At 60.3% G+C, this 57,671-nt stretch carries 48 protein-coding genes, 5 tRNA genes and 1 pseudogene (1 of these 54 running past the window's edge); 13 read left to right on the top strand and 41 right to left on the bottom strand.

Features of this window, described 5'->3' with window-relative positions:
* Nucleotides 1-113 precede the first annotated feature (113 nt).
* The 16 genes from WA225_RS01420 to leuC form a co-directional block, all read right to left on the bottom strand.
* The gene (locus tag WA225_RS01420) at nucleotides 114-890 is read right to left on the bottom strand and encodes an SDR family oxidoreductase (RefSeq protein WP_422606592.1); all 777 of its coding nucleotides are present in this window, start codon (nucleotides 888-890) and stop codon (nucleotides 114-116) included.
* Entirely contained in the window at nucleotides 887-2,098 is a 1,212-nt protein-coding gene (locus WA225_RS01425; protein ID WP_422606593.1) for an O-succinylhomoserine sulfhydrylase, read from the bottom strand. Before WA225_RS01425 ends, WA225_RS01420 begins: the two co-directional genes overlap by 4 nt.
* Before the next feature lie 73 nt (nucleotides 2,099-2,171).
* Nucleotides 2,172-3,677: an amidophosphoribosyltransferase gene (gene purF / locus WA225_RS01430; RefSeq protein WP_007913462.1), complete on the bottom strand. Its 1,506-nt coding sequence runs from the start codon at nucleotides 3,675-3,677 to the stop codon at nucleotides 2,172-2,174.
* A gap of 41 nt (nucleotides 3,678-3,718) precedes the next feature.
* Nucleotides 3,719-4,279, bottom strand: coding sequence for a CvpA family protein (locus WA225_RS01435; protein WP_007913461.1), 561 nt, complete (start codon nucleotides 4,277-4,279; stop codon nucleotides 3,719-3,721).
* 98 nt (nucleotides 4,280-4,377) lie between these two features.
* On the bottom strand, nucleotides 4,378-5,028 hold the full coding sequence (locus WA225_RS01440) for an SPOR domain-containing protein (RefSeq protein WP_422606594.1): 651 nt from the start codon (nucleotides 5,026-5,028) through the stop codon (nucleotides 4,378-4,380).
* Nucleotides 5,012-6,319, bottom strand: coding sequence for a bifunctional tetrahydrofolate synthase/dihydrofolate synthase (folC, locus tag WA225_RS01445; protein WP_422606595.1), 1,308 nt, complete (start codon nucleotides 6,317-6,319; stop codon nucleotides 5,012-5,014). Before folC ends, WA225_RS01440 begins: the two co-directional genes overlap by 17 nt.
* Nucleotides 6,316-7,236 carry an acetyl-CoA carboxylase, carboxyltransferase subunit beta gene (gene accD, locus WA225_RS01450; protein WP_007913458.1) on the bottom strand — a complete coding sequence of 307 codons (921 nt, stop codon included), beginning with the start codon at nucleotides 7,234-7,236 and terminating at the stop codon, nucleotides 6,316-6,318. The genes folC and accD overlap by 4 nt, the downstream gene beginning before the upstream one ends.
* 203 nt (nucleotides 7,237-7,439) lie before the next feature.
* Nucleotides 7,440-8,066, bottom strand: coding sequence for a phosphoribosylanthranilate isomerase (locus WA225_RS01455; RefSeq protein ID WP_422606596.1), 627 nt, complete (start codon nucleotides 8,064-8,066; stop codon nucleotides 7,440-7,442).
* Between the two features lie 65 nt (nucleotides 8,067-8,131).
* Nucleotides 8,132-8,956: a tRNA pseudouridine(38-40) synthase TruA gene (gene truA / locus WA225_RS01460; protein WP_422606634.1), complete on the bottom strand. Its 825-nt coding sequence runs from the start codon at nucleotides 8,954-8,956 to the stop codon at nucleotides 8,132-8,134.
* Nucleotides 8,957-9,230: 274 nt separating this feature from the next.
* Nucleotides 9,231-11,894 carry a FimV/HubP family polar landmark protein gene (locus WA225_RS01465; RefSeq protein WP_422606597.1) on the bottom strand — a complete coding sequence of 888 codons (2,664 nt, stop codon included), beginning with the start codon at nucleotides 11,892-11,894 and terminating at the stop codon, nucleotides 9,231-9,233.
* Nucleotides 11,895-12,102: 208 nt separating this feature from the next.
* Nucleotides 12,103-13,113, bottom strand: a complete 1,011-nt coding sequence (locus tag WA225_RS01470; RefSeq protein WP_422606598.1) for an aspartate-semialdehyde dehydrogenase — start codon at nucleotides 13,111-13,113, stop codon at nucleotides 12,103-12,105.
* 258 nt (nucleotides 13,114-13,371) lie between these two features.
* Nucleotides 13,372-14,484, bottom strand: coding sequence for an aspartate-semialdehyde dehydrogenase (gene asd, locus WA225_RS01475; RefSeq protein ID WP_008083209.1), 1,113 nt, complete (start codon nucleotides 14,482-14,484; stop codon nucleotides 13,372-13,374).
* Nucleotides 14,485-14,550: 66 nt separating this feature from the next.
* On the bottom strand, nucleotides 14,551-15,633 hold the full coding sequence (gene leuB, locus WA225_RS01480) for a 3-isopropylmalate dehydrogenase (protein ID WP_038363640.1): 1,083 nt from the start codon (nucleotides 15,631-15,633) through the stop codon (nucleotides 14,551-14,553).
* A 54-nt stretch (nucleotides 15,634-15,687) separates the two neighbouring features.
* Nucleotides 15,688-16,455, bottom strand: coding sequence for a class I SAM-dependent methyltransferase (locus WA225_RS01485; protein ID WP_422606599.1), 768 nt, complete (start codon nucleotides 16,453-16,455; stop codon nucleotides 15,688-15,690).
* Between the two features lie 147 nt (nucleotides 16,456-16,602).
* Nucleotides 16,603-17,247: a 3-isopropylmalate dehydratase small subunit gene (leuD, locus tag WA225_RS01490; protein ID WP_221733773.1), complete on the bottom strand. Its 645-nt coding sequence runs from the start codon at nucleotides 17,245-17,247 to the stop codon at nucleotides 16,603-16,605.
* 11 nt (nucleotides 17,248-17,258) lie between these two features.
* The gene (gene leuC / locus WA225_RS01495; RefSeq protein WP_016984527.1) at nucleotides 17,259-18,677 is read right to left on the bottom strand and encodes a 3-isopropylmalate dehydratase large subunit; all 1,419 of its coding nucleotides are present in this window, start codon (nucleotides 18,675-18,677) and stop codon (nucleotides 17,259-17,261) included.
* Between the two features lie 140 nt (nucleotides 18,678-18,817).
* On the opposite strand from leuC, the gene WA225_RS01500 reads away from it, so the two are divergent.
* The 3 genes from WA225_RS01500 (at nucleotide 18,818) to WA225_RS01510 (ending at nucleotide 24,833) form a co-directional block, all read left to right on the top strand.
* Nucleotides 18,818-19,702 (top strand): LysR family transcriptional regulator, encoded by an 885-nt coding sequence (locus tag WA225_RS01500; protein ID WP_422606600.1) that lies wholly within the window; start codon nucleotides 18,818-18,820, stop codon nucleotides 19,700-19,702.
* Nucleotides 19,703-19,776: 74 nt separating this feature from the next.
* A complete protein-coding gene (locus WA225_RS01505; RefSeq protein WP_422606601.1) occupies nucleotides 19,777-23,055 on the top strand; it encodes a sensor domain-containing protein in 3,279 nt (1,092 codons plus the stop codon).
* An 86-nt stretch (nucleotides 23,056-23,141) separates the two neighbouring features.
* Complete coding sequence (locus WA225_RS01510; RefSeq protein ID WP_422606602.1) at nucleotides 23,142-24,833, top strand: Hsp70 family protein; 1,692 nt, start codon at nucleotides 23,142-23,144, stop codon at nucleotides 24,831-24,833.
* Here WA225_RS01510 and WA225_RS01515 read toward each other — a convergent pair.
* From WA225_RS01515 to gltX, 12 genes are all read right to left on the bottom strand, one after another.
* Nucleotides 24,830-27,508: a DUF805 domain-containing protein gene (locus WA225_RS01515; protein ID WP_422606603.1), complete on the bottom strand. Its 2,679-nt coding sequence runs from the start codon at nucleotides 27,506-27,508 to the stop codon at nucleotides 24,830-24,832. The genes WA225_RS01510 and WA225_RS01515 overlap by 4 nt on opposite strands.
* On the bottom strand, nucleotides 27,505-28,200 hold the full coding sequence (locus WA225_RS01520; protein ID WP_422606604.1) for a DUF1266 domain-containing protein: 696 nt from the start codon (nucleotides 28,198-28,200) through the stop codon (nucleotides 27,505-27,507). The genes WA225_RS01515 and WA225_RS01520 overlap by 4 nt, the downstream gene beginning before the upstream one ends.
* 188 nt (nucleotides 28,201-28,388) lie before the next feature.
* Nucleotides 28,389-28,835, bottom strand: a complete 447-nt coding sequence (locus tag WA225_RS01525) for an Hsp20 family protein (RefSeq protein ID WP_016985252.1) — start codon at nucleotides 28,833-28,835, stop codon at nucleotides 28,389-28,391.
* A 120-nt stretch (nucleotides 28,836-28,955) separates the two neighbouring features.
* A complete protein-coding gene (locus WA225_RS01530) occupies nucleotides 28,956-29,915 on the bottom strand; it encodes a tRNA dihydrouridine synthase (RefSeq protein WP_116031011.1) in 960 nt (319 codons plus the stop codon).
* A 167-nt stretch (nucleotides 29,916-30,082) separates the two neighbouring features.
* The gene (locus tag WA225_RS01535) at nucleotides 30,083-30,532 is read right to left on the bottom strand and encodes an acyl-CoA thioesterase (protein WP_422606605.1); all 450 of its coding nucleotides are present in this window, start codon (nucleotides 30,530-30,532) and stop codon (nucleotides 30,083-30,085) included.
* A 46-nt stretch (nucleotides 30,533-30,578) separates the two neighbouring features.
* Nucleotides 30,579-31,412 (bottom strand): alpha/beta fold hydrolase, encoded by an 834-nt coding sequence (locus tag WA225_RS01540; RefSeq protein ID WP_150794302.1) that lies wholly within the window; start codon nucleotides 31,410-31,412, stop codon nucleotides 30,579-30,581.
* 30 nt (nucleotides 31,413-31,442) lie between these two features.
* The gene (locus tag WA225_RS01545) at nucleotides 31,443-31,982 is read right to left on the bottom strand and encodes a TetR/AcrR family transcriptional regulator (protein ID WP_045122549.1); all 540 of its coding nucleotides are present in this window, start codon (nucleotides 31,980-31,982) and stop codon (nucleotides 31,443-31,445) included.
* A gap of 180 nt (nucleotides 31,983-32,162) precedes the next feature.
* Nucleotides 32,163-32,238, bottom strand: a tRNA-Glu gene (locus WA225_RS01550).
* A gap of 80 nt (nucleotides 32,239-32,318) precedes the next feature.
* A tRNA-Ala gene (locus WA225_RS01555) sits at nucleotides 32,319-32,394 on the bottom strand.
* A gap of 53 nt (nucleotides 32,395-32,447) precedes the next feature.
* Nucleotides 32,448-32,523: transfer RNA gene (locus WA225_RS01560), tRNA-Glu, on the bottom strand.
* Nucleotides 32,524-32,603: 80 nt separating this feature from the next.
* Nucleotides 32,604-32,679 (bottom strand) — tRNA-Ala (locus WA225_RS01565).
* Nucleotides 32,680-32,882: 203 nt separating this feature from the next.
* Nucleotides 32,883-34,364 (bottom strand): glutamate--tRNA ligase, encoded by a 1,482-nt coding sequence (gene gltX, locus WA225_RS01570; protein ID WP_422606606.1) that lies wholly within the window; start codon nucleotides 34,362-34,364, stop codon nucleotides 32,883-32,885.
* 228 nt (nucleotides 34,365-34,592) lie between these two features.
* Between gltX and WA225_RS01575 the strand changes: the two genes are divergently transcribed.
* Nucleotides 34,593-35,642: an HlyD family secretion protein gene (locus WA225_RS01575; RefSeq protein WP_095111759.1), complete on the top strand. Its 1,050-nt coding sequence runs from the start codon at nucleotides 34,593-34,595 to the stop codon at nucleotides 35,640-35,642.
* 49 nt (nucleotides 35,643-35,691) lie between these two features.
* A complete protein-coding gene (locus tag WA225_RS01580) occupies nucleotides 35,692-37,182 on the top strand; it encodes an MDR family MFS transporter (RefSeq protein WP_422606635.1) in 1,491 nt (496 codons plus the stop codon).
* A 139-nt stretch (nucleotides 37,183-37,321) separates the two neighbouring features.
* On the opposite strand, the gene uvrB is transcribed toward WA225_RS01580, so the two are convergent.
* Nucleotides 37,322-39,337 carry an excinuclease ABC subunit UvrB gene (gene uvrB / locus WA225_RS01585; RefSeq protein WP_422606607.1) on the bottom strand — a complete coding sequence of 672 codons (2,016 nt, stop codon included), beginning with the start codon at nucleotides 39,335-39,337 and terminating at the stop codon, nucleotides 37,322-37,324.
* Between the two features lie 337 nt (nucleotides 39,338-39,674).
* Between uvrB and WA225_RS01590 the strand changes: the two genes are divergently transcribed.
* Both WA225_RS01590 and WA225_RS01595 read left to right on the top strand, forming a co-directional pair.
* Entirely contained in the window at nucleotides 39,675-40,871 is a 1,197-nt protein-coding gene (locus WA225_RS01590) for an amino acid aminotransferase (protein ID WP_422606608.1), read from the top strand.
* Nucleotides 40,872-41,095: 224 nt separating this feature from the next.
* Entirely contained in the window at nucleotides 41,096-41,296 is a 201-nt protein-coding gene (locus tag WA225_RS01595) for a hypothetical protein (protein WP_422606609.1), read from the top strand.
* Here the strand turns inward: WA225_RS01595 and WA225_RS01600 are convergent.
* Nucleotides 41,293-41,523, bottom strand: a complete 231-nt coding sequence (locus tag WA225_RS01600) for a hypothetical protein (RefSeq protein ID WP_422606610.1) — start codon at nucleotides 41,521-41,523, stop codon at nucleotides 41,293-41,295. The two genes, WA225_RS01595 and WA225_RS01600, sit on opposite strands and share 4 nt — an antisense overlap.
* 220 nt (nucleotides 41,524-41,743) lie before the next feature.
* Between WA225_RS01600 and WA225_RS01605 the strand changes: the two genes are divergently transcribed.
* Nucleotides 41,744-41,819: transfer RNA gene (locus WA225_RS01605), tRNA-Asn, on the top strand.
* Nucleotides 41,820-41,934: 115 nt separating this feature from the next.
* On the opposite strand, the gene WA225_RS01610 is transcribed toward WA225_RS01605, so the two are convergent.
* A complete protein-coding gene (locus tag WA225_RS01610; protein ID WP_422606611.1) occupies nucleotides 41,935-43,458 on the bottom strand; it encodes a nucleobase:cation symporter-2 family protein in 1,524 nt (507 codons plus the stop codon).
* 254 nt (nucleotides 43,459-43,712) lie between these two features.
* Here WA225_RS01610 and WA225_RS01615 point away from each other — a divergent pair, with 254 nt between their 5' ends.
* Both WA225_RS01615 and WA225_RS01620 read left to right on the top strand, forming a co-directional pair.
* Complete coding sequence (locus tag WA225_RS01615; protein ID WP_422606612.1) at nucleotides 43,713-43,997, top strand: BrnT family toxin; 285 nt, start codon at nucleotides 43,713-43,715, stop codon at nucleotides 43,995-43,997.
* A gap of 3 nt (nucleotides 43,998-44,000) precedes the next feature.
* Nucleotides 44,001-44,327, top strand: coding sequence for a BrnA antitoxin family protein (locus WA225_RS01620; RefSeq protein WP_422606613.1), 327 nt, complete (start codon nucleotides 44,001-44,003; stop codon nucleotides 44,325-44,327).
* Here WA225_RS01620 and WA225_RS01625 read toward each other — a convergent pair.
* Entirely contained in the window at nucleotides 44,324-45,157 is an 834-nt protein-coding gene (locus WA225_RS01625; RefSeq protein ID WP_422606614.1) for an arylamine N-acetyltransferase family protein, read from the bottom strand. The genes WA225_RS01620 and WA225_RS01625 overlap by 4 nt on opposite strands.
* Before the next feature lie 101 nt (nucleotides 45,158-45,258).
* The gene (gene xth, locus WA225_RS01630) at nucleotides 45,259-46,053 is read right to left on the bottom strand and encodes an exodeoxyribonuclease III (RefSeq protein WP_422606615.1); all 795 of its coding nucleotides are present in this window, start codon (nucleotides 46,051-46,053) and stop codon (nucleotides 45,259-45,261) included.
* 129 nt (nucleotides 46,054-46,182) lie between these two features.
* Between xth and WA225_RS01635 the strand changes: the two genes are divergently transcribed.
* On the top strand, nucleotides 46,183-46,764 hold the full coding sequence (locus WA225_RS01635; RefSeq protein ID WP_422606616.1) for a GNAT family N-acetyltransferase: 582 nt from the start codon (nucleotides 46,183-46,185) through the stop codon (nucleotides 46,762-46,764).
* A gap of 2 nt (nucleotides 46,765-46,766) precedes the next feature.
* Here WA225_RS01635 and WA225_RS01640 read toward each other — a convergent pair whose 3' ends face one another.
* The 3 genes from WA225_RS01640 to WA225_RS01650 form a co-directional block, all read right to left on the bottom strand.
* The gene (locus WA225_RS01640) at nucleotides 46,767-48,209 is read right to left on the bottom strand and encodes a mechanosensitive ion channel domain-containing protein (RefSeq protein WP_422606617.1); all 1,443 of its coding nucleotides are present in this window, start codon (nucleotides 48,207-48,209) and stop codon (nucleotides 46,767-46,769) included.
* Nucleotides 48,210-48,431: 222 nt separating this feature from the next.
* Nucleotides 48,432-49,058, bottom strand: a complete 627-nt coding sequence (gene ycaC, locus WA225_RS01645; RefSeq protein WP_422606618.1) for an isochorismate family cysteine hydrolase YcaC — start codon at nucleotides 49,056-49,058, stop codon at nucleotides 48,432-48,434.
* Nucleotides 49,059-49,375: 317 nt separating this feature from the next.
* Complete coding sequence (locus tag WA225_RS01650) at nucleotides 49,376-50,242, bottom strand: pirin family protein (RefSeq protein WP_422606619.1); 867 nt, start codon at nucleotides 50,240-50,242, stop codon at nucleotides 49,376-49,378.
* A gap of 105 nt (nucleotides 50,243-50,347) precedes the next feature.
* Here WA225_RS01650 and WA225_RS01655 point away from each other — a divergent pair, with 105 nt between their 5' ends.
* Nucleotides 50,348-51,256 (top strand): LysR substrate-binding domain-containing protein, encoded by a 909-nt coding sequence (locus tag WA225_RS01655; protein ID WP_422606620.1) that lies wholly within the window; start codon nucleotides 50,348-50,350, stop codon nucleotides 51,254-51,256.
* A gap of 151 nt (nucleotides 51,257-51,407) precedes the next feature.
* Nucleotides 51,408-51,530, top strand: a pseudogene (locus tag WA225_RS01660) (aldo/keto reductase); the annotation flags it as partial.
* Nucleotides 51,531-51,592: 62 nt separating this feature from the next.
* On the opposite strand, the gene WA225_RS01665 reads toward WA225_RS01660, so the two are convergent.
* From WA225_RS01665 to mgtA, 5 genes are all read right to left on the bottom strand, one after another.
* Nucleotides 51,593-54,811 (bottom strand): transporter substrate-binding domain-containing protein, encoded by a 3,219-nt coding sequence (locus tag WA225_RS01665; RefSeq protein ID WP_422606621.1) that lies wholly within the window; start codon nucleotides 54,809-54,811, stop codon nucleotides 51,593-51,595.
* A 10-nt stretch (nucleotides 54,812-54,821) separates the two neighbouring features.
* Nucleotides 54,822-55,448: a response regulator gene (locus WA225_RS01670; protein WP_422606622.1), complete on the bottom strand. Its 627-nt coding sequence runs from the start codon at nucleotides 55,446-55,448 to the stop codon at nucleotides 54,822-54,824.
* A 133-nt stretch (nucleotides 55,449-55,581) separates the two neighbouring features.
* Entirely contained in the window at nucleotides 55,582-56,004 is a 423-nt protein-coding gene (locus tag WA225_RS01675; protein WP_422606623.1) for a chemotaxis protein CheY, read from the bottom strand.
* Nucleotides 56,005-56,138: 134 nt separating this feature from the next.
* A complete protein-coding gene (locus WA225_RS01680; protein WP_007913384.1) occupies nucleotides 56,139-56,855 on the bottom strand; it encodes an MgtC/SapB family protein in 717 nt (238 codons plus the stop codon).
* A gap of 144 nt (nucleotides 56,856-56,999) precedes the next feature.
* Nucleotides 57,000-57,671 carry the end of a magnesium-translocating P-type ATPase gene (gene mgtA, locus WA225_RS01685; RefSeq protein ID WP_422606624.1) on the bottom strand. The gene runs 2,028 nt beyond the window's last position, so only the last 672 of its 2,700 coding nucleotides appear in the window; its start codon lies beyond the right edge, outside the window; it ends in the stop codon at nucleotides 57,000-57,002.

Consider the following 57,671-nt stretch of genomic DNA (forward strand, 5'->3'; position numbering starts at 1 on the left):
ACCGCCTTCGCGAGCAAGCTCGCTCCCACAGGGGATTGCATTCCAAATGTGGGAGCGAGCTTGCTCGCGAAGGCGCCAGTCCATTCAACGCAAATTCAGAAAAAGAACGCGATCTATTCGCTGTAAATCATTTTCTTGGTCATGCCGCCGTCGACGACGAATTCCTGCCCGGTGACAAACCCGGCATTCCTCGACAGCAACCAGGCAACCATCGCCGCCACGTCTTCAACCGTCCCTACCCTGCCCGCCGGATGCTGAGCATGATCGGCTTCAGCCAGGGGCTCGGCTCGACGCGCAGAAGGATCGCGGGCGTCGATCCAGCCCGGGCTGACCGCATTGACGCGAATCTCCGGCCCAAGGCTGATCGCCAGTGCATGCGTCAGCGCCAACAACCCGCCCTTGCTCGCCGCATACGCCTCGGAGTCTGCCTCCGACTGCCGCGCACGGGTCGAGGCCAGATTGACGATCGAGCCGTTGTGAGCGCGCAGGTACGGCGCGCAATGCTTGGCCAACAGCATCGGCCCACTGAGGTTCACCGCCAGCACCCTGTTCCAATAAGCCAGATCAAGACTTTCCAACGTGATGTTGTGCGGATCAGCGACCGCCGCGTTGCACACCAGCGCATCGAGACGACCAAACTGCCCCAGCACTTCAGCCACGCCGAGCGCTACCTGACTTTCATCGGCAACATCCATGGCAATGAACCAGGCGTTTTCACCCAGCACCTTCGCCACTTTCGAACCGCGCACACGGTCCAGATCGGTCAGCACCACTTGCCAGCCTTCGCTGATCAGCCACGCCGCGATCCCCAGACCGATACCGCGCGCGGCACCCGTGACCAGTGCGACGCGGCCATGGGTACCCGCTGTCGGAGTGGACAACTCGATCACAACGCGGCCAGACCGCGCGCCAGATCGGCTTGCAGGTCAGCGACGTCTTCCAGACCGACCGCGACGCGGATCAGACTGTCACGAATGCCTGCCGCTTCACGCTCTTGCGGCGCCAGACGGCCGTGAGAAGTGGTGCTCGGGTGGGTGATCGTGGTTTTGCTGTCGCCGAGGTTGGCGGTGATCGAAATCAGTCGCGTCGCATCGATGAAGCGCCATGCGCCCTCTTTGCCACCCTTGACCTCGAAACTCACGACCGCACCAAAGCCCTTCTGCTGACGCTGGGCCAGTTCGTGCTGTGGGTGGCTCTTGAGACCGGCGTAATGCACCTTCTCGATGCCATCCTGCTGCTCCAGCCATTCGGCCAGCGCCTGGGCATTCGCGCAGTGTGCTTTCATTCGCAGGTTCAGGGTTTCCAGACCTTTGAGGAAGATCCACGCATTGAACGGGCTCAGGGTCGGCCCGGCAGTGCGCAGGAAGCCGACGACTTCTTTCATCTGCTCGCTGCGGCCGGCAACCACACCGCCCATGCAACGGCCTTGGCCGTCGATGAACTTGGTCGCCGAGTGCACGACGATGTCTGCCCCCATTTTCAGCGGCTGCTGCAATGCAGGCGTGCAGAAGCAGTTGTCGACTACCAGCATCGCGCCTTTGGCATGCGCGATGTCCGCCAGGGCGGTGATATCGACCAGCTCAGCCAATGGATTGGATGGCGATTCGACGAACAGCAACTTGGTGTTCGACTTGATTGCCGCATCCCAACCCGAAAGGTCGGCCAGCGGCACGTAATCGACTTCCACACCGAAACGCTTGAAGTACTTCTCGAACAGACTGATGGTCGAGCCGAATACGCTGCGCGAAACCAGCACGTGATCGCCGGCGCTGCACAGGCTCATTACCACTGCCATGATCGCGGCCATGCCGGTGGCGGTCGCCACGGCTTGCTCGGCGCTTTCCAGTGCAGCAATGCGCTCTTCGAACGCGCGCACGGTCGGGTTGGTGTAACGCGAGTAAACGTTGCCCGGCACTTCGCCGGCAAACCGCGCAGCCGCGTCGGCGGCGGTGCGGAACACGTAGCTGGAAGTGAAGAACATCGGATCACCGTGCTCGCCTTCCGGCGTACGGTGCTGACCGGCACGTACGGCCAGGGTATCGAACGCTACGCCTTCAAGGTCGCTGTCCAGCCGACCGGCATCCCATTCCTGACTCATGCTGTCACTCCTTGCCCTGTTCACGAAAATTAAAAGTCAGATACAAAACCGGCCCCTCAGGGCCGGTAGAAACTCAGTTGTTGTACAGATCGATGATCGCACTGACCGCCTGGGTCTTGATCTTCGAGGAGTCGTTACGCGCCTGTTCGATCTTGTTCAGGTAGGCCTCGTCGACGTCGCCGGTGACATACTTGCCGTCGAACACCGCGCAATCGAAGTTCTCGATCTTGATCTTGCCGCCACCGACCGCTTCGATCAAGTCAGGCAAGTCCTGATAGATCAGCCAGTCAGCGCCGATCAGATCCGCCACATCCTGAGTCGAACGGTTGTGCGCGATCAGTTCGTGAGCGCTTGGCATGTCGATGCCGTAAACGTTCGGGAAGCGCACTGCCGGCGCCGCCGAGCAGAAGTAGACGTTTTTCGCGCCGGCTTCGCGGGCCATCTGGATGATCTGCTTGCACGTGGTGCCGCGCACGATCGAGTCGTCGACCAGCATCACGTTCTTGCCGCGGAATTCCAGCTCGATGGCGTTGAGCTTCTGGCGCACCGACTTCTTGCGAGCCGCCTGGCCCGGCATGATGAAGGTACGGCCGATGTAACGGTTCTTGACGAAACCTTCGCGGAATTTCACGCCCAAGTGGTTGGCCAGCTCCAGTGCCGCAGTGCGGCTGGTGTCCGGAATCGGGATAACCACGTCAATGTCGTGCTCTGGACGCTCGCGCAGGATCTTCTCGGCGAGCTTCTCGCCCATGCGCAGACGGGCCTTGTAGACCGACACGCCGTCGATGATCGAATCCGGACGCGCCAGGTAGACGTGTTCGAAAATGCACGGGGTCAGAGACGGGTTGGTCGCGCACTGACGGGTGTGCAGCTTGCCGTCTTCAGTGATGTAGACCGCTTCGCCCGGGGCCAGGTCGCGAATCAGGGTGAAACCGAGCACGTCCAGCGAAACGCTTTCCGAGGCGATCATGTACTCGACGCCTTCGTCGGTGTGACGCTGGCCGAACACGATCGGACGGATGCCGTGCGGGTCACGGAAACCGACGATGCCGTAACCGGTCACCATCGCCACAACGGCGTAACCACCAACACAACGGTTGTGCACGTCGGTCACGGCGGCAAACACGTCTTCTTCGGTCGGCTGCAGCTTGCCGCGCTGGGCCAGCTCGTGGGCGAACACGTTGAGCAGCACTTCCGAATCGGAACTGGTGTTGACGTGACGCAGGTCGGATTCGTAGATCTCTTTGGCCAACTGTTCAACGTTGGTCAGGTTACCGTTGTGCGCCAGGGTGATGCCGTAAGGCGAGTTGACGTAAAACGGTTGGGCTTCGGCCGAAGTCGAGCTGCCCGCGGTCGGGTAACGGACGTGACCGATACCCATGTGGCCGACCAGACGCTGCATGTGACGCTGTTGAAACACGTCACGCACCAGGCCATTGTCCTTGCGCAGGAACAACCGGCCATCATGGCTGGTGACGATACCGGCAGCGTCCTGGCCGCGGTGCTGGAGCACGGTTAGCGCGTCATACAGCGCCTGATTGACGTTCGACTTACCGACGATACCGACGATGCCACACATGCGACGCAACCCCTACTTAATGGATCTGAACTGAACAACACTCACTGAGGCGTTTTCGCCGACGGCAAGAGTTGCTCCTTGAACGGAATATCAGCGGGTACGCTGATTCCGCTGGCAAGCCACTGACTGCTCCACCCGAGTATCAGGTTTTTGGACCAGTCGGCGACCAATAGAAACTTTGGCACGAGCTGCGATTCTTTCCACCACCCGTCCTGCTGTACCGGCCCCAGGCTCAACAGCCCGACCGCCACGACCACCAGCAACACGCCACGCGCAGCGCCGAAGGCCATGCCGAGGAATCGATCGGTCCCGGACAACCCGGTGACGCGAACCAACTCGCCGATAAGATAATTGATCATTGCGCCCACGATCAGTGTGGCGACAAACATGATGGCACAGCCCGCGATCACGCGAGCCGATGGGGTTTCGATGTATCCGGCGAGGTACTCGGACAGTGAACCACCGAACATCCAGGCGACGACTCCTGCGATGATCCAGGTCACCAGCGATAATGCTTCCTTGACGAAGCCGCGGCTCAAACTGATCAAAGCGGAGATGGCGATGATTGCAACGATCGCCCAGTCAACCCAGGTAAATGGCACAGTGCAGCCTACAGACGGATAAGGCGGCGCATTTTAGCAGAGCGCATGCCTCTCGGTAAGCTGCGATTGTCAGTGCATTTCAATCGAGGTGATAGTTTCTAGCCGCGCTCAGGCTGGAAACGTACAACAAAACCCTTGAGGTTCTGCTGACGACCCAACAGATCACGCAGACGATCGGCTTCGGCGCGCTCGATCAGCGGGCCGACAAACACCCGATTCTTGCCATCGGCCGAACGGATGTAGGCGTTATAACCCTGGCTACGCAGGGTCTTCTGCAGGCTTTCGGCACTGGCGCGGCTCGACAGGCTGGCCAGTTGCACCGACCAGCTCACCGACAGGCCGTTGGCATCGACGCGGCTTGGCGTGGTGTCAGGCTTGCTCGATGCCGCTGCGATAGGCTGCGCAGGCGCCGGAATCGACTTGGCCACCGCAGGCGGCGCAGCAGGCTTGGTGATCATGATGGGAGCCGTCGGCGTCGCTGCGACGGGCGCAGCAGGCGCCGTGTCTTCGGCGACGTCTTCATCCGTTGGCACTGGCTCTTGCGGCAAGGCTTGCGGTTCAGGCACGGCCACCGTTTCCATCTGCACTTGCGGCACAACGGGCGCCTGTGGCGCCGCCGGGGCTTCGACCGTCACCTGACGCTGCTCATCCTGACGGGAAAACAGCATCGGCAGGAAAATCACCGCCAGCGCCACCAGCACCAAAGCGCCAACCATGCGCTGCTTGTACGCTTTATCCAGCAAAGCCATTTGCCGCTTCCTCCGTGGAGCGCCGGGCCAGCCATTCAAGGGCCTCGGCGACACAATAAAATGATCCGAACAACAGAATCTCGTCGTCACTGGTGGCCACGGCACACTGCCCTTCCAGCGCGGCGGCGACACTGTCGTAAGACGTGACGGCGGCGCCAAGGTTCTGCAGTGCTGCGTGCAACTCAGCCACTGGGCGTGCGCGCGCCGAATCCAGCGGCGCCACAGCCCAATGCTCGACACTAGCATTCAATTCGCCGACAACACCATCCAGATCCTTGTCCGCCAGCAGACCGAACACCGCCAGGCGCTTGCCGACCGGCGGCCGTGAGGCCAGACGGCGGGCCAGATACTCGGCGGCGTGCGGATTGTGACCCACATCCAGCAACAGATTCAGGCGTTTGCCGTTCCACTCGAACGAACGACGATCCAGACGGCCGACCACACGAGTCGACTGCAACGCCGCGACGATCTGCTGAGCATTCCACGGCAAACCGAGCAGCAGATACGCCTGCAATGCCAGGGCGGCGTTTTCCATCGGCAGATCGAGCAGCGGCAAGTCACGCAGTTCAACCACCTGACCCTGAGCATCCGTCCCGCGCCATTGCCAGTGCTGATCGGTAATGCCGAGGTCGAAATCACGTCCACGCAGGAAGAACGGGCACGCCAGTTCCCGCGCCTTGTCGAGTAACGGTTGCGGAGGATTCAGATCGCCGCACAAGGCCGGCTTGCCCTGACGGAAAATTCCGGCCTTCTCGAAAGCCACGGATTCGCGGGTGTCGCCCAGATAATCAGCGTGATCGACGCCAATGCTGGTGACCAGCGCGATGTCGGCATCGACCACGTTGACCGTGTCCAGACGCCCGCCCAGCCCGACTTCCAGCACCACAGCGTCGAGTTTTGCCTGTTGAAACAGCCAGAACGCCGCCAGGGTGCCCATTTCGAAGTAAGTCAGGGAAGTGTCGCCGCGCCCGGCCTCGACCGCAGCAAAGGCTTCGCACAGTTGCGCGTCAGTGGCTTCGACGCCGTTGAGCTGCACCCGCTCGTTGTAACGCAGCAGGTGCGGAGAATTGTAGACACCAACGTTCAGACCCTGCGCGCGCAGCAATGAAGCCACGAATGCGCAGGTCGAACCTTTGCCGTTGGTGCCGGTGACCGTGATCACCCGAGGCGCCGGCTGGCCCAGCCCCATGCGGGACGCTACCTGTTGCGAACGCTCCAGCCCCATGTCGATGGCCGACGGGTGCAACTGCTCAAGGTAGGCGAGCCATTCGCCAAGGGTGCGCTCGGTCATAGGCCGGCAGGGACCGGTGGAACCACGATCGGCTCGATGGGCGCGGCGACGAATTTCGGCGTCGGCTTGCCAGTCATTTGTGCCAGCAGGTTACCCAGACGCGGGCGCAGCTCCTGACGATGGATGATCATGTCGATCGCGCCGTGCTCCAGCAGGAATTCGCTGCGCTGGAAACCTTCCGGCAGTTTTTCACGCACGGTTTGCTCGATAACGCGCGGACCGGCGAAGCCGATCAGGGCTTTCGGCTCACCGACGATTACGTCGCCCAGCATCGCCAGGCTCGCCGAAACACCGCCGTAGACCGGGTCGGTCAGTACGGAAATGAACGGAATGCCTTCTTCACGCAGACGCGCCAGTACGGCCGAGGTCTTGGCCATCTGCATCAGCGAGATCAGCGCTTCCTGCATGCGCGCACCACCGGAGGCGGCGAAGCAGATCATCGGGCAACGGTTTTCCAGCGCGTAGTTGGCGGCGCGCACGAAGCGCTCACCGACGATGGCGCCCATGGAACCGCCCATGAAGGCGAACTCAAAGGCCGACACCACCACTGGCATGCCCAGCAAGGTGCCGCTGACCGAGATCAGCGCGTCTTTCTCGCCGGTCTGCTTCTGTGCAGCGGTCAGGCGATCCTTGTACTTCTTGCCGTCGCGGAATTTCAGACGGTCAACCGGCTCCAGATCGGCGCCCAGTTCGTTGCGACCTTCGGCATCGAGGAAGATGTCGATGCGCGCACGTGCGCCGATGCGCATGTGGTGGTTGCATTTAGGGCAAACGTCCAGGGTCTTTTCCAGCTCCGGACGATACAGCACAGCCTCGCAAGACGGGCATTTGTGCCACAGACCTTCAGGCACCGAGCTCTTCTTGACCTCGGAACGCATGATCGAAGGGATCAGTTTGTCTACTAACCAGTTGCTCATGCTTTCTTTCTCCAGTACCGGCGGCCCGAACGCTCTGGTTCGCAGCCCCGCGTATGCCTTCAGCTAAATTCATGTGTGTGGCGATGGTTGCCGGACTGCCACGGTCAGCGCGAAACATGACCTGCGTGCATTCCATAAACCCTCAGCCTCGCCTGCTTTATGCAAGTGCATTGATGGACGGCGGCAGACTGCCAGCCGTCACATCAATATGGCGCTTTGCGTACCGCGTTGATGAACGCGCGAACCTTTGCGTGATCCTTGATGCCTTTGCTCGCCTCTACCCCACCGCTGACGTCTACCGCGTAGGGTTTTACCCGCGCCATGGCGTCTGCGACGTTCTCGGGAGTCAAACCACCGGCCAGAATCAACGGTTTGCTCAAACCCTGCGGAATCAATGACCAGTCGAAGGCCTCACCGGTTCCGCCGGGTACGCCTTCAACGTAAGTGTCGAGCAGCACGCCACTGGCACTCGGGTAAGCATCAACGGCTGCAGCAATGTCATCACCGGCCTTGACCCGCAGCGCCTTGATATAGGGACGATGCCAGCCTTCACAGTCTTCAGCGACTTCATCGCCATGAAACTGCAACAGATCCAGCAGCACGGCATCGAGGATTTCGCCCAATTCGCAGCGGCTGGCATTGACGAACAAACCCACGGTGGTCACGAACGGCGGCAACGCCCGGATGATCGCCCGCGCCTGCTGCACGGTCACCGCCCGCGGGCTCTTGGCGTAAAACACGAAACCGATCGCATCCGCTCCGGCCTCAACGGCTGCCAGCGCATCTTCTATGCGGGTAATCCCGCAGATCTTGCTGCGAACGGCTGACATGTCGAGAAAAACTCCAAGGTAAAATCCGGGAAAGTCCCGGATGGTAACAAAAGCGTTCGAGGGCGTCAGCCGTCAAGTTCGGAGAAACCCGTAAGGAAATGTGGCCCGATAAAACGCTCGGGCAACGGGAATTCGTCGTGGTACTCGACCTGCACCAGATACAGACCGTACGGATGCGCGGTCACCCCACCGGAGCGGCGCTCACGACTTTCGAGGACTTCCTTCATCCACTCGACCGGGCGCTCGCCGGCACCGATGGTCATCAAGACACCAGCGATGTTGCGCACCATGTGATGCAGAAAGGCATTGGCGCGGATGTCGAGCACGATCATTTTGCCGTGACGGGTGACGCGCAGGTGGTGCATCTTCTTGATCGGCGATTTGGCCTGGCACTGGCCGGCGCGAAACGCACTGAAATCGTGGGTGCCGATCAGGTACTGTGCGGCCTCGGCCATGCGCTCGACGTCGAGCGGACGGTGGTTCCAGGTGATTTCTTGGTTCAGATGCGCCGGGCGAATCTGATCGTTGTAGATCACGTAGCGGTAGCGCCGGGCGATGGCTTTGAAGCGCGCGTGGAAATGCGCCGGCATCACCCGTGCCCAGCTGACACTGATGTCATGCGGCAGATTGATGTTGGCGCCCATCACCCAGGCTTTCAGCGAACGATCGACCGTCGTATCGAAATGCACCACTTGTCCGCAGGCATGCACGCCGGCGTCGGTGCGCCCGGCGCACTGTAGCGAAACCGGTGAGTTGGCGACTTTCGACAAGGCTTTTTCGAGTTCTTCCTGCACCGTCGCGACACCCGTCAACTGACGCTGCCAGCCGCTGTAGCGCGAGCCTTTGTACTCAACGCCCAGTGCGACGCGGTAAAAGCCGTCGGGGGCCATTTCGGCGACCGGGTTTTCTATGTTTGCCAAGGTGGGACAGCCTGCTGTTTGTGCAAAGGCGGGCATTATAAGGCTGTGGTTCAGGGATGCCAGAGGGTTCTCTGTCGCCTGAGCGGCCCCCATCGCTGGCAAGCCAGCTCCCACAGTTTCTACCGCGCACACAAAACCTGTGGGAGCTGGCTTGCCAGCGATGACAATAGCCAAGACAACCCACATTCCGGCACAAACAAAAACGGCAGCCTCACCGGGCTGCCGTTTTCGTTTACTGCTGGAATTACTGCAGGCTCAACAGCATGTCCTTGGCCTCACCACGCTGCTTCTCGTCACCCTCGGTCAACACTTCGTTGAGGATGTCGCGCGCACCGTCGCTGTCGCCCATGTCGATGTAGGCCTGAGCCAGATCGAGCTTGGTCGCCGCCTCATCGGTGCCGGCGAGGAAGTCGAAATCGTCCTCACCCAGGTCACCACCCACCGCCGCATCAGCTTCGGTAAAGCTCGGTTCGGCGATGCTTTGCGACAGGCGATCCAGCTCGGCGTTGACGTCATCCAGCTCGGTCGCGAACGCATCAGGCTCAGCCGCCGGATTGCTGTCCATCTCGTCAGCCAGCGACAGATCGAAATCGGCTGGCAGCTCGAGATCATCCTGAGGCACGTCAGCTACCACCGGCGGCTCGACCGGCGACAGATCCTTCACGCCTTCGTCCAGGTCCAGCAGGAAATCGTCGTCGGCCAGATCAACCGCTGGAGCCGGCTCGGCGCCAAGGTCCAGATCCAGGTCGAAGTCCGACAGATCGTCCAGGTTCTCTTTGACCTCGGTCTGCTGTTGCAGCACCGATTCGAAGCTCAGATCGTCGTCCGACGGAAATTCGTCCAGTTCGATCGGCGCTTCAGGCTCAACAACCGGCGCAGGCTCGACCGGCGTGATGTTGTCGAGATCGTCCAGGCTCAGGTCAAACGCGCTGTCCAGATCATCTTCCACTGGCGCCGGCGCCGGTGCTTCAGGCTCATCCAGCAGCAAATCCTTGACGTACTGCGCGTCCAGCTCGGCAGCCACGGCGGCTGCGGCCAGACCCGCGGCAGCGACGACAGCCATGGCCGGGAAGCGACTCTTGAGCTCTTCGACCTTGGCGAAGTTGTCACCATTAGCGACCAACTGACGCTCCTGACCGACGAACGCATCACGGTCGCCCTGCTGACCGTAGACTTCCATCAGTTTCAGGCGCAGATCACTGCGCTGCGGCTCAAGGCTGACGCCTTCTTCCAGCAGCGCGGCAGCCTGATTCAGGCGACCGGCATTGATGTGCGACTGAGCCTTGTCGAGGACGTCGTCGGAGCGCTCGGCGGCCGGCGCCACCAGCGGCGCGGCAATCGGCTCAGCCATGACGATCGGTGCCACCACCGGCGCCACGACAGGCGCTGGAGCAGGCGCCGGAGTATTGAGCTTGACGCTCGCTGCCGGTGTTTCCAGACCTTCGAAGCTGCTTTCCGGCAGATCCTGTTCAGCCGAGAACTCTTGCTCCTCCGACAGCGCACGGGCCATGCGCATGTGTTTCTCGGCCTCTTGCTGCGCTTTGCGGCGACGCGCCAGCAGCAACAACAGAAGCAGCAGAACCACGGCGCCGCCACCGACCAGACCCAGCAGGATCGGATTGGTCAGCAGTTCGTTGAAGGTTTTTTCATCATCGGCGGCCGGTTTGGTTTCGACAACCGGCTCGACCACGGGCTCAACCGGCGTCTCCGCAGGTGGCGCAATAGCCGACTCCGGCGTTGGCGAAGTTGTGGCGGCTTCTGCCGGAGTGGCCGGCGGTGTGGCGGCCAATTCAGCAGTGATCGCTGGCACCACCGGCGCGGCGGCGTTTGCAGCCGGCGCAGCGCCCGACCCTTCGGCCTGCATCTTCGCCAGCTGATTGTTCTTCAGCTCGATCAGCTTCTGCAGTTTATCCAACTGACTTTGCAGATCGGACATGCGGCTTTTCAGTTCCTCGTTGTCACGACGGGTCGTGTCGAGGCTTTCCTGAGTTACCGCGAGTTTGTTGCTCAAGGCTTTGGCGTCACCGGCCGGGCCCTTGCCGCGTGCCTTGGCGCTTTCGGCGGAAACCAGGCTCAGATTGTCCTGGGCGTTCTGCGCAGCACCGCTATTGCCGCGACCACGGTTGGTCGCATCGAGTTGCTGCTGACCGGTGCCCGGCTTGGCCACATAACGACGACCCTGACGCCAGGCTTCGTTCTGCGCTGCCACTTCGGCAATCGCTTTGGATTGCGGCAATGCCGTGCTTTGCACCGAATCCGGCAGACGCAGCACCTGACCGGTTTTCAGGCGGTTGATGTTGCCGCCGATGAACGCATCCGGGTTCAAGGCTTGAATGGCCAGCATGGTCTGCTGCACCGAACCGCCGGTACGCGCCTTCGCGGCGATTTCCCACAGGGTATCGCGCGGCGTGGTGGTGTACTGCGTCGGGTGCGTGGCGCCAGTGGTCGGCGCAGCGATGGTCTGCGACGGCGCCGGTTGCGCGGCGGCATCAGCCGTCTGTGGCGAGAACTTCGACGGATCGAGCAGCACGCTGTAGTCGCGCAGCAGGCGGCCGTTCGGCCACATCACCTGCACGAGGAACTTGACCATCGGCTCCGACAGCGGCTTGCTCGAGGTGACGCGCAGCACGCTTTTGCCGCTGGCGTTGAGCACCGGGGTAAAGGTCAGATCGTTGAGGAAGGCCTGGCGGTCGACGCCGGCCTTGGCGAAATCTTCAGGGGAAGCCAGGCTCGGCACCACTTCGGCAGCGGTGAGATCCTTGACGTCGAGCAGCTCGATTTCAGCCACCAGCGGCTGGTTCAGGGTCGACTTCAGGGTCAGCTCCCCGAGCCCGAGGGCATGCGCCATACCGGAGGACAGCGCCGAGGCGGCCGCTATTGCTAACACCAGTTTGCGAACTTGAACCATAGCCTCATCCTTTGTTTGAACGTTCCTCGGCCAGCGAGAAGATGTTGAATACCGCTGCCGTAAGGCATTGCGCGCGACGACGACAGATGTCGCGCGCGATCATTTCTTTGATGCCCCGGAAAGTCCCGGAGGGTGACACGTTATCAAGCAATCTGGGCAAGCATAGCGCTCACCTAGAATCAGTCGACAAATTGTTGCCAAGTATCTTTTACAGCAGGTCTTTTATCAACAATTCAGCCACCTGCACAGCGTTTAGGGCCGCGCCTTTGCGTACGTTATCTGACGTCAGCCACAGATTAAGTTCCGCCGGGTCGTCGACACCGCTGCGCACGCGACCGACATAGACAACGTCCTGCCCTACCGCGTCACCGACTGCCGTCGGGTAATCCCCGGCCTCGACCAGTTCAATTCCGGGTGCATCTTCCAGTGCCGCGTTGACCTTTGTCAGGTCGACGGCCTGCGTTGACTGCAAGGTCACGCTAAAGCTATCGCCAAAAAACACCGGGGCTTGAACGCAAGTTGCGGAAATCTTTAATAAAGGCAGCGCCAGCAGCTGACGCAACTCGCGCACCAGGCGTTTTTCCAGCAGTGTATGGCCCTGCGCGTCAGGTGTGCCGACCTGCGCCAGCAGGTTGAAGGCCATCTGCCGATCAAAGAACGTCGGCTCCAATGGGCGCATATTGAGCAGCTCGGCGGTTTGCCGCGCGAGTTCGGTAACGGCTTCGCGGCCCTGGGCGGATACGGCCAGATTGGCGGTGACATGCACCGATTGCAGATCGAGCAGATCAAGCAGCGGCGCCAGCACCACGGCCAGCGAAGTGGCCGATGGGCTTGGGCTGCTGACCTGAAACGGCGCTGTCAAAGCGGCGAGCACTGCGGCGTTGGCTTCCGGCACCACTTGCGGTGCCTGATCGGCCGGCAAGGCGCCGGACAGGTCGATCAGCGAGCAACCGGCAGCCTGGACACGGGCGGCGTAGCTCAGGGTGATCGCCGGGCCGGCGGCGAAAAACACCAGTTTGACCTTGCTGAAGTCGAACTCGTCGACTTCGCGCACGCGCACGTTTTTGTTGCGGAACAGCAGCGAGCTGCCGGCGGATTCGCTGCTCGCCAGCAGGTGCAGGTTACCGACCGGGAAGTCGCGCTCTTCGAGAATCTGTACGAGGGTTTCGCCGACAGTACCGGTGGCGCCGATCACGGCAATATCTAGGGTCTGGGTCATGGTGCGAGCCTCTGGCGAAACGGGGGGAGCGGCACTTTACCGGGTGACTGGCGCACAGGCAATTTCTGCGGGATTTGTGGCGCCCACCCGGATCGTTCCCACGCTCTGCGTGGGAATGCCGCATCGGACGCTCTGCGTTCGGCTTGTGAAGGGACGCGGAGCGTCCCGGGATGCGTTCCCACGCAGAGCGTGGGAACGATCGGCATAAAAAAACCCGCACCTCTTTCAAGGCACGGGTTCTTTCATTACTTCAAGCAATCAACGCTCAAGCAAAATCCGCAACATGCGACGCAGCGGTTCGGCCGCGCCCCACAGCAGTTGGTCGCCGACGGTGAACGCACCGAGGAACTGCGAACCCATGTTCAGCTTGCGCAAACGACCGACCGGAACATTCAGGGTACCGGTGACCTTGGTCGGGCTCAGCTCCTGCATGCTGATATCGCGGTTGTTCGGCACCAGTTTGACCCAAGGGTTGTGCTGGCTGATCAGCCCTTCGATATCGGCGATCGGTACGTCTTTGTTCAGCTTGATGGTCAGCGCCTGGCTGTGGCAACGCATCGCGCCGATGCGCACGCAGATGCCGTCGACCGGGATCGGGCTCTTGAAGCGACCGAGAATCTTGTTGGTCTCGGCCTGGGCTTTCCACTCTTCGCGGCTCTGACCGTTCGGCAGTTCCTTGTCGATCCACGGGATCAGGCTGCCAGCCAGCGGTACGCCGAAGTTTTCGGTCGGGTACGCTTCGCTGCGCATGGCGTCGGCGACACGACGGTCGATGTCGAGGATCGCGCTGGCCGGATCGGCCAGTTGATCGGCGACAGCGGCGTGGGTCGCGCCCATTTGCTTGATCAGTTCACGCATGTTCTGCGCGCCGGCACCGGAGGCCGCCTGATAGGTCATGGCGCTCATCCACTCGACCAGACCGGCTTCGAACAGACCGCCCAGGCCCATCAGCATCAGGCTGACGGTGCAGTTGCCGCCGATGTAGTTCTTGGTGCCCGCGTCGAGTTGCTGGTCGATGACCTTGCGGTTGACCGGATCGAGAATGATCACCGCGTCATCGTTCATGCGCAGGCTCGAGGCCGCGTCGATCCAGTAACCCTGCCAGCCGGCTTCGCGCAGCTTCGGGAACACTTCGCTGGTGTAGTCGCCGCCCTGGCAGGTCAGAATCACGTCGAGGGTCTTCAGCTCGTCAATGCTGTAAGCATCCTTGAGCGGAGCAATGTCCTTGCCCACGGACGGGCCTTGGCCACCGACGTTGGACGTGGTGAAAAACACCGGCTCGATTAGATCGAAATCCTGCTCTTCCAGCATCCGCTGCATGAGCACGGAACCGACCATCCCGCGCCAACCGATCAGACCTACACGTTTCATCGCAACTACACCTTCTTGAAAAGTGGGCCGCTGCTTTGTATTGAATTTCGCAGCGGGCCCGAGAGATTACAGATTCCGCAGCGCGGCGACTACTGCGTCGCCCATTTCCTGCGTACCGACTTTGCTGCAACCGGCCGAATAGATGTCGCCAGTGCGCAGGCCTTGATCCAGCACCACGCTCACGGCTTTCTCGATGGCATCGGCCGCGTCATGCAGATTGAAGCTGTAACGCAGCATCATCGACACCGACAGAATGGTCGCCAACGGGTTGGCGATGCCTTTACCGGCGATGTCCGGAGCGGAACCGTGGCAAGGCTCGTACATGCCCTTGTTGTTGGAGTCCAGCGAGGCCGAAGGCAGCATGCCGATGGAACCGGTGAGCATCGACGCTTCGTCGGACAGGATATCGCCGAACATATTGTCGGTGACGATCACGTCGAACTGCTTCGGCGCGCGCACCAGTTGCATCGCGGCGTTGTCGACGTACATGTGGCTCAGTTCGACTTCCGGATAGTCTTTGGCCACTTGCTCGACCACTTCACGCCACAGTTGGCTGGACGCCAGCACGTTGGCCTTGTCCACCGAGCAGAGCTTTTTGCCACGGACCATGGCCATGTCGAAACCGACACGGGCGATGCGGCGGATTTCGCTCTCGCTGTACGGCAGCGTGTCGTAGGACTGACGCTCGCCGTTTTCCAGCGTGCGGGTGCCGCGTGGCGCGCCGAAGTAGATGCCACCGGTCAGCTCACGGACGATGAGGATGTCCAGACCGGCAACGATTTCCGGCTTCAGGCTCGACGCATCGGCCAGTTGCGGGTACAGGATCGCCGGACGCAGGTTGCCGAACAGGCCCAGCTGGGCACGGATTTTCAGCAGGCCGCGCTCAGGGCGGATATCACGCTCGATGGTGTCCCATTTCGGGCCACCGACGGCGCCCAGCAGCACAGCATCGGCAGCGCGGGCACGGTCGAGGGTTTCGTCGGCCAGCGGCACGCCGTGCTTGTCGATGGCGGCGCCACCGATCACGTCATGGCTCAGCTCGAAACCCAGGCTGTACTTGTCGTTGGCCAATTCCAGCACCTTGACCGCTTCGGCCATGATTTCCGGACCAATACCGTCACCTGGGAGAATCAGAATCTGCTTGCTCATGCTTTCCTCGTGTCTTCAATCGGTGCGCCTTTACCGGCACGCCCGGAAAAATTCTTAGCGCTCAGCCATCAGCACAATGACATCTGTACTGAACGAGCCATCGGCATCAATCTCAAAATATTCGCGCACTTCGTTGCCCATCGACTGCTGCAACTGGCGGATCGCCGCGCGCATCACTTCAGGCGTGCGCATGCGCTCAACCCAACTGGTGTACTCCAGACGCAGACGCTGACGCGTGGTACTGCGCACATGCAAACCGGCCTCGCTGACCTGCCGCAGCCATTCGGCGGCGGAATAATCGCGCACATGACTGGTGTCACGCAGCACTTCGACGCTTTGCAGGTAAGTGTCGAACAATGGACTGCCCGGTGACAACACATCAACGAACGCCGCCACACCGCCCGGTTTCAGCACCCGACGCACTTCACGCAGGGCCACACCGAGATCGCTCCAGTGATGCGCCGAATAACGGCTGAACACGAAGTCGAACTCGCCATCGGCAAACGGCAGACGCTCGGCGGCGCCGTTCACCGTGGCGATGTTGGTGAAACCGCGATCAACGGCAGCGGCGGCGACCACGTCGAGCATCTGCTGCGACAGGTCGTAGGCGACCACTTCCCTGACCAGCGGTGCGGCGTGAAAACTGACGTGACCGGCGCCGCAACCCAAGTCCAGCACCCGGGCGTTGCCCTGCCCTTTCAGCTCAGCTTGTAGCAGGGCGAATTCGGTGCCTTGAGCGTGAACGGCGCTGCTCAGGTAGGCGGCGGCCTGTTCACCGAATTGCTTTTGTACGACCTGGGTGTGTTGAGCGGTGCTGGTCATGGTCACTTCCTTCTGGGTTTTAGCCTTGTATTGCCTGGACTACCGCCTTCGCGAGCAAGCTCGCTCCCACACTTGAAATGCATTCCCCTGTGGGAGCGAGCTTGCTCGCGAAGAGGCCAGCCTGAACTGCATCAATTCAAAACTTGCTTATGCGTCGCGAAACAACCACGGCTGGCTCACCCGATGCTTGGCCTCAAACGTCGCAATCGCATCACCGTCCTGCAAAGTCAGGCCGATATCGTCCAGACCATTCAACAGGCAATGCTTGCGAAACGCGTCGATCTCAAAGCTGTACACCTTGCCATCCGGACGGGTCACGGTCTGCGCGTGCAGATCGACCTGCAATTGATAGCCCGGCTCGGCCTCAACTTGCTTAAACAATTCATCGACTTCAGCGTCGCTCAAGATGATCGGCAGCAAGCCGTTCTTGAAGCTGTTGTTGAAGAAGATGTCGGCATAGCTCGGCGCGATGATGCTGCGGAAACCGTATTCTTCCAGCGCCCACGGCGCGTGCTCACGACTGGAGCCGCAACCGAAGTTCTCGCGGGCCAACAATACGCTGGCGCCTTGATAACGCTCGGCGTTGAGCACGAAGTCCTTGTTCAGCGGGCGTTTGGAGTTGTCCTGATACGGTTGCCCGACATCCAGATAACGCCACTCGTCGAACAGGTTCGGGCCGAAACCAGTGCGCTTGATCGACTTCAAAAACTGTTTCGGGATGATTTGGTCGGTGTCGACGTTGGCACGATCCAGAGGCGCGACAAGACCAGTGTGCTGGGTAAAAGCTTTCATGCTGCGCTCCTTTAGATCAATTCACGAACGTCGATGAAACGACCGTTCACCGCTGCCGCCGCCGCCATGGCCGGGCTGACGAGGTGGGTACGGCCACCGGCGCCCTGACGGCCTTCGAAGTTACGGTTGGAGGTCGAGGCGCAATGTTCGCCGGACTCCAAACGGTCGGGGTTCATCGCCAGGCACATCGAGCAACCCGGCTCACGCCATTCGAAACCGGCTTCGAGGAAAATCTTGTCCAGACCTTCGGCCTCCGCCTGTGCTTTCACCAGACCCGAGCCCGGCACCACGATCGCTTGCTTGATGGTCGAAGCAACCTTGCGGCCCTTGGCGATCACCGCCGCAGCGCGCAAGTCTTCGATGCGCGAGTTGGTGCAGGAACCGATGAACACGCGATCCAGCTGAATGTCAGTGATCGCCTGATTGGCGGTCAAACCCATGTATTTCAAGGCACGGACGATCGAGTCGCGTTTGACCAGATCCATCTCTTTGGCCGGGTCCGGCACGTTCTGATCAACGGCCAAAACCATTTCCGGCGAAGTACCCCAGCTGACTTGCGGTTTGATCTGCGCAGCGTCGAGCTCAACCACGGTGTCGAACTTGGCGTCGGCGTCGGAGACCAGGTCTTTCCAGGCTTCGACGGCCATGTCCCACTCCGCGCCTTTCGGGGCGAATGGGCGACCCTTCACGTAGTCGACAGTCTTCTGATCCGCCGCTACCAAACCCACGCGGGCGCCGGCTTCGATGGACATGTTGCAGATGGTCATGCGGCCTTCGACGGACAAGTCGCGGATCGCGCTGCCAGCGAACTCGATGGCGTGGCCGTTACCGCCGGCGGTGCCGATCTTGCCGATTACCGCGAGGACGATGTCCTTGGCGGTCACGCCGAACGGCAATTGCCCTTCAACGCGCACCAGCATGTTTTTCATTTTCTTCGCGACCAGGCACTGGGTGGCGAGCACATGCTCGACCTCGGAAGTGCCGATACCGTGAGCCAGGGCGCCGAATGCACCGTGGGTCGAGGTGTGCGAGTCGCCGCAGACCACGGTCATGCCCGGCAAGGTTGCACCCTGCTCCGGGCTGATCACGTGGACGATGCCTTGGCGCACGTCGTTCATCTTGAATTCGACGATGCCGTATTCATCGCAGTTGTCATCGAGGGTCTGAACCTGCAAACGCGAGACCTGATCGGCAATGGCTTCGATGCCGCCCTTGCGCTCTGGGGTGGTCGGTACGTTGTGGTCCGGGGTCGCGATGTTGGCATCGATGCGCCAAGGCTTGCGCCCAGCCAGACGCAGGCCTTCGAAGGCTTGCGGCGAGGTCACTTCGTGGATGATGTGACGATCGATGTAGATCAGCGCCGAGCCATCGTCGCGCTGCTTGACCAAATGCGAATCCCAGAGCTTGTCGTAGAGCGTTTTGCCGGCCATCAGACGGTTCCTCATCAGCTTGTTTCTATGCCCTGGGCTTATCAATAACCCTTTGGCTTGTGAGGCCGATCCTATGGGGTTAGATTAAATAACTCAAATTCATATTTTTTATGCTTTGGATAACCAACTGGAATACCAACATGGATCTGGCCAACCTCAACGCTTTTATCGCAATTGCCGAGACCGGCAGCTTCTCCGGCGCCGGCGAACGCTTGCACCTGACGCAACCGGCAATCAGCAAACGCATCGCCGGGCTGGAGCAGCAATTGAAGGTGCGTCTGTTTGATCGACTGGGCCGTGAAGTCGGCCTGACCGAGGCCGGCCGCTCCCTGCTGCCACGGGCTTATCAGATTCTCAACGTGCTCGACGACACCCGCCGCGCCCTGACCAACCTCAGTGGTGAAGTCAGCGGGCGCCTGACCCTGGCCACCAGTCACCACATTGGCCTGCACCGCTTGCCGCCGCTGTTAAGGGAATTCACCCGCCGCTACCCACAGGTGGCGCTGGATATTCAGTTTCTCGATTCGGAAGTGGCCTACGAGGAAATTCTCCATGGCCGCGCCGAACTGGCGGTCATTACCCTCGCGCCGGAGCCGCACGCACTGGTCAAAGCCACACCCGTCTGGGACGACCCGCTGGACTTTGTAGTCGCCCCGGAGCACTCGCTGATCAATAACGGCGCCGTCAGTCTGGCCGACATTGCCGGTCATCCGGCGGTTTTCCCCGGCGGTAACACCTTTACCCATCATATTGTCCAACGCTTGTTCGAGGCCCAAGGCCTGACGCCGAACATCGCCATGAGCACCAACTATCTGGAAACCATCAAGATGATGGTCTCGATCGGCCTGGCCTGGAGCGTTTTACCCCGGACCATGCTCGATGAACAGGTGGCAAGCATCGCATTGCCGGGCATACAGCTCAGTCGCCAGCTAGGCTATATCTTGCACACCGAACGGACGCTATCGAATGCGGCAAGAGCCTTCATGGCATTGCTGGATGCACAAATCGATCTGCCAGGGACTTGAGGCCAACTTGTGCTACTCCTATAGAGCCGCTGCCCCTGTGCCTAACGCCACCATCAGCTCAAGGCCCGTTATCAATGCCGAAATCTGTTGACCGAATTCCGCCGATGCCGCGTATTCAGGCGATTGACCCGCGTCATTCCGAGCAGAGCTGGGAGAGTGCGCCGCAATTGCTCGCCGCGCTCAACGGCGCACGCCTCGGTGCCTGGTACTGGGACATCGAGCGCGGGCAGATCAGTTGGTCACGTGGCACCCAGGCATTGTTCGGCTTCGACCCTCGGCAGCCGTTGCCGGAAGACCTCGAATACCTCGATTTGCTGCCCCCGGAGGATCGCGCCAAGACCGTTCGCGCCTTCCACGCAGTGATCGCCGGCGCGCCGCTGGAACAAGCGATGCACCACCGCATCCGCTGGCCGGACGGCAGCCTGCACTGGCTGGAGATCAGCGGCAGCCTGCTGCCGGATAAAAACGGCCGCCCCCGAATGATCGGGGTGATTCGCGAAATCACCCACCAGCGTCAACGCGAACAAGCCCTGAGCAGCTCGGAGAAACGTTTCGCGACACTTTTTCACCTGTGCCCGAACATGGTCTTGCTGACCCGTCAGGAAGATGGCCTGATCAGCGAGGCCAACCAGTATTTCGAAAGCCTGTTTGGCTGGCCGGTGCAGAGCGCCATCGGCCGCACCACCCTGGAATTGGGCCTGTGGGTGCATCCGGAGCAACGTGCCGAACTGGTCAAGAAGACCAACACCAAGGGCGAATTGATCAGCATGGAAGTGCAGTTTCGCGCCAGCAACGGGCAGATTCACGATGGCATCCTCAGTGCGCAAAAGGTCGAACTCGAAGGCCAGCCTTATCTGCTCAGCACCTTCCTCGACACCACCGAACGCAAGGCTGCCGAACACGCCTTGAAGGACAGCCAGGAACGTCTCGATCTGGCGCTGGACTCGGCGCAACTCGGCACCTGGGACTGGCACATTCCCAGTGGCATGCTCTACGGCTCGGCGCGCGCCGCGCAATTGCACGGGCTGGAACCGAAACCGTTCCATGAATCGTTCGAAGAGTTTTTCGAAGGCGTGCCCGGCGAGGAGCGCGACAGCATGCGCGACGCCTACCGCAGCCTGCGCGAAGGCCCGGCGGGCAACTATCAACTGACTTATCGCGTGCAATTGCCGGACGGCAGCTCACGCTATCTGGAAAGCCGCGCGCGGCTCTATCGCGACGACAACGGCGCACCGCTGCGCATGGCCGGCACGCTGCTCGACATCACCGATCAGGTCGAACGCGAACAGCGTCTGGTGGCTTCGGAAGAGAAATTCGCCACGCTGTTCCAGGTCAGCCCCGACCCGATCTGCGTCACCCGCCAGGAAACCGGTGAGTTCATCGAGATCAACTCCAGCTTCAGCCAGACTTTCGGCTGGAGCGCCGCCGACGTGATTGGCCACACCGCCGAAGAAATCGGCTTGTGGGACGCGTCGGCGAAAAGCCTGCAACGCATCGAGCGGGTGATCCGCGAACAAGGCCTGAGCAATGTCGCGATTATCGTGCAGCATAAGGACGGGCAATCGCTGACGTGCGTGATTTCCAGCCGGCAGATCAGCGTCGGCGACCAGCCGTGCATCGTCACCACCCTGCGCGATATCACCCAGCAACAGCGCTCGGAAGCGGCGCTGAAAGCCAGCGAAGAGAAATTCGCCAAAGCGTTTCACTCCAGCCCCGACGCCATCACCATCACCGAACGCGACACCGGCCGTTACCTGGAAGTCAACGACGGTTTCTGCCGGCTCACTGGTTATCGCGCTGAAGAAGTCGTGGGCAAAACCGTGTATCAGGTGGGCATCTGGGCCGAGGAAAAACAGCGTTCGGCCTTACTCGCCGAATTGCAGATCAAGGGCCGCGTACACCATCAGGAAATGCTCGGGCGCAACAAGCGCGGGGAGTTACTGACGGTGGAGGTCTCGGTCGAGCCGATCACCCTTAATGAAACCGCGTGCCTGTTGCTGACCGCCCGCGACGTCAGCCTGTTGAAAAACGCCGAAGCGCAGATTCGTCATCTGGCTTATCACGATCCGCTGACCAACCTGCCCAACCGGGCGCTGTTGATGGATCGCCTGAGCCAGCAGATCGCCCTGCTCAAGCGCCACAACCTGCGCGGCGCCTTGCTGTTTCTCGATCTCGATCACTTCAAGCACATCAATGACTCCCTCGGCCACCCGGTCGGCGACACGGTGCTGAAGATCATCACCGCGCGGCTCGAAGCCAGCGTGCGCATGGAAGACACCGTCGCGCGCCTCGGTGGCGATGAGTTCGTGGTATTGCTCAGCGGTCTTGAAGGTTCGCGTAACGAAGTCAGCGTGCAGGTGCGCAATCTGGCCGACACCCTGCGCGAATTGCTCTCGGAACCGATGTTCCTCGACGGCCAGCGCCTGCAAGTGACGCCGAGTATTGGCGTGGCGCTGATCCCCGATCATGGCTCGACGCCGACCGACCTGCTCAAACGCGCCGATATCGCGCTGTACCGGGCCAAGGATTCCGGGCGCAACACCACGCAGATGTACCACAACACCATGCAGAAAGCGGCCAGCGAACGGCTGCGCATGGAGACCGACTTGCGCCTGGCGCTGTCGCGCGGTGAGTTCAACGTGCACTTTCAGCCGCAGGTGGATGCCCGCGACAACCGCATCATCGGTGCCGAAGCCCTGGTGCGCTGGAATCACCCCGAACTGGGCGCGCAGTCGCCTACCGAGTTCATCAAAGTGCTGGAAGACAGCGGCCTGATTCTCGAAGTCGGCACCTGGATTCTGGATGAGGCCTGCAATGCCTTCAAACAACTGATCGCGCAGAAACGGGTCGACCCGCTGAATTTCAGCCTGTGCGTGAACATCAGCCCACGACAGTTCCGTCAGAATGACTTCGTCGAGCGCATCGAGCACAGCATGAGCAGCCACGGCCTGCCCTGCTCGCTGCTGAAACTGGAAATCACCGAAGGCATCGTCATCCAGAACCTCGAAGACACCATCAGCAAAATGCGCCGCTTGAAGAAGCTCGGTGTGAGTTTTGCCATGGATGACTTTGGCACCGGCTATTCGTCACTGACCTACCTCAAGCGCCTGCCAGTGGACACGCTGAAAATCGACCAGTCGTTTATCCGTGATGCGACCACTGACCCGAACGATGCCGAGATCATTCGCGCGATTGTCGCCATGGCACGCAGCCTGGAACTGGAGGTGATTGCCGAAGGCGTGGAAACCCCGGAACAACTGGCGTTCCTGCAGGGTTTGGGCTGCCATTTGTATCAAGGCTATCTGCACAGCCGACCGGTTGCGCTCAAGGATCTGAAAAAGCTCTTGCCATAAACCGTGCACGTTGCAACAGACGCGCAATTGCCACGATTTGCGCCAACCTGTAGGGTCGCGTTTTTTGCGCCGTCTCGAGATCTGTCATGCAGGATGCAACCCTTCCCCGCCCGGCTTTGCTGGGTATCGACCTTGGCACCACCAACAGCCTGATCGCCGTCTGGCAAGACGGTCAGGCCCGCCTGATTCCCAACGCCCTCGGCGAGGTGCTGACGCCCTCGGTGATCAGTCTCGATGACGACGACACGATTCTGGTCGGCAAAGCGGCCCGCGCCCGCCTGACCACGCACCCGGAACGCAGTGCTGCGGCGTTCAAGCGGTTCATGGGCAGCGATAAACAAGTCCAGCTCGGTGCACGTCAGTTCAGCCCGGAAGAGTTATCAGCGCTGGTCCTCGGCGCCCTCAAGCAGGACGCCGAAGCCTTTCTTGGCCATCCGGTGTCGGAAGCGGTGATTTCCGTGCCGGCGTATTTCAGCGACGAACAACGCAAACGCACGCTGTTTGCCGCCGAACTGGCCGGGCTCGCGGTGACACGCCTGATCAACGAGCCGACCGCCGCCGCCATGGCTTACGGGCTGCACGAGCAAAAATTCGAACGGACGCTGATCTTCGATCTGGGCGGCGGCACCTTCGACGTCACGGTGCTGGAATACGCTTTGCCGCTGATCGAAGTGCACGCCTCCACCGGCGACAACTTTCTCGGCGGCGAAGACTTCACGGCGGCGCTGTTGCAGGCCTGCCTGAAACACTGGCAACTGACCCCGGCCATGGTCGATGCGCCAGGCATGGCCAGCCTCGGTGATGCGCTGGAACAACTGAAATGCAAGCTCGGCGAAGGCACTCAACACCTGAGCTGGCGCCACGCCGACAAAACCTTCGAATGGTCGCTGGACGAAGCCGCTGCGGTAAAAATCTGGGAACCGTTGCTGGCGCGTTTGCGCGCGCCGATAGAACAAGCGCTGCGCGATGCTCGCCTCAAGCCTCGCGACCTCGACAGCCTGGTACTGGTCGGCGGCGCCACGCGCATGCCGGCAGTCCAGCAAATGGTCGCGACGCTGTTCGGACGCCTGCCTTACCGGCACCTTGATCCGGACACAATCGTTGCGCTGGGGGCGGCGACGCAGGCGGCGTGCAAGGCGCGCGACGGTGCCGTGGAAGAGCTGATTCTGACTGACGTCTGCCCCTACACGCTGGGCATTTCGACTATGCGGGGCGGCGACATCAAAGGGGCTTTCTCGCCCATCATCGAGCGCAACACCATCATCCCGACCTCAAAGGTGGAGCGTTATCACACGACCTCCCCGGGCCAGGAACTCATCCGTATCTCGGTCTATCAGGGCGAACGTCCGTGGGTGCGCGACAACATTTTCATCGATGCCTTCGATGTCAAACTGACGCCCAGCGAGCATATCCAGGCGCTGGATGTGCGCTTCAGTTATGACATCAACGGCCTGCTTGAAGTGGACGTCACGCTAGCGGAGACGGGCGAACGCCACAGCCACAGCATTGACCGCAGCCCGACCGGGCTGGACGCGCAATCACGTCAAGCCAGCCATGAGCGTTTGACCTCGCTGAAGATTCATCCGCGCGACACCCTGCCCAACCGCACCTTGCTGGCTCGACTGGAACGGGCGTGGACGCAGAGTCTTGGGGAAGAACGCCAGCGCATTGCCGACTGGCTGGACAGCTTCACCACGGTGCTGGGCGGCCAGCGATCGGAAGAGATCGCCAGCCACCGCTCACAACTCAACAAGGTACTGGATGACTTGCGCCTCTAGCCGATGAGCCGGCGCAAAGCCGCCTGCAACCCACCGGACAACGTGTCCTCACGATCACTGTCCGGTGGCACGCCATAGCGATTGGGTAATTTCTCGCCGGGGAAACCGAACAACACCAACGGCAGAAACGGCAACACCGGAGACAGGCCGACCAGCAGCACAAAAGTCGCAACGCCTCGCCCCATATCATGCAGGCGGCGCAGGATGGCGCTTAACAACAGCACCAGCGCCAGGGCCAACACCCCGTAGGCGAATGCCATTGATCCACTGAACAATGCCAACAGTGGCGACAGCAGCAAGATGGCAATCACCTGACCGATAAATGCCTCACGGCCCAATCGCGTGCCAATACGCCAGAACGCCGTCGCCGGCGTCGGGCGAGTGTCGGCTTTGGCCAGCAGCAAACGCTCGGACCACGACAGCAGCGCACTCAACGCAAAGCGCAAACCGAGACCATTTTGCCCATCGTCCTTGGCCCGCTGCATGCGCAGTAGAATTTTCTGCCGTGGCACGCCAGCACTGCCGTAGGCCACCAGGTCCTTGAGCACATCCAGCGCCAGATAAAACGCAGCGCAATCGTTAACGCCTTCATCCGTCAGCGCCTGACGTGGCGGCCGCGTCGGTTCACCCTTGATCAAGCCGTGACGGAATCCGTCGAACCAGTCCTGAGGATTGACCACCTCGGTGATGCTTTCGAGCAGGTATTTGCGTTGTTGCGCATTGAGTAACGGATCGTGATACAGCACGCCTGCCGCGAGCATGCGGCCGAGCAGATCCTCGCTGAAGCTGCCGACATCGCTGCGCATGCATTCGAACAAACGGTCATTGCTCAACAGCCGGGTGCTGTCGAGCGCCTCCTGAACGCTGAACAACTGCCGCGCAAGCAAGGCATGCACCGGATCTGCCGCCTGCAACCAGCCCAACAGACCACTGGCACTCCCCTGTTCACGGTTCAAGCGGCAGAGCAGCGGCTGCAAACGTGCCAGTGGATGTTCACGCACAATATTCATCGCGTCGATGCAGTGCGCCGATTGCGCACCCAGCCAGCGCACCGGTTCGTTGAGCGTAGCGAGCAGGTACAGCGCCTGACGGTGCCACTCCCAGACATCACAATGGCCATCGATCACCGGAAGGTGCAGGCCTTGTTCAGCCAGTCGCGCTTGCAGTTTGAGCCCATAGAGCACCGCGTCGCGCTTGTCGAGACTGAACGCCTCGTCCAGCCGCGCCAGCGACTGGACGTCATAGGCGCGCAAACGCCGCATCCACCGCAGGCTCAGTTCCAGTGGCTCGCCCTTGTGCAGTTCGGGCGCGAGTGCAGTCGCTGTGTCGCCAGCCAGAAAGGCCTCCAGCGCCAACGGAATCGGCGCCTGGGTCAACCAGCAGATCTGCTGATCTGCCTGATAGCGGAAACCCTCCAGGATCAGTTGATCGATCACGTCCGGCGGCTCGGGCGCCGCCATGATCCGTTGCAGCAATGGCACATCACCGCGATGCAAAGCCCAGGCGTGTTGATAGAGGGTTTGCAGCGGCCGGTCATCGCTGTCAGTGATCAGCCACGCCAGCAACGGCAACTCATCCTCGCTGATACGCCACTCGACGAAGGCATCGGCAATGTCTTGCAAGTCGAGTTGCCGCGCCCGGAACCAGCGGCCCAACGTTTCCGGGCGCTGCGATGGACTGCCATATTCCTGGCTGACATCACTCAGGTCATCGGACCAGTCGCGGAAGTTTTCCAGACGATCGAACGCCTGAATCAGCAGCGGCAGGCGTTGCGGCTGATGGCGCGCGCACAGCGCCAACAGCCAGGTCGCGGCTTTCGGGTGCTGATGTTCACGCCAGAGCTGCACCCAGGCCTGAAGCGCCAATTCCTCCATGCCCAGCGCGCTGCGCTGACTCGCCAACAGATAGAGCCAGTCGACATTCTGCGGCGCGAGCCGATGCTGCTCACTGAAAATGTCGAGAAAGTCTTTGCTGGCGATGCCGGCCTGACTGGACTGTATCGCCAGACGCTGCAACAACTGATCATCCGCAGGCAGCGGGATACAGGTATGCAGACTGGCGAAATAGCGGTAGTCATCCAGCGACGCTTCTCGGTGCAGGTGATTCAGCGTGCGCACATACCAGAGCGTTTCCAGTTGCGCGACAGCGGGCCAGTGGCTCATCAACGCGGTATCGAACGGATCCGCCGCGTCGATACGCTGCAAAAATTCGTCGACATGCCGTGCATTATCGAAATCCAGATCCAGCAGGCGGCTTGCCCAGCCAAGCCGTTGGGCCAACAAGCGTGCGCAGACGTGGGAAATCGGACCGGCGTCGAGCAACTCGCGCAACAATGGCCAACACACCTCGTCCAACACTTCCAGCGGCAGACGATCGAGCTCAAGGTTGAACGCCTGCCAGGCCGCAGGATGGAAGCGACGCGTTGAATCAAGCAGTAAGGCGTCGAAATCCGCCATCGTCTGATCGGCAGGACTTACCTCATCATCGGCCGGCTCATCCGGCGCGGGAGTTTCCTCACGAGCGAATCGAAGCGCCAGCTCATAGGCTTCGCGCAGTGCCTGAAAACCTTCCGGGTCGGTTTCCGGGTGGTGTTGCGGCAGGCGCGCGCGATAGGCAACGCGAATGGCGTCGTTGTCTTTGGTGGGCTCGATACCCAAGCGAATCCAGCAGCTCATGACCAGTCAAACTCCCCTAGCGAGTCGGGCCGTTCGGGCAGATGCAGGGGCATGTCCCACGGCAATTGCGCGAAAAACTCGCGGGCATCGCGGTCCAGTTTGGTGATGACCACGGTGGTGCCGATGTAGTCGCCCTGCCGATCGTATTCGTGGCTGAGCTCTTCATCTTTGTTGCCGAGGCAATGCCAGAACGCTTTGCCGAAGACAAAGCCGTTCAGGTAGCTCGTCCAGCTGTCGTAGTAGTACCGCGCGCGCGCCGCCATGCGACCGTGCAGCCAGAGGCTTTCAGTGAGATCGATCCAGCCGTGCAACACCGCTGAGCGCAGCAGAAAGCCCATGCGACCAATGTCCCAGGCACGGATGCCACCGGAACCGCACTCGCCAAAGGTGCGACTGGCCAATTCATGAAAGGCGCGCTGGCGGGTGTCGAGTGTTTCGAGCAATGCCTGCCATTCAGACGGCAGACACCGCTCCCACTGCCGATAGGCTTCGTTCAACTGTGTTGCGTGGCCGGTGTCAGCCGTACTGAGCATGTCCAGTAGTTGCTGGCGTGTGGTGATACCCCAACCGCCCTCGACATCGACGTGTTTGAGATCGAAGCAATAGGTGGGTGCGGCGTAATCGGCGTCGGGATTGAGGGCGACCAAAGGCGCAGAAAGCGCATACAGCCAGCGCTGTTCCAATTCGTCCATGAACAAAGGCTCCGGGGCCAGCGGGAATGAGGGAGTGCCGGCCTTGTTGGCGCGGATTGTAAAGAGCCACGACAGCAGCGGCAAACGTTGCGTCGGCTTTCTTGCGCGCACAAAAAAGGCCCCGACGTATCGGGGCCTTCATTCAGCGGCTCATCGCCGGTTCAGGCGATTGTGTTGCGGCACATGACTCAGTGCTGCAACGCCGGCTTCTGCACCCCATTGATCGGGATGCGTTTGGCTTTCGCTTCTTCGGGGATCACCCGCAACAGGTCGATGCTCAGCAGACCGTTGCTCAGATCCGCCGCCTTGATCTCGATGTGATCGGCCAGGCGGAAGGACAGCTTGAACGCACGCTGGGCAATACCCTGGTGCAGGAAGGTCACGCCTTCGTTGGCGTCACGCTTGCCGCCACTGATGGTCAGCACACCTTTCTCGACTTGCAGTTCCAGGTCTTCTTCCTGGAAACCGGCCGCAGCGACGACGATACGGTATTGGTCATCACCGTGCTTTTCGACGTTGTAAGGTGGGTAGCTGCTGCCGGGCTCGTTGCGCAGGGCGGTTTCGAACAGGTCGTTGAAACGGTCGAAACCCACCGAGGAACGGAACAGTGGCGCGAGGGAAAATGCAGTACTCATGGTTCAAATCTCCTGAAAACAATCAGCAAGGTTTTTTGACTCCGCGACCCGAATTCGGCATCGCGTAACCCTTAGATAGGGACCGCTGAAATGATTTCAAGAGATTATTTGCAGATTTTTTCAGGCCGCTTCGGCAACCGGCAGACCGAGCAAACGCGAGACATGATCCGGTTCAGTTTCACGGCGCAGTACGGTAAACAGCTCGGTCGCTTCCGGATAATTGCGCGTCAGCATGGCCAGCCATTGCTTCAAACGGCCCGGCGATTGGCGCGCGGTCATCTGCGCTTTGGCTTGCAGCCAGAAGTCCTGAATCAGCGGCATCAGCTCGGCCCAAGTCATCTCGACCACTTCTTCACCGGCGCGAGCAGCAGCGATTTGCTTGGCTAGATCCGGGCGTGACACCAGTCCGCGACCGAGCATGATGTCTTCCACGCCACTGATTTCGCGGCAACGCCGCCAGTCTTCGACGCTCCAGATATCGCCGTTGGCGAACACCGGGACTTTGACCACGTCCTGCACGCGCGGGATCCATTCCCAATGCGCTGGGGGTTTGTAGCCGTCCATCTTGGTTCGAGCGTGAACCACGATGTGCTCGGCGCCGCCTTCGGCCAATGCCGTCGCGCAAACCAGTGAACCGTCCGGGCTGTCGAAGCCCAGACGCATTTTTGCGGTGACGGGAATGTGCGCGGGTACGGCGCGGCGCACGTGCTCGACGATCTGGTTGAGCAGTTCAGGTTCTTTGAGCAGCACGGCGCCGCCACGGGATTTGTTCACGGTCTTGGCTGGGCAGCCGAAGTTGAGGTCGATGACTTCGGAGCCGAGCTCGCAGGCCAGTGCAGCGTTTTCCGCGAGGCACACCGGGTCGGAACCGAGCAATTGCACACGCAATGGCACACCGGACGCGGTGCGGGCGCCGTTGAGCAACTCCGGGCCAAACTTGTGGAAATAGGCCGGGGTGAGCAACTGGTCGTTGACCCGAATGAATTCGGTCACGCACCAGTCGATGCCGCCAACGCGGGTCAGCACGTCGCGGAGAATGTCGTCGACCAACCCCTCCATGGGCGCCAGAGCAATTTGCATGGGAAAACACTACTTGAAGAAAAACGTGCGGCAGTTTACTGGATATCGCGCGAATCCGCAGAACAACACATTTCCCTGTGGGAGCGAGCTTGCTCGCGAAGGCGGCGTGTCAGGTATGCATGCATCAACTGACAGACTGCATTCGCGAGCAAGCTCGCTCCCACAGTTTAGATTTGGGCAGACTCTGAGGCTTGGATCGCCGGGCCATAGCCTTCGATGAATTCTGCCGGCATGCGCTTGGGCTTGCCCGTGGACAGTTCAATGCAGACAAACGTGGTTTGCGCGCGCAACAACGTGGTGTTGTCGCTCGGGCGCCTGAGCTGGAAATGCCGGGTCATTTTCAGGCGCTGATCCCAATCGACGATCCAGGTCGCCAATTGCAGTTCGTCGCTTTCATAGGCGGCGGCCAGATAATCGATCTCGTGACGGACCACGGCCATCGCCCGGTCCAGACGCCGGTACTCGACCAGATCCAGGCCCAGACGCTGCGAATGGCGCCAGGCACAACGCTCGAGCCAGGTCACGTACACAGCGTTGTTCGCGTGGCCCAGCCCGTCGATGTCTTCGGCACCTACTTGCAGATCAATGGTAAACGGCGTTGCCCGATCCCAGCCCATGCCCCACTCCCGATCAATGATTCAACCGGGGCAGTGTACCGGATGCTTACGCCGATTGGCGCGCCTGGAGGCTGCGGCCGGCCAGCAGTGATAACACACCATCAACCACGCGCGGGTCGGCCAGCACGCGTTGATGACCGCCACCTTCAAGGCGCAACAGGCGGCTGTCGAACCAGGATTCGTGGATCAGTTGCGATTCCTTGACCGAGACGAAGTTGTCGTCCTCGGCATGCACGATCAGGCCGGGCATATCCAGTTGATAGTGGGCAACGTCGAGCGTGGCGGCGCGCATGCCAACGTCCTGTTCGACCTGACGAATGAAGGCGGAACGCGCTCGCGGCGGCATACCGACGTATCGAGCGAAACCACGCAACACGCCAAGAATGCGTGCAGGCGCGGCAATGCTGACGAGGGTTTCGGTGCGCAGGCCCAGTTGTACGGCGAGCATCGCGCTGGCGCCGCCCATGGAATGGCCGATGACCGCTTGCAGCGGCGGCAGCTCGGCGGCCGCTTCGAGCATCGCCCGAGCGAACAACACGACATTGGCTTCACGCCCCGGCGAACGCCCGTGCGCCGGACCATCCAGCGCGACAACGGTATACCCGGCCTCGACCAGCGCGGTGATCAGTGCGGCGAACTGCGTGGGCCGCCCTTCCCAACCGTGCATCAGCAGCACGGTCGGGCCTTGGCCCCAGCGCAGCGCGGAGAGACCGAAGCGCAAGGTGATGCGCTCGGAACTGGCCAGCAGCGGCAGCTCCCAATCCCTTAGCGGCAGCGACCGTGGCGTCATGAACGCCAGACGCATTTTGCTCGCTACCCGTTGCGGTGCAATCCAGCCCAAGGTGCCATTAACGCCACGAACCCACTTCAACGTGTTCATCGCTCTCTCCTCAGGCGTGTTGCCTTCAGGTCAACGCACCGCCGACTTGGCAGCGCGCAGCAATCGATCGGATAAATCTCCCGGGCCCAGCGCCCTTGCGAGGGCCAGACCACCCACCATCAACGCCACGTCGGCCAAGGCTTTGTCGGTGTCCTCAGGGCTGGACGCCAACTGCGCAATCATCAGTTCCAGGTGTTCGTTGAGCGCGATGCGGAACGATTCCGGCAAACGACCCAATTCGCCAATCGAAGCCGGGATCGGGCACGCTGCGTCGCTGGAATCACGATGCTTGCGCGACAGGTAAAACGCAGCGACCAACGCGCGGCGCTCTTCACCGGTCAGTTCGCTATCCATGTCGGCAATCAGGTCGCGGCGGCGACCGAGCAATTGCTTGAACGCTTCGAGCATCATGGCGTCCTTGCTTTCGAAGTGCGCATAGAAGCCACCGACGGTCAGGCCGGCTGCGCCCATCACTTCGCCCACGCTTGGGTCGGCCGGGCCACGCTGAATCAGTGCGGCGCTGGCAGCCTTGAGGATGCGTTCGCGGGTTTGAGCTTTTTTATCGTTCATCGTTGCCTCCGAATATTACGACTAGAATATTATTCTCATAATAATATTCTGCAAGTCAAGTATATGACCGCTGGTCTGAAGCACAGTGTAAGGAAAAGGAGAATTGGCCAAACGCCAGACAAACAAAAGGGCCATTCAATAATTGAATGACCCTTATAAATCCCGCAGAGCGGGTAATCGTGGCGTCCCCTAGGGGACTCGAACCCCTGTTACCGCCGTGAAAGGGCGGTGTCCTAGGCCACTAGACGAAGGGGACACAAACCTTCTATACAACTGATCAGCGCTGAGAACTGATCGATTCAAGGCCGGTGTGGCCAGACCTTGAACGTGTAAAATTGGTGGAGCTTAGCGGGATCGAACCGCTGACCTCCTGCATGCCATGCAGGCGCTCTCCCAGCTGAGCTAAAGCCCCGGATTTTTCGCCTCGCGGCGGAGTGACATCTTGCAACATCACTTCTGTAAAACTGGCGTCCCCTAGGGGACTCGAACCCCTGTTACCGCCGTGAAAGGGCGGTGTCCTAGGCCACTAGACGAAGGGGACGCAAACCCTTCTATACAACTGATCAACGCTGAGCGTTGATCGCTTCAAGGCCGGTGTGGCCAGACCTTGAAGTGTAAAATTGGTGGAGCTAAACGGGATCGAACCGTTGACCTCCTGCATGCCATGCAGGCGCTCTCCCAGCTGAGCTATAGCCCCTCATCGTTGATGTCATCGCTGAGGACGGGGCGAATCTTAATGGCGTACCGAAACCCTGTCAAACTTATTTTTGAAATTTTTCAAAGTTTTTCGTCGGCATAACAATCACTTACCGCCCTCCCCCGTAAATTCGGGGGGAAAAACGCCGAAGGCCGGAATCAAAAGATCCCGGCCTCCGTTGGTTCCTGCAGAGTCAGGTGCGCTTAAGCGATAGCGCCCAGCAGTTTTTCCCACTCTTTGTTTTCTTTCTTCGACACGCCGCCCAGCAGGTCAATTGCCTGACGCAGGCGATAGCGGGTCAGATCCGGGCCAATGATTTCCATCGCGTCGAGTACCGACACCGAACTCGCCTGCCCGGTGATCGCAGCAAACATCAGCGGCATCGCGTCGCGCAGCTTCAGCTCGAGGGATTCCACCACGGCCTGAATCGTTGCAGTGATGTTGTCTTTTTCCCACTGACGCAGGCTTTCCAGCTTCCACAGGATCAACTGCATCAACTGCCGCACCTGATCGCCCGAGAGCTTTTTCGATTCAAACAGCTTGGCATCCGGATTGACGCCACCGGCGAAGAAGAAGCCGGCCAGCGGTGCAACCTGGCTGAAGGTTTCAACGCGGCCCTGCACCAGCGGCGCGATCTTCATCATGTATTCCGGGTTCAACGCCCAGGTCTGCAGACGGCTGGCGAACTCTTCCACCGGCAGATCACGCAGCCACTGGCCGTTGAGCCACGACAGCTTCTCGATGTCGAAGATCGGCCCGCCGAGGGACACGCGCTTGAGGTCGAAGTTGTCGACCATTTCCTGCAGCGAGAACTTCTCGCGCTCGTCCGGCATCGACCAGCCCATGCGACCGAGGTAGTTGAGCATCGCTTCCGGCATGAAGCCCATGCGCTCGTAGAACGTCACCGAGGTCGGGTTCTTGCGCTTGGACAGCTTGCTCTTGTCCGGGTTGCGCAGCAGCGGCATGTAGCACAGCTCTGGTTGCTCCCAGCCAAAGTATTCGTACAGCAGAATCAGTTTCGGTGCCGATGGCAGCCATTCTTCGCCGCGCAGCACGTGGGTGATGCCCATCAGGTGATCGTCGACCACGTTGGCGAGGAAGTACGTCGGCAGGCCGTCGGTCTTCATCAGCACTTGCATGTCCATGCGATCCCACGGGATCTCGACGTCGCCACGGAGCATGTCCGGCACCACGCAAACGCCTTCGCTCGGCACTTTCATGCGAATTACGTGCGGTTCGCCAGCCGCCAGACGAGCGGCGACTTCTTCTTTCGACAGCAGCAGCGCGCGACCGTCGTAGCGTGGCGTTTCGCCGCGAGCCATTTGCTCGGCGCGCATCTGATCGAGTTCTTCAGCAGTGCAGAAGCATGGGAACGCATGGCCCATGTCGACCAGTTGCTGGCAGTACTTCTGATAAATATCGCCACGCTCGCTCTGGCGATACGGGCCGTGCGGGCCGCCAACGTCCGGGCCTTCGCTCCAGTCGATGCCCAACCAGCGCAGGGCGTCGAATATCTGCTGTTCGGACTCGCGGGTCGAACGCAACTGGTCGGTGTCTTCGATCCGCAGGATGAACTCACCGCCATGCTGCTTGGCAAAGCAGTAGTTGAACAATGCGATGTAAGCGGTACCTACGTGGGGATCCCCGGTAGGCGATGGCGCGATGCGAGTGCGGACGGTGGTCATGGCATGTCTCGAAAAGAATGAAAAGCAAAACAATCAAGCGGCGAATGGTAACAGGCGACACCCGCCCCGCTCCAGCAGACAGGGCATTTAAGCCAAGTTTGCGTCTGGAACGCCCGTAAGCCGTGGTGAATGGGCAAATATCAGCGGATGGCATTTACCGTTTATCGGCTGTATGCCAGATTCGCCTGCTGATAACTTTCCTTACAATTCCTCGACTACAGTTTGCCCATGCCTGCCCAACTCAAGCGTCGCCTGTTGATTTTTCTGCTGCTCGTCCTGCTGATCGCCGGGGGCTTTTTCGCCCATTGGTTTTTCAAGGGACGCTTTTATGAAAGCACTGACAACGCCTATGTCCAGGGCGAAATCACCCGTGTGTCGAGCCAATTGAGCGCGCGCATCGATGAAGTGCTGGTGCAGGACAATCAGCACGTCGAAAAAGGCCAGTTGCTGGTGCGCCTTGAGCCGAATGATTTCCGTCTGGCCATCGATCGCGCCAATGCCGCCCTCGCCACCCGCGAAGCCGAACGCCTGCAAGCGCAAAGTAAATTGACCCAACAATCGAGCCTGATCGCTGCCAGCGATGCGCAAGTGGCGACCACTCAAGCAACGCTCGGCCGTTCGCAGATGGATTTGTCGCGCGCCGAGACTCTGCGCAAACCCGGTTACGTGTCCGAAGAACGCGTGACCACCCTCTCCGCTGACGCGCATATCGCCCGTTCGCAAGTGGCCAAGGCGCAAGCCGACGCACAGGGCCAGCGTCAGCAGGTCAACGCCCTGAACGCGGAGATCAAACGCCTAGATGCACAGATCGCCAACGCCCGCGCCGATCTGGCGCAAGCCGAACTCAACCTGACCCGCAGCGAAATCCACGCGCCAATCAGTGGCCTGGTCGGCCAGCGCGCCGCCCGTAACGGCCAAGTGGTGCAGGCCGGCGCTTATCTGCTGTCGATCGTCCCGGACGAAGACATCTGGGTGCAGGCCAACTTCAAGGAAACCCAGATCGGCCATATGCAGCCCGGTCAAAAAGCCGAGTTGACCTTTGACGCGTATGGCGACACGCCGATCGAAGCACGGGTCGACAGCCTATTCGCCGCCTCCGGCGCGCAGTTCAGCCTGCTGCCTCCGGACAACGCCACCGGCAACTTCACCAAGGTCGTGCAACGAATTCCGGTGAAACTGACCTTCAAGGCCGACAACCCGCTGCACGGCAAGATCCGTCCGGGCATGTCGGTCACCGCCACCGTGAACATCAAAGACGCCCCGGACAATGGCCGGTGATTCGCTGATCCGCCCGGTCGGCGAACCGACCCGGCGCGATTGGATTGCGGTGATGAGCGTGATGCTCGGCGCCTTCATGGCCGTGCTCGACATCCAGATCACCAACTCGTCACTGAAAGACATTCAGGGCGCGCTGTCGGCGACGCTGGAAGAAGGCTCGTGGATTTCCACCTCGTACCTGGTCGCGGAAATCATCATGATTCCGCTGACCGCGTGGCTGGTGCAGTTGCTGTCGGCACGGCGGCTGGCGGTGTGGGTGTCGCTGGGGTTTCTGGTTTCATCGCTGCTGTGCTCGATGGCCTGGAGCCTGGAGAGCATGATCGTCTTTCGCGCCATGCAGGGCTTCACCGGCGGCGCGCTGATCCCGCTGGCGTTCACCCTGACGCTGATCAAGCTCCCCGAGCACCATCGCGCCAAAGGCATGGCGATGTTTGCCATGACCGCCACGTTCGCCCCGTCCATCGGCCCGACGCTGGGCGGCTGGCTCACGGAAAACTGGGGCTGGGAATACATCTTCTATATCAACATTCCGCCGGGGCTGATCATGATCGCCGGGTTGATGTACGGCCTGGAGAAGAAGGAAGCGCACTGGGAACTGCTGAAAAGCACCGACTACACCGGCATCCTCACGCTGGGGATTGGCCTCGGCTGCTTGCAGGTGTTTCTGGAAGAAGGCCATCGCAAGGACTGGCTGGAATCGAGCCTGATCGTGACGCTGGGCAGCATTGCGCTGGTAAGTTTGATCACCTTTGTCATCGTGCAGATTTCCAAACCCAATCCGCTGATCAACCTCGGCATTCTGCGCAATCGCAACTTCGGTTTATCGAGTATTTCCAGCCTGGGCATGGGTGTCGGGTTGTACGGTTCGATCTATCTGTTGCCGCTGTACCTGGCGCAGATTCAGAACTACAACGCCCTGCAGATCGGCGAAGTGATCATGTGGATGGGTGTGCCGCAGTTATTCCTGATTCCGCTGGTGCCGAAGTTGATGAAGTTCATTTCGCCGAAGTGGCTGTGCACCTTGGGGTTCGGGCTGTTCGGGTTGGCGAGTTTTTCATCGGGGGTGCTCAACCCGGATTTCGCCGGGCCGCAGTTCAATCAGATCCAGATCATTCGGGCTCTGGGACAGCCATTGATCATGGTGACCATTTCGCTGATCGCCACGGCGTACATCCTGCCGCAGGACGCGGGGTCGGCGTCGAGTCTGTTCAATATTCTGCGTAACCTCGGCGGTGCGATTGGCATCGCCCTGCTGGCGACGCTGCTGGATGCACGCACCAAGACTTACTTCGATTATTTGCGCGAGGCGGTGGTGCCGACCAATCCACAGGTGGCCGAGCGGCTGGCGTCGATGACCGATCGGTTTGGCAGTGACACGGCGGCGTTGGGCAAGCTGAGCGAGATCGTCCATCAGCAAGCGGCGATCATGGCCTACAACGATGCGTTTCACTTTGTCGGGATTGCGCTGGGGATCAGTATGTTGGCGATATTGCTGACCAAGAAATTGCCGCAAGGGCTGAAGACTGGGGAGTCTCACTGATATTTGCGGTGCCTATTCTGGCCCCATCGCTGGCAAGCCAGCTCCCACAGGTTTCTTTGGTGTTCACAAATTTCGTGTACGCCATCAATCCTTGTGGGAGCTGGCTTGCCAGCGATGAGGCCCGCTCAGGCAATGAAGATCAAACCGCCAAAAGCCGCTCACGCAGTTTGGCAATCTCGTCGCGCATCTGCGCCGCCGCTTCAAACTCCAGATCCCGCGCCAACTGATACATCTTCTCTTCCAGCGCACGAATACGCTTGGTGATCTCGCTCGGCGAACGCAATTCGGCTTCGTACTTGGCGTTCTCTTCGGCAGCCTTGGCCATGCCTTTGCGCTTCTTGCTGCGCGAGCCCGGCACGGTGGCGCCTTCCATGATGTCGGCGACATCCTTGATCACCCCGCGCGGGGTGATGCCGTTTTCCAGGTTGAAGGCGATCTGCTTGTCGCGACGCCGCTCGGTCTCGCCAATCGCCCGCTCCATCGAGCCGGTCATGCGATCGGCATACAGAATCGCCCGGCCATTGAGGTTACGTGCAGCACGACCAATGGTCTGAATCAGCGAACGCTCAGAACGCAAGAAGCCTTCCTTGTCCGCGTCAAGAATCGCCACCAGCGACACTTCCGGCATGTCCAGACCTTCGCGCAGAAGGTTGATCCCGACCAGCACATCGAACGTGCCGAGACGCAGGTCGCGGATGATTTCGACGCGCTCAACCGTGTCGATGTCCGAGTGCAGATAACGCACGCGCACGCCGTGATCGGCGAGGTAATCGGTAAGGTCTTCGGCCATGCGTTTAGTCAGGGTGGTAACCAGCACACGCTCTTCGATCGCCACCCGTTTGGAGATTTCCGACAGCAGATCGTCGACCTGGGTCAGCGCCGGGCGTACTTCAATCTGCGGATCGACCAGCCCGGTCGGGCGCACCAGTTGCTCGACCACGCGCCCAGCATGTTCGGCTTCGTAGTTACCGGGTGTCGCCGAGACAAAAATGGTCTGCGGGCTGACCCCTTCCCATTCGTCAAACCGCATCGGCCGGTTATCCAGTGCAGAGGGCAGACGGAAGCCGTATTCGACGAGGGTTTCCTTACGTGAACGGTCGCCCTTATACATCGCGCCGACCTGCGGCACGCTGACGTGGGATTCGTCGATCACCAGCAACGCATCCGCCGGCAGGTAATCGTAAAGGGTTGGCGGCGCGGCACCGGCCGGACGCCCGGACAGGTAGCGCGAGTAGTTTTCGATGCCGTTGCAGTAACCCAGTTCGAGGATCATTTCCAGGTCGAAACGGGTGCGCTGTTCCAGCCGCTGGGCTTCCACCAGTTTGTTGTTGCTGCGCAGGTATTCGAGGCGTTCCTGCAATTCGACTTTGATGTGTTCGATGGCGTCGAGCAGGGTTTCCCGTGGCGTCACATAGTGGCTCTTCGGGTAGAAGGTGAAGCGCGGCATCTTGCGGATGACTTCGCCGGTCAGCGGGTCGAACGCGGAAATGCTTTCGACCTCGTCATCGAACAGCTCGATGCGAATCGCTTCCAGATCGGATTCCGCCGGGTAAATGTCGATGACATCGCCACGCACACGGAATGTTGCCCGGGCAAAATCCATGTCGTTGCGGGTGTATTGCAGGTCGGCCAAGCGCCGCAGCAATGCGCGTTGATCGAGTTTGTCGCCGCGATCGACGTGCAAGACCATCTTCAAATAAGTTTCCGGGCTGCCCAGACCGTAAATGCACGACACCGTGGTGACGATGATCGCGTCCTTGCGCTCCAGCAACGCTTTGGTCGCGGACAGACGCATCTGCTCAATGTGGTCGTTGATCGACGCGTCCTTCTCGATAAAGGTGTCGGACGACGGCACATAGGCTTCGGGCTGGTAGTAGTCGTAGTAGGAAACGAAATATTCGACGGCGTTGTTCGGGAAAAACGCCTTGAACTCGCCGTACAGCTGCGCAGCCAAGGTTTTGTTCGGCGCCAGCACCAGCGTCGGGCGCTGTATTTGCGAGATGACATTGGCGATGCTGAAGGTCTTGCCCGAACCGGTCACACCGAGCAGCGTCTGGTGCGCCAGCCCGGCTTCAATGCCCTCGACCAGTTGGCGAATGGCTTCCGGCTGATCGCCGGCGGGCTCGAAGCGGGTGACAAGCTGGAATTCGGACATACACACCTCTGGGATCGCGGCATTCCGAACAAAGCGGAGCACCACGGGGACGACCGCAAACGACCGATGTCGCGCAAGAAAAAAGCTGGATTGTGCTCAATGTGGTGGCGATTGCCCGCTCTTTCAAGGCAAACGTCCTACATCCGGTAAAGACTCTGACATGAGCAATCGACTAACGGTCAAGAAATAATCGGAAAAACTTGCCTGAAAAGCCTAATCGCCTGTCGCCATTGCTCGCAGATGGCCTCTATACTAGCTCCCCGTTTGTGCACCGCTCTAGTGCATTCGGCTGGAGCGCCACACGTCCCTCCACTATCCATTCAGAGCCGCCGCAATAATGAGCCTGTTCTCCGCTGTCGAAATGGCACCCCGCGATCCAATCCTGGGCCTCAACGAAGCATTCAACGCCGATACCCGGACCACCAAGGTCAACCTGGGCGTGGGTGTTTACTGCAACGAAGAGGGGCGAATTCCACTTCTGCGCGCTGTAATCGAAGCCGAGACGATTCGCGTCGCTCAACACGCTTCGCGCGGCTACCTGCCGATCGATGGCATCGCCGCCTACGACCAGGCCGTGCAAAAGCTGCTGTTCGGCAACGACTCGCCGCTGATCAGCGCCGGTCGCGTTATCACCACTCAGGCCGTCGGCGGGACCGGCGCACTGAAAATCGGTGCCGACTTCCTCAAGCAACTGCTGCCGAACGCCGTTGTGGCGATCAGCGACCCGAGCTGGGAAAACCACCGCGCGCTGTTCGAAACCTCCGGTTTCCCGGTGCAGAACTACCGCTACTACGACGCCGCCACCCACGACGTTAACCGTGCCGGCATGCTCGAAGACCTCAACGCCCTGCCGAACGGCTCGATCGTTATCCTCCACGCGTGCTGCCACAACCCGACCGGCGTCGACCTGACCCCGGCGGACTGGAACAACGTGCTGGACGTCGTCCGCGCCAAAGGTCACGTGCCGTTCCTCGACATGGCTTACCAGGGTTTCGGCGACGGTATCGACGAAGACGCCGCTGCCGTGCGCCTGTTCGCTGAGTCCGGCCTGACGTTCTTCGTCTCGAGCTCGTTCTCCAAGTCGTTCTCGCTGTACGGCGAGCGCGTTGGCGCGCTGTCGATCATCAGCGAGTCGAAAGAAGAAAGCGCGCGCGTACTGTCGCAAGTCAAACGCGTGATCCGCACCAACTACTCCAACCCGCCGACCCACGGTGCAAGCATCGTCGCTGCGGTGTTGAACAGCCCGGAACTGCGCGCGCAGTGGGAAGCCGAGCTGGCCGAAATGCGTCTGCGCATTCGCGGCATGCGTGAGCAGATGGTTGCCCTGCTGGCCGAGAAAGCACCGGGCCGCGACTTCAGCTTCGTCGGTCGCCAGCGCGGGATGTTCTCCTACTCCGGCCTGACCACTGAACAGGTTCATCGCCTGCGCAACGAGTTCGGCATCTACGCCCTGGACACCGGCCGCATCTGCGTGGCTGCGCTGAACCAGAGCAACATCAAGGCTGTGACGGATGCGATCGTTCAGGTCATCTGATTTCGCTGCCTGATGAAAAACGGGAAGCCTTGGGGCTTCCCGTTTTTTATTGTCACGAAACAATCCCTATCCCCTCTAAACTGCACACATGTCCAAATGTGGGAGCGAGCTTGCTCGCGAAAGCGACCTGTCATTCAACATCGTTGTCGACTGACATGACGCCTTCACGAGCAAGCTCGCTCCCACAGGTGATGAGTACATTCCAGAATTTTGTGAGATCAGATATGAAAAACGACAACCTGCGCGCCGACCGAGACGACCTGGATGATTTCATCCCTCGCGCGTCGGCCAAACGCGAGAAAAGCCTGGTGCTGCAAGTTGCAGCCGGGGTCTTCCTCGGCGGCCTGGCGCTGTGGCTGGTGCAACTGGCCGCCACCGCGGCTTACGCCAAGCTGTTGATGGGCACCATTACTTTCGGCAGTTAAGCCAGTTCAGCCGCACGCTGAGTCGCAGCATCGTCATAGACGACGTACAGCGATTCGGCGATCTGGCTCTTGATCGCCTTGGTGCTTTCCAGACCGAGGACAAAACCTTCGGCCTTGCCGCCCGCGCGGTTCAATTCCTCGGCGGTGCTGGCCTGGGTTATTGCATCGAAGAGTTTTTCGGCGTGAGGACCGACGCCTTTGGGCAGGCTGATTTGCGCGATGCTCATGCGAACACCTCGCTGTTGCGGGACAAATGGTTCATGACGCGTACCTTTTTCGGCGAATGGCCGGCAGCGCGTGTGACCACTTCCGGGCGGCCATGGTAGACCTCTGGCGGGAATCTGGTAACCGCCAATCGCTGACAATCCACCGCGCATCCCGGCGAATCATTCATTTTCACAATCGATGCTTGACTTCTCTTTTTGAATCAGTAACATACGCACCAATTCCGCAATAGCTCAGTTGGTAGAGCAAATGACTGTTAATCATTGGGTCCCTGGTTCGAGTCCAGGTTGTGGAGCCAAATAGCAAAGCCCCTGAATCGAAAGATTCAGGGGCTTTTTTGTGGGCGCCTGAAAAGAACGAAAAGAGCCGATCTGTGGGTAACAGATCGGCCCTTTTCTATTCAGACGCAGTCTTCAGACGTGCTCGCTGGGTCGCACCTGCACCTTCGGCACGCCCTGCCCATGATCGTGATCATCCGGCTCGATCACCGGCACTTCCTTGCCATCGCAGTCATGCAGCTTGCCGTCGCTGAAGTAATCGCCTTCACGCAGCGCCGCCAGATCGCGATAACGCAGGGTGCGCTCCTCGGCTGCGGCAAACACCGATTGCTGATCCGAGTTGCCGGCGGTGAAGTGGTTGAACGCCAGGTTGAGCAGGATCGCCATGATCGCCGACGAACTGATACCCGAGTGGAAAATGGTCGCAAACCAGCTCGGAAAGTGATCGTAGAAGTTCGGTGCGGCAATCGGGATCATGCCGAAACCGATCGAGGTGGCGACGATGATCAGGTTGACGTTATTGCGGTAATCAACCTTGGACAGCGTACGGATACCGCTCGCCGCCACCGTGCCGAACAGCACGATACCGGCACCGCCAAGTACCGAAGTCGGTACCGCGGCGATGACCCGGCCCATGAACGGCAGCAAGCCGAGGATCACCAGAAAGACACCGCCAGTGGCCACCACATAACGGCTCTTGATCCCGGTCACGGCCACCAGCCCGACGTTCTGGGCGAAGGCGCTCTGGGTGAAGGAGCCGAAGATCGGTGCAAACATGCTCGACAGCATGTCCGCCCGCAGGCCATTGCCCAGACGCTTGGAGTCGACCTTGGTGCCGATGATTTCACCGACCGCCAGGATGTCCGCCGAAGTTTCCACCAGCGTCACCATGACCACGATGCACATCGACAGGATCGCGGCGAAGTGGAAAGTCGGCATACCGAAGTGGAACGGCGTCGGGAAGCCAAACATCGGCCCGGTGGTGACGCTGGAGAAGTCCGCCATGCCGAGGAACACCGCCAGCACCGTGCCGATCACCATGGCCAACAAGATCGACAGACGCGAGATGGTCGAGCTACCGACTTTGCTCAGCAACAACACCAGCACCAGCGTGACGGCCGCCAGACCGATGTTCTGCATGCTGCCGAAGTCCGGCGCATGGCTGTTGCCGCCCATCGCCCAGCGCGCGGCCACCGGCATCAGCGTCAGGCCGATGGTGGTGATCACAATGCCGGTGACCAAGGGTGGGAAGAACTTGGTGATACGTGAGAACACTGGCGTGATCAGCAAGCCGATCAAGGAGGCCGCAATCACTGCGCCAAGCACCGACTGGAAGCCGCCCTCCCCGCCACTGCTGACGATCGCGACCATGGTCGCCACGCCGGAGAACGACACGCCCTGTACCAGCGGCAACTGACAGCCAAAAAACGGTAGACCCAGGGTTTGCAGCAGTGTCGCCAGCCCCCCCGCAAACAATGAAGCAGCAATCAGCAAACCAATGTCCGCCGGCGACAGGCCGGCCGCCTGGCCGATGATCAGTGGCACCGCAACGATACCGCCGTACATGGTCAGAACATGTTGCAGGCCGTAAGCCATATTCGCGCCGACCCCGAGATTTTCGTCCTCGGGCCGTTGGTGTGAAACATGGGGCGTTTTCATGGTGGGGGGTTCCCTGGTTTTTGTTATGCGCACACTGTATTCAATACTCGTGACAAATGTCCATAGAGTTGTATACAACTTATCAGTCACATAATGGATAGGTAGCCACCCAAGCTTCTATCCTGCCGCTTCCATCCCCCACAAATCCGGCAACACTTCCCCTCCCGTGCCCTCGCCTGCCGCCACTACGCTGAAGTGTTCACGGCGACCGACGGTGCAGTCGCACTCTTTTTTATACATATAAAGTATGCATAATGAAGTCATTCACTATTCAGTACGACAAAAGCAAGAACGCAGCCAACAAACTCAAGCACAAGGGCGTCAGTCTCGCGGAAACCGAACCGGTCCTCCACGACGAACGAGCTCTGACGATCGAGGACAACGACCATGACGAACAACGCTGGATCACGATCGGCCTCAACGGCAAAGGACGTTTGTTGGTCGTTGCGTACAGTTACCGGGAAGCGAATGTCGTTCGAATCATTTCTGCACGTGCCGCCACACCGAGCGAACGCTGCGCTTATTTTCTGGAGGCTTGACCGATGAAAGACGAATATGACTTCTCTCAGGGCAAACGCGGCGCAGTGGCGCCCAACAAGGGTAAAACACGCATCACCATCATGCTCGATGACGCTGTCATCGAAGCGGCGCGTACGGTCGCAGAGAGCGAAGGGTTCGGTTATCAGACGGTAATCAATAACACCCTGCGTCATGCCCTGCTCGATGCCATTGCCAAACCGGAACAAGCCGAATCGAGTGGGCAATTCAAGAAAGGCATCACCGCCGCCGATCTCAAGAGCCTCGAGAAAAAGCTCTCGGCAGCGGTCGGGGAAATCCGTCGAGTGCTGGAGCCCGACGTCAAACCCTAGACGGCAACAGGCAGAATCATCCGCGCCAGAGATTGACGCACGTGGGGCAGATCAAGCAGGCGCAGGCCAAACTCGTGCGCCAACAACTCGATCAATTCATCGACATCCGCCACCTCGCGCCGCTCACTGCTGGCGCCCATGCGATGGACGGCGAAGCTGCCGTTATTGAGGGTCTTGCGCCAGCCATCACCGGTGCGTGCGACCATCAGGCGCTGGGTAAACGGTGACTCGGGATGCGTCGAGACGTACCAGTTGCCGATGGTGTAATCGATGTCTTCCTGGCGCTGCAGATCGAACAAGTACATCGGCCGCCACTCGCCCGCCACTTCGGCCTGCAGCATGTAGCCGTCGGCCTGTTTTTCAATGCGATACGGTTCGTGCGGGGTCGCTTGCGCAGCTTCGGTGTCGAGGAGCAGCGGCGCGGTCGGCACCATGCCACCAAAGCCGACATCGCTGATGTAACGCACGTCGTCGATGGTCACCAGACTCAAACGGTGGGTGCGCGCGGTCCAACTGCCTGCAGGCTGATTCATCACCACCCGCCCGCTGATCGCACGGGCGTCGAAGCCCAATTCAAGCAGCAGGGCAAAAAACAGATTATTGAGTTCGTAGCAGTAACCGCCACGGCCACCGAGCAAGACTTTTTCTTCGATGGACGGCAGATCGATCAACACCGGCGCCCCGGTAATCGTCGCCAGGTTTTCGAAAGGAAACACGCCGGTGTGGCGCAGTTGCAACAATCGCAAGCTCTCCAGCGTGGGCGCCGGCGGGGCATCAAAACCGAGGTGTTGCAGGTACAGCTTCAGATTCGTCAGGCGTGGCTCGCTCATTGCTCAATCCTTATGCATGGGGCCGCAGTTCACTGCGTTGATGGTCGCCATGTATACGGGATCGGGCAGTGTTTCCGACAATTGATTTCGCCAATCGTCTGCTAGCGCTTCTTGCGTGAACCGATGCGAATCCACGTCGGTGCATGGTCACTGGCGTGCGGCTCATTGCGCACCCAGGCGTCCACGCCGGCCTCATGCAAATACGGGCTCAGCGCCGGGTTGAGCAGCAGATGATCGATGCGCAGGCCGGAATTGGTTTGCCAGTGCTGCCGGAAGTAGTCCCAAAACGTGTAGAGCCGATCCTCGGGATACAAATGGCGCAGCGAATCGGTCCAGCCCTGATCGAGCAAGCGTTGATAGCACTCGCGGCTCTGCGGTTGCAGTAGCGCATCCTTGAGCCAGGAACGGGTGTTGTAGATGTCCATGTCGGTCGGCACGACATTGTAATCACCGGCCAGCACCACCGGGTGATCGCTGCTTTGCAGGTCTTTGGCGTAGTTGATCAGCCGTTCGAACCAGGCCAGTTTGTAATCGAATTTTGGCCCCGGCTGCGGGTTACCGTTGGGCAGGTACAGGCAACCGACCAGCACGCCGTGCACCGCCGCTTCCAGATAGCGGCTGTGCTTGTCATCCGGATCGCCCGGCAGACCGCGTCGACTCTCTAGCGGTTGCGCGTCACGGGCCAGAATCGCCACGCCATTCCACGCGGCCTGGCCCTGCCAGATGGCGCCGTAACCGGCGGCTTCAAGTTCGGCGGCGGGGAATGCCGTGTCGACAGACTTGAGTTCTTGCAGGCAGGCGATGTCCGGTTGCTCGCGCTTGAGCCAATCCAGCAGATTCGGCAGGCGCGCGCGTAAACCATTGACGTTATAAGTGGCGATTCGCAGGTTTTTCATCGGCGCAGGCTCCTGCCCGTGGGCTGTGAAAATTGTGACCTCGTGAACATCGTGGCGGTTGCATCGGATCAGCCCGCTGCGGCGTAATAGGCGCTCGCCATTCGCCTGCACTGCCGAGACGTGAATCCCATGCAAACCACGCTGCAAGGTCAGCGCATCCTTCTGCGCCCGCTTCAATATTCAGATGCCGCCGCCCTGCTCGACGCTGCCGCCGATGGCGAGTTGTGGAATCTCACCGTCACGGTCGTGCCCTCAGCAAGCACCGTCGACAGCTATCTGAAAAAAGCCCTCGATGGCCGTGATGCCGGCACGGTGATGCCGTTCGTCATTGTGCTGAAGGACAGCGGTGAAGTGATCGGCTCAACGCGTTTCTGGAAGATCGACCCGCTCAATCGCAAGCTGGAGATCGGCAGCAGCTGGATCTCGGCGAGCTGGCAGAAATCCTTCGTCAACACCGAAGCCAAGTACCTGATGCTGCGCCACGCCTTCGAGGTGCTCGATTGCGTGCGCGTGCAGTTCACCACCGACGAGAACAATCAGAAGTCGCGCAACGCGATCCTGCGCCTTGGCGCGCAGCAGGAAGGCATTGTCCGCCATGAGCGGATCATGCCGGATGGACGCAAGCGCAACTCGGTGCGTTTCAGCATCATCGACGACGAGTGGCCGCAGGTGCGCTTGCACCTGGAGCAGAAACTCGCCGCCTACGCATAACCTCAGGCGCGACTGCGCAGCCATTGCAGGAAGCCTTTTTTCGCCACCACCACCGGCACTTCCTCGGTCAGCGCCTGCGCCTTGTGCAAGCGGTAATCGAGCAAGGCTTTCATTGCGTCGTTGATGTCGTGGCGCGCATCGAGGCACGGTTTAAGGTAAGTCTTCTCGATGCGGTAGAGGGCACAGAAGGTCTTCGCGGCAAACGTCGCAGGTACAGAAGTATCGGAAAGAATGCCGGCCTCGCCGATCACTTCACCCGGGCCCATGCGTCCGGACTCGAACGGCGTGCCATGGCGCGTCAACGTCACCGTGACCACACCCGACTCGATAATGAACAAGTGATCGCTGACCTCCCCCGCCTCAAGGATCGTCTCGCCGGCGCGGAAGGTTTGCAGGGTCATGTTCTGGCTGAAGGTGTCTTTCTCTTCCTGACGCAGGGTCGAGAAGATTGGCGAACTGTCGAGCAACGCCCGTGGCCGCGACAGGTTGGTCGGCGCCGTGCTTTCATCGCTCGACAGCAGATTGACCCCGGACGCCTGCAAGTGCCGGTACGCCAGGTCGAACAGTTGATTGCGCACCACGCGCTTCTCACCCATTGAGGCGACAAATCCGCTGATCTCGTACTCCGCGCCACTGCTGCCGGAGCTTTTCAGCGCTACGCTCGGCGCCGGTGTGTCGAGCAGTTGCCGACAACCCTGCATCGCTCGTTCCAGTGCATCGATTACCGAATTGGGCCGCGCATGCGGGCTGACTTGCACGCTGACCGCGACGCCGAACATGTTGCTCGGCCGGCTGAAGTTGATGATCTTGGCCTTGGCCGCCAGCGAGTTGGGGATCACTGCCATGCTGCCCTGACTGGTCTGCAAACGCGTGGCGCGCCAATCGATATCGGTGACCCGGCCTTCGGTGCCGTCGATGGAGATCCAGTCATCCAGTTGATAAGGCTTGGTGGTGTTGAGGACGATCCCGGAAAACACGTCGCTGAGCGTACTCTGCAAGGCCAGACCGACGATGATCGCCAAGGCGCCGGAGGTGGCCAACACGCCTTTGACCGGTAGATCCAGCACGTAAGCCAGCGCCGCAATGATCGCAATGAGGAAAATCACCGCGCCGAGCAAATCCTGCAACAACCGCCCGGTGTGGCCGACCCGTTGCATCATCACTGCGCCGATCAACACCGTCAGGGTACGCGCGCCGAACAGCCACCAGCCAATCTGCAACCCTGTCGCCGCCAGGTGCAGCGGCACGTTGTCGGCCCACGGCGCCGGCTCCATCGGGTTGAGGCCTTCGTTGAACAGCAGCACGCTGAACAACGCGAAAATCAGCACCCGCACCAGCAGTTTCCACTCGCTGCCACGGGAGCTGATCAGACGCCACAGACCGAGATCGAGGAGGATCAGGATCAACGCGCAAAACAACGGATGTTCGGTCAGCAGAGACAGCATCAAACAACTCCGACGAAGGCCAATCGCGAGAAGATCGCACAGATTGAGCAAGTGTAGGAGCAATTGATTTCAGCGGATGAACACCCGCGCAAAAACACCGCAAAACCCTTGTGGGAGCGAGCTTGCTCGCGAAGGCGTCGTGTCAGTCAATACGTCTTTGACTGATCCACCGCTTTCGCGAGCAAGCTCGCTCCCACAAGGGGGATTGAGGTGTGACCCAGGTTATTTATCGTTGCTCAGGCTGTTGTAGCTGGTGAACAGGTTGCGGTAGTCCGGGATGTGGTTGGAGAACAGCGTGCCCAGCCCTTCGATGTCGTTGCGCCAGTCGCGGTGCAGTTCGCAGGCGAGGCCAAACCAGGTCATCAATTGCGCACCGGCCGTGGACATACGGTTCCACGCCGAATCTCGGGTCAGTTCGTTGAACGTGCCGGAAGCATCGGTGACCACGAACACATCAAAGCCTTCTTCCAGCGCCGAGAGCGCCGGGAATGCCACGCAGACTTCGGTGACCACGCCAGCGATGATCAACTGCTTCTTGCCGGTCGCCTTGATCGCCTTGACGAAATCCTCGTTGTCCCAGGCGTTGATCTGCCCCGGACGGGCGATGTATGGCGCATCGGGAAACAGTGCCTTGAGTTCCGGCACCAGCGGGCCGTTGGGGCCGGTTTCGAAACTGGTGGTGAGGATCGTCGGCAGCTTGAAATACTTGGCCAGATCGGCCAGCGCCAGCACGTTGTTCTTGAATTTGTCAGGGTCAATATCGCGCACCAGCGACAGCAGGCCCGCCTGATGATCGACCAGCAGAACGGCAGCATTGTTCTTGTCCAGACGTTTGTATTGAGTGGTCATTGCAGTAATCCTCGCGTGTTGACGAAGCCGACTGTTGATCGGCGTGGATGAAACGATCAGCGCCGGGAATCCGGCACCTCGTGTTCGTTCGCGACATGTCGAGCCTTGCAGCTCGCAAAGCGTAGCCATGATGTCGATCGGCACCACCCCGGCCCAGGCCAAATGAGCAACTGTCGGATCAGTGGCCCTTTTGGCGTGATTACCGGACCTGTCGACCACGGCGTGAAACGCTGCGCTTGTCGCTTTTCTTCAGGCAACAGCCATCCCTGGCCTGCGAACCGGCCTACGCGTCCTATGTAGAGCACAGTGGTAGTGCGTTAAGTGTGCATCTGGCCGAAGCGGCCGGACTGGAAGTCGGCGAAGGCCTGGTGGATTTCCTGCTCGGTGTTCATCACGAACGGGCCGTGGCCGACGATCGGCTCATCGATCGGCTCACCGCTGAGCAGCAACACCACCGAGTCCTGGCTGGCTTCGAGGGTCAGCTGATGACCGTTGCGTTCGAACAGTGCCAACTGCCCTTCGCGCACCGATTCCACACCGTTGACCTGCACCGAGCCCTTAAGCACCACCAGTGCGGTGTTGCGGCCTTCGTGCAGCTCCAGCGTCAGCAACTTGCCGGCGTTCAGGCGCAGATCCCACACATCGATCGGCGTGAAAGTGCGCGACGGGCCGCTGTGGCCATCGAACTCACCGGCGATCAGGCGCAGGCTGCCCGCGTTGTCCTTGAGCGCGATGCTCGGGATGTCGCTGTCGAGAATGGTCTGGTAGCCCGGTGCGGCCATTTTGTCCTTGGCCGGCAGGTTGACCCACAGCTGGACCATTTCCAGTTTGCCGCCGGTTTTGGCGAAGTTTTCCGAGTGGAACTCCTCATGGAGGATCCCGGAAGCCGCCGTCATCCATTGCACGTCGCCCGGGCCGATCACACCGCCACTGCCGGTCGAGTCACGGTGCTGCACTTCGCCTTCATAAACGATAGTCACGGTTTCGAAACCACGGTGCGGATGCTGACCAACGCCACGCCGTTCAGTCGTCGGGGTGAAATCGGCAGGGCCGGCGTGATCGAGCAGCAGGAACGGGCTGATGTGTTTGCCCAGGTTATCGTAGGAAAACAGCGTGCGAACCGGGAAACCATCGCCGACCCAATGGCCGCGCGGGCTGGTGTAGATACCGATGATGTTTTTCATGGTTGTCTCCAATGGGGGTGAGTGATGCGATGGATCAAGCTTAAATCCATGACCATTAATGCACTAGACTGCAAAAATCAGCCTTAGCGTTCTATATGGAGAACGATGGTGGAAGACCTCAACACCCTCTACTACTTCACCCAAGTGGTCGAGCACCACGGATTCGCTGCCGCCGGGCGCGCCCTGGACATGCCCAAATCGAAACTCAGCCGACGCATTTCCGAACTGGAAGAACGCCTCGGCGTACGCCTGCTGCACCGCACCAGTCGCCATTGCTCGCTGACCGAAATCGGTCAGGCGTATTACCAGCGCTGCCTGGCCATGCGCGTCGAAGCCGAAAGCGCCGCCGAGCTGATCGAGCGCAACCGCTCCGAACCGCAAGGGCTGGTACGTTTGAGTTGTCCGACAGCGCTACTCAACTCCTGGGTCGGGCCGATGCTCACCCGCTACATGCTCAAATACCCGCTGGTGGAATTATTCATCGAGAGCACCAATCGCCGCGTCGATCTGTTGCACGAAGGCTTCGACATCGCCCTGCGCGTGCGTTTTCCGCCGCTGGAGAACACCGACATGGTGATGAAGGTGCTCGGTAACAGCACGCAATCGGTGGTCGGTAGCCCGCAGTTTGTCGAACACCTGTCGTCACCGCCCTCGCCTGCTGACCTCAATGGTTTGCCGAGCCTGCATTGGGGCGCGGCGCAGCGTGAATATCAATGGGAACTGCTCGGACCGAATGACAATACCGCGCTGATTCGACATTCGCCGAGGATGGTCACTGATGATTTGATTGCTTTGCGCCAAGCGGTAATTGCCGGGGTTGGCGTGGCGCATTTGCCGAGTGTGGTGGTGCGTGAGGACATTGCCGCGGGGCGTGTGGTCGAGTTGATTCCGGGCTGGGCGCCGAAGTGCGGGGTGGTGCATGCGATCTTTCCGTCGCGGCGCGGCTTGTTACCGTCGGTGCGCACCTTGATCGATTTTCTCGGCGAGGAGTTTGCCCACAGCGACATTGCCTGAATCGGCGGTGCAGCCATCGCTGGCAAGCCAGCTCCCACAGGATTTGGGGGTCAACACATCATTCATTGCCAACATAAATCCCTGTGGGAGCTGGCTTGCCAGCGATGAGGCCAGCCCGGACAAGACAAAATGCAAACCTGATTCATGACTTCTGGTCAACAGTGCTTTGCCCCACGTCATCGATTCGCTCAGTACCGCTCTTGAACTCGGCTACCGCGTCATCGACACCGCACAAATCTATGAAAACGAAGCCGATGTCGGCGCGGCCATCGCCTGACCAGCCCGAAAGGCATCGCGCCAGCCTGGGATTGAGCCTCAAGTCTCAAGCATCAAGCCTCAAGTCTCAAGGCGTTGCGCGAGGCCGTGCATGGCTTCGCGCAGCGTTTCGATCGCCCTGCCCAGCGTCACGCTTTCGGCATCTGCGCACGCCCGCCCGAGCTCGTCGCACGCCGAGACCACCCGCGCCGCGCCGACCATTTGCGCGGCGCCCTTGATGTGATGGGCGAGCTCACTCAGCCCGCCCGCATCCTGTTCCTGACTGAAGGCATCAAGGCGTTGCAGATCCTGGTTCAGGCTGTTCAAGACTTCCTCGCGCAGACGCACGATCAGCGCGTGATCACTGCCGGCCATTTGTTCCAGTGCACTCAAGTCGAGCACGGCCAGAGCGATTTCATCCTCCTCGACGACAATCCCCTCACAATGGCTGGCGTCACTCAGAGCTTGCGCCAGATCGTGCAAGCGAATCGGTTTGAACAGGCACTCGTCCATGCCGGCGGCAAGACAACGCACTTTCTCCTCGACCTGTGCATTGGCGGTAAATCCGAGAATCAGGCACGGCGTGCGACCACTCGCGGCTTCTTCATCACGAATGGCCCGGGCGAGTTCGTAACCATTGCGCCGTGGCATGTTGCAATCGGTAATGACTACATCGAACGGCTGTGCCCGCCAGCGTTCCAGCGCTTCATGGCCATCCTCGGTGTCGACCGTACGATGCCCGAGATCGCTCAACTGCCAGCACAGCAACAAACGGTTCACCGGGTGATCATCCACCACCAGCACGCTCAGTGAACAGGCGGTCGTCGCCGCTATTTCAGTGGCTGTGGAAGGCTGCGCGAGTGCGACCAGCAATGGCAACTCGAGACTGACCTCGACACGGGTACCCCGCCCCGGCTCGCTGTCCAGACGCAAGGTGCCGCCCATCATTTCGCACAGACTGCGACTGATCACCAACCCCAGCCCGGAGCCGCTGCGCACCGATTGCGCGCTGTTGCGTGCCTGCACGAACGGACTGAACAGCCGCTGCCGATCCTGCGCGCTGATGCCAATGCCGCTGTCCTCGATGACCACTTGTACCGCCAGTCGCTCGGCCGAAACGGCGCTCACCGTCAGCCACAGACGCACTTCGCCATCCTCCGTGAACTTGATTGCGTTACTCAGCAGATTCGACAGCACTTGCTTGAAACGCGTCGGATCAATCAGCACATCGACGTCGCTGTGTACATCGACGTCGATGTGCCAGAGCAAGCGTTTCTGCCGGGCCAGCCCCTCGAATACACGGCACACCGACACCACCAGTTCACGCAGATTGGCGCGTTCAGGGGCCAGCGATAAATGCCCGGTTTCGATGCGCGCGATGTCGAGGATGTCGCCGATCAGGGCCAGCAGCTGTTGCCCGGCATTGGACGCCACCTGAATCGCCAAACGATCGGTGACCCCTTCTTCGGCACGCTTGAGCGCCAGTTCGAGCATGCCGATCAACGCGTTCATCGGCGTGCGGATTTCGTGGCTCATGGTCGCCAGAAACGTGGTTTTGGCGCGGTTGGCATCGTCCGCCGCTTCCTTGGCTTCCTGCAATTGCTGCAACCATTGCTGGCGCTGGCGGATCTGCCAACGCTGGAAAGCGATCCAGCCCAGCGCCAGCAGCAGCAAAACCGCTGCCCCGGCAAACCCCAGAACAATGGTCTGGCGATGCCGCAGCCAGTAGCTGTCCTCCACCACCACGTCGTGGCTCCAACGCTCGACCAGATCGTCCATCTGTTGCGGGGCGATGCTCAGCAATGCCTTGTTCAGGATCGAATGCAGCGCTGGCGCCTGCGCCGTCGTCGCCAGTGCAATGCGCGCCGGCTGGTCGCCGACAGTGCCGATGATGCGCAAACGCTCGCGGTACTGCCGGGCGATCAGAAAGCGCGCGACCAGCAATGAACTCACCGTAGCCTCGGCCTGCCCCTTGGCAATCAACGCCATGCCCTCGGCCGGACTTTTGACCTCGACCAGACGAATCCTGGGCACGCGCGCCAGCAGATATCCGCGCAACGGGTGACCGCGATAAATCGCCAGCCGCTTGCCCGCCAGGTCATCGAGCGTGCGCGGGCTTTGCGCCGTCGCCGCACCGACCAGGACGAAGGGATTGTTCAGATAGGCCCGAGTGAATTGCAGCTCGGCCTCGCGCTCGCTGCTCGGCGTGACCACCGGTAACACATCCAGTTCACCGGCCTTAAGCTGCTCGATCTGCCGATCCAGCGAGGCTCCGCGCACGATCTCGAAATGCAGGCCGCTGCGCTGGCTGATCAGGCTCAGCAGTTGCGCCGAAAGCCCGCTGAAGCGACCGTCAGCATCAAAAAAAGTCAGTGGCGCAAAATCTTCGATGGCGCCGACCCGCACCAGCGGATGTTGCTCCAGCCATTGCTGTTCGGCGGCACTCAGTTGCACCCGAGCCTGCTCGGCCATCTCCGCAGGCCCGGCGCTCCAGCGCTGTTCAATGCGATAGCGATGCTCAAGCGGAATCGCCGCCAACGCCTTGTCGACAATACGCTTGAGGCGCACATCACTGCGCAACATGGCAAAGCCGAACGGATTGGCATCAAGCCCCGACGGCCCGGCCAGTTGCAGGTCATTGCGATAATTGGTGTTGATCAAGTAGTTGGCGCTGATGAAATCGCCCAGATAAACATCGTCGGCGCCAAACGCCACAGCACCGAGCGCGTCCATCGCCGAGGGGTAGCGCTGCACCTGCGCCTGCGGATAAAACGCCTGCACACTCGCCAGCGGCAGATAATCCTCGACCATGGCCAGACGTTTACCAGCCAGGTCCATGGGCAACGCTTCATCGTGCCGGGTCACCAGCATCGGCTGATCTTCAGCGTAAGAGCGCGACAACATGAAATTCGGGTCGGCGATTTCAAACTGATTGGATGTCCCCAGCAGGTCGAGATCACCGTGCTTGAGTGCCGCCATCACTGCGTCCCGGTTGGCATAGCGCCGCACCTCCATTCGGATGCCGAGCAGTTGCGCCAACAGATCCGCGTAATCCGCCGTGAGCCCTTCCAGCTCATGCTGATTGCGGGTGATCTCGAACGGCGGGTAATCGGGCCCGGAAATGCCCATGCGCAACAGCGGATGCTGACGCAACCATTGCCGTTCCTGTTCGTCCAGACGCACCTGCACGTTGTCCGGCCCGGCACGCGTCAGTACCTGCAGTGGCTGTGGTAACTCATTGGCACGGCACACCAGTACGAGGCTCAACCACAGCCACCAGACCTGGTATCCCAATTTCATGTTCGCAGGTTCAGATCAAGTGATTGCGCTTGGCGAAATCGCGCAAGTGCACCGCAGAGCCCACGCCGAGCTTTTTCATCAGCCGGGTTTTGTAAGTGCTGATGGTTTTGTGGCTCAGGTGCATGTCCTCGGCAATCGCCTTGTTGGCCTTGCCCTGCCCCAACTGCTCGAAAATACTCAGTTCGCGATCGGAGAGCTGATCGATCATCTGTTTTTCCGTGGTCTGCACGGTGGTCATTACACTGACATGCTCCGGCAGCGCGGAAAAATAGGTGTAGCCGACCATCACCGCCTGAATTGCTTTGTGCAGTTGTTGCAGCTGATTGGTTTTGGTCACGTAAGCCATGGCCCCCGCGCGCAGGCAACGCTCCTGATAGAACAGCGGGTCGTGCGAACTGAAGACCAGGACCCGACAACCAGGATCGTGAGACTTGATTCGTGCCAGCACATCCAGCCCGCCGACTGCCGGCAAACACAGATCGAGAATCACCAGGCGTGGATTTTTCTCGCGAATCAGCGACATGACCTCGCTGCCATTGGACGCCTCGTGGATGTCCTTGAAACCTTCGGCTTGCAGCACGATGCGGATGGCGGCGCGCACCACTGGATGATCATCGACGATCAGCGCTGACTTCATGACCACTCCCTGTACAAAAGACATGACGCGCCACCGGTATGGGCTGATCCTGACGCAATGGCTGCGCAGAGAATGTCGCACGGAACGGAAGGTGAATCACCTGTCAGACCTGACAGTTGCGGCAAGCGCGTTTCTATGCATTGGCCCGACGTTCCGGGCGCAGATTCCGCAACCCTGTGCAGCCCTCGGCCTGCGCCATCAAGTGCCTGATCAACTGAGCGCCAGGTAAGGCGGCGTGATGGATGTGCACATGTTCGCCGGCGAAACCCGAAACGGCGTGCACAGGTGCCGAGGGCTCGTTGTAGATCAAGGCCTGACGAACCTGTGGGTTGTCGAGAAAGAAATCCGCCAGATCCAGCGTGCCGGCGGACAGTTCAGCGTTGATGACCACCACATCGAACGGCTCGCAACCGTATTCCACCAGGGTCAACAACTCCGCAAGGTTCTGCACCGGCGCAACGCGGTAGTAATCAAGACTGTTGAACAGACGCTCGATTTTCATCCGGTGAAAATGCTGCGGGTCGGCGATCAGGATACGCAGGGATTTGTTGGTCATGGGCAATCTACCGCTGTCAGGTGTCTGAGTGCGGCAAGACTACGCAAGCCCTGCGAAGGGTTCTGTAGGACTTTTCCTAAAAAAACGTTCATTCATCGCTGAGTGATCGAGAACTGCAGCGCAGCCTGGACCTATCACTCAGTGGTGCTCGGGCTCCAGAACGCCTGCACCACCAGCGCCGATGTGGAAATCCGCGCCACCAGTGCGTCGAGTTCATCGCCATCAACCGACGTTGTCGCCAGCGTCGCTTCAATCTCGATTTCATCGGCGCCAAACGCATGCACATCAACATCACTGGCCGGGTAGTTGCTGCGCTCAAGCTCGGCCTCAAGCAAGGCGAACACGGCGGTTTGCTGGGAGCGTCGGGCGATGACGTAGACGATGTTGGTGACTTCCGCCGAGACCACGTCCAGTGGCTGACGGTTGATGTTATTGACGATCGGCCGCAGCAAGGTATTGGCGGCCAGAATGAACAGCGTGCCGAGTACGGCTTCGGCGAGCAAATCAGCACCCGCGCAAGCGCCGACTGCGGCGGAGGTCCACAGGGTCGCGGCGGTATTGAGACCGCGCACGTTGCCCTCTTCGCGCATGATCACCCCGGCGCCGAGAAAACCGATGCCGGAGACCACGTAAGCGACCACGCGCACCGCGCCTTCGGCACCGGCGAGGCGGTTGGCCATGTCGACGAAAATCGCCGCACCGACCGCGACCAGCACGTTGGTGCGCAGGCCAGCGGTGCGTTGCCGGTACTGGCGCTCGAAGCCGATCAGGCCACCGAGGATGAAGGCGGCACTGAGGCTGACCAGGGTGTCGAGCAGCGAATCGAGGTTGAGGTTGTTGATGGCTTGCATCGTCATCTCCCTGAATACACACAAATCCCCCTGTGGGAGCGAGCTTGCTCGCGAAAGCGGTGTGTCAGCCAACATTCCTGAAACTGACACGACGCCTTCGCGAGCAAGCTCGCTCCCACAGTGAGGATCAGTGTTGTGTTGCTGTTATTGCCAGCCAAACCGGCGGATGTAGAACCCTTTCACGGCCTGGGTCAGCGCCATGTACGCCAGCAGAATCACCGGCAGGAACACGAAGTAAAGCGACGGCAGCGCCTGCAATTTGAAGTAGTGCGCCAGCGGCCCCATCGGCAGGAAGATGCCGACCGCCATGATGATTCCGGTCATCACCAGCAACGGCATGGCTGCACGGCTTTGCAGGAACGGAATCTTCGGCGTGCGGATCATGTGCACGATCAGCGTCTGGGTCAGCAACCCGACCACGAACCAGCCGGACTGGAACAGCGTCTGGTGATCCGGGGTGTTGGCATCGAATACGTACCACATCAAGGCGAACGTGGTGATGTCAAAGATCGAACTGATCGGGCCGAAGAACAGCATGAAGCGCCCGACGTCACCCGGCTGCCAGCGTTGTGGTTTTTTCAGCATGTCCTCGTCGACGTTATCGAACGGAATGGCAATCTGCGAAATGTCGTAGAGCAGGTTCTGCACCAGCAGATGCATCGGCAGCATCGGCAGGAACGGAATGAACGCACTGGCGACCAGCACCGAAAAGACGTTGCCGAAGTTGGAGCTGGCAGTCATCTTGATGTACTTGAGCATGTTGGCGAAGGTGCGACGCCCTTCGAGCACGCCCTCCTCCAGCACCATCAGGCTCTT

This window comes from Pseudomonas sp., from assembly GCF_049300855.1.
Taxonomy (GTDB): domain Bacteria; phylum Pseudomonadota; class Gammaproteobacteria; order Pseudomonadales; family Pseudomonadaceae; genus Aquipseudomonas.

What these genes read in the sequence shown, in the direction of transcription:
- WA225_RS01515 (WP_422606603.1), bottom strand. Translation starts at nt 27,508, where the DNA reads ATGAGCTGCTGGATTCGCTTGGGTATCGAGCCCACCAAAGACAACGAC.
- accD (WP_007913458.1), bottom strand. Translation starts at nt 7,236, where the DNA reads ATGAGCAACTGGTTAGTAGACAAACTGATCCCTTCGATCATGCGTTCC.
- xth (WP_422606615.1), bottom strand. Translation starts at nt 46,053, where the DNA reads ATGAAAAACCTGCGAATCGCCACTTATAACGTCAATGGTTTACGCGCG.
- WA225_RS01470 (WP_422606598.1), bottom strand. Translation starts at nt 13,113, where the DNA reads ATGACCCAGACCCTAGATATTGCCGTGATCGGCGCCACCGGTACTGTC.
- WA225_RS01615 (WP_422606612.1), top strand. Translation starts at nt 43,713, where the DNA reads ATGAAGTCATTCACTATTCAGTACGACAAAAGCAAGAACGCAGCCAAC.
- WA225_RS01655 (WP_422606620.1), top strand. Translation starts at nt 50,348, where the DNA reads ATGGTGGAAGACCTCAACACCCTCTACTACTTCACCCAAGTGGTCGAG.
- WA225_RS01650 (WP_422606619.1), bottom strand. Translation starts at nt 50,242, where the DNA reads ATGAAAAACATCATCGGTATCTACACCAGCCCGCGCGGCCATTGGGTC.
- WA225_RS01440 (WP_422606594.1), bottom strand. Translation starts at nt 5,028, where the DNA reads ATGGCTTTGCTGGATAAAGCGTACAAGCAGCGCATGGTTGGCGCTTTG.
- uvrB (WP_422606607.1), bottom strand. Translation starts at nt 39,337, where the DNA reads ATGTCCGAATTCCAGCTTGTCACCCGCTTCGAGCCCGCCGGCGATCAG.
- WA225_RS01455 (WP_422606596.1), bottom strand. Translation starts at nt 8,066, where the DNA reads ATGTCAGCCGTTCGCAGCAAGATCTGCGGGATTACCCGCATAGAAGAT.
- WA225_RS01530 (WP_116031011.1), bottom strand. Translation starts at nt 29,915, where the DNA reads ATGCAAATTGCTCTGGCGCCCATGGAGGGGTTGGTCGACGACATTCTC.
- WA225_RS01610 (WP_422606611.1), bottom strand. Translation starts at nt 43,458, where the DNA reads ATGAAAACGCCCCATGTTTCACACCAACGGCCCGAGGACGAAAATCTC.
- WA225_RS01625 (WP_422606614.1), bottom strand. Translation starts at nt 45,157, where the DNA reads ATGAGCGAGCCACGCCTGACGAATCTGAAGCTGTACCTGCAACACCTC.
- WA225_RS01600 (WP_422606610.1), bottom strand. Translation starts at nt 41,523, where the DNA reads ATGAGCATCGCGCAAATCAGCCTGCCCAAAGGCGTCGGTCCTCACGCC.
- folC (WP_422606595.1), bottom strand. Translation starts at nt 6,319, where the DNA reads ATGACCGAGCGCACCCTTGGCGAATGGCTCGCCTACCTTGAGCAGTTG.
- WA225_RS01670 (WP_422606622.1), bottom strand. Translation starts at nt 55,448, where the DNA reads ATGAAGTCAGCGCTGATCGTCGATGATCATCCAGTGGTGCGCGCCGCC.
- WA225_RS01635 (WP_422606616.1), top strand. Translation starts at nt 46,183, where the DNA reads ATGCAAACCACGCTGCAAGGTCAGCGCATCCTTCTGCGCCCGCTTCAA.
- asd (WP_008083209.1), bottom strand. Translation starts at nt 14,484, where the DNA reads ATGAAACGTGTAGGTCTGATCGGTTGGCGCGGGATGGTCGGTTCCGTG.
- WA225_RS01525 (WP_016985252.1), bottom strand. Translation starts at nt 28,835, where the DNA reads ATGAGTACTGCATTTTCCCTCGCGCCACTGTTCCGTTCCTCGGTGGGT.
- leuD (WP_221733773.1), bottom strand. Translation starts at nt 17,247, where the DNA reads ATGAAAGCTTTTACCCAGCACACTGGTCTTGTCGCGCCTCTGGATCGT.
- WA225_RS01665 (WP_422606621.1), bottom strand. Translation starts at nt 54,811, where the DNA reads ATGAAATTGGGATACCAGGTCTGGTGGCTGTGGTTGAGCCTCGTACTG.
- WA225_RS01535 (WP_422606605.1), bottom strand. Translation starts at nt 30,532, where the DNA reads ATGGGCTGGGATCGGGCAACGCCGTTTACCATTGATCTGCAAGTAGGT.
- ycaC (WP_422606618.1), bottom strand. Translation starts at nt 49,058, where the DNA reads ATGACCACTCAATACAAACGTCTGGACAAGAACAATGCTGCCGTTCTG.
- WA225_RS01640 (WP_422606617.1), bottom strand. Translation starts at nt 48,209, where the DNA reads ATGCTGTCTCTGCTGACCGAACATCCGTTGTTTTGCGCGTTGATCCTG.
- WA225_RS01575 (WP_095111759.1), top strand. Translation starts at nt 34,593, where the DNA reads ATGCCTGCCCAACTCAAGCGTCGCCTGTTGATTTTTCTGCTGCTCGTC.
- WA225_RS01680 (WP_007913384.1), bottom strand. Translation starts at nt 56,855, where the DNA reads ATGCAAGCCATCAACAACCTCAACCTCGATTCGCTGCTCGACACCCTG.
- WA225_RS01485 (WP_422606599.1), bottom strand. Translation starts at nt 16,455, where the DNA reads ATGACCAGCACCGCTCAACACACCCAGGTCGTACAAAAGCAATTCGGT.
- WA225_RS01540 (WP_150794302.1), bottom strand. Translation starts at nt 31,412, where the DNA reads ATGAACACGTTGAAGTGGGTTCGTGGCGTTAATGGCACCTTGGGCTGG.
- WA225_RS01520 (WP_422606604.1), bottom strand. Translation starts at nt 28,200, where the DNA reads ATGGACGAATTGGAACAGCGCTGGCTGTATGCGCTTTCTGCGCCTTTG.
- WA225_RS01595 (WP_422606609.1), top strand. Translation starts at nt 41,096, where the DNA reads ATGAAAAACGACAACCTGCGCGCCGACCGAGACGACCTGGATGATTTC.
- WA225_RS01510 (WP_422606602.1), top strand. Translation starts at nt 23,142, where the DNA reads ATGCAGGATGCAACCCTTCCCCGCCCGGCTTTGCTGGGTATCGACCTT.
- WA225_RS01505 (WP_422606601.1), top strand. Translation starts at nt 19,777, where the DNA reads ATGCCGAAATCTGTTGACCGAATTCCGCCGATGCCGCGTATTCAGGCG.
- WA225_RS01620 (WP_422606613.1), top strand. Translation starts at nt 44,001, where the DNA reads ATGAAAGACGAATATGACTTCTCTCAGGGCAAACGCGGCGCAGTGGCG.
- purF (WP_007913462.1), bottom strand. Translation starts at nt 3,677, where the DNA reads ATGTGTGGCATCGTCGGTATCGTCGGTAAGTCGAACGTCAATCAGGCG.
- WA225_RS01545 (WP_045122549.1), bottom strand. Translation starts at nt 31,982, where the DNA reads ATGAACGATAAAAAAGCTCAAACCCGCGAACGCATCCTCAAGGCTGCC.
- gltX (WP_422606606.1), bottom strand. Translation starts at nt 34,364, where the DNA reads ATGACCACCGTCCGCACTCGCATCGCGCCATCGCCTACCGGGGATCCC.
- leuB (WP_038363640.1), bottom strand. Translation starts at nt 15,633, where the DNA reads ATGAGCAAGCAGATTCTGATTCTCCCAGGTGACGGTATTGGTCCGGAA.
- WA225_RS01675 (WP_422606623.1), bottom strand. Translation starts at nt 56,004, where the DNA reads ATGACCAACAAATCCCTGCGTATCCTGATCGCCGACCCGCAGCATTTT.
- truA (WP_422606634.1), bottom strand. Translation starts at nt 8,956, where the DNA reads ATGGCCCCCGACGGCTTTTACCGCGTCGCACTGGGCGTTGAGTACAAA.
- WA225_RS01425 (WP_422606593.1), bottom strand. Translation starts at nt 2,098, where the DNA reads ATGAGTCAGGAATGGGATGCCGGTCGGCTGGACAGCGACCTTGAAGGC.
- WA225_RS01465 (WP_422606597.1), bottom strand. Translation starts at nt 11,894, where the DNA reads ATGGTTCAAGTTCGCAAACTGGTGTTAGCAATAGCGGCCGCCTCGGCG.
- WA225_RS01500 (WP_422606600.1), top strand. Translation starts at nt 18,818, where the DNA reads ATGGATCTGGCCAACCTCAACGCTTTTATCGCAATTGCCGAGACCGGC.
- leuC (WP_016984527.1), bottom strand. Translation starts at nt 18,677, where the DNA reads ATGGCCGGCAAAACGCTCTACGACAAGCTCTGGGATTCGCATTTGGTC.
- WA225_RS01590 (WP_422606608.1), top strand. Translation starts at nt 39,675, where the DNA reads ATGAGCCTGTTCTCCGCTGTCGAAATGGCACCCCGCGATCCAATCCTG.